Annotated in this window: 56 protein-coding genes and 1 pseudogene (2 of these 57 running past the window's edge); 29 read left to right on the top strand and 28 right to left on the bottom strand. The window is 72.3% G+C overall.

Annotation, left to right across the window (positions count from 1 at the left end; genetic code table 11):
- A protein-coding gene (locus ACIBQX_RS42710; protein WP_397015058.1) for a winged helix-turn-helix transcriptional regulator crosses the window boundary here: on the bottom strand, positions 1 to 272 show its 5' portion. It extends 124 nt beyond the left edge of the window; the window shows 272 of its 396 coding nt (coding positions 1–272); it begins with the start codon at positions 270 to 272; the stop codon falls past the left edge of the window.
- 131 nt (positions 273 to 403) lie between these two features.
- Between ACIBQX_RS42710 and ACIBQX_RS42705 the strand changes: the two genes are divergently transcribed.
- Positions 404 to 1267, top strand: coding sequence for an SDR family oxidoreductase (locus ACIBQX_RS42705; RefSeq protein WP_397015056.1), 864 nt, complete (start codon positions 404 to 406; stop codon positions 1265 to 1267).
- A 231-nt stretch (positions 1268 to 1498) separates the two neighbouring features.
- Here ACIBQX_RS42705 and ACIBQX_RS42700 read toward each other — a convergent pair whose 3' ends face one another.
- On the bottom strand, positions 1499 to 1792 hold the full coding sequence (locus tag ACIBQX_RS42700) for a MarR family winged helix-turn-helix transcriptional regulator (protein ID WP_397015054.1): 294 nt from the start codon (positions 1790 to 1792) through the stop codon (positions 1499 to 1501).
- Between the two features lie 25 nt (positions 1793 to 1817).
- On the opposite strand from ACIBQX_RS42700, the gene ACIBQX_RS42695 reads away from it, so the two are divergent.
- Complete coding sequence (locus ACIBQX_RS42695; RefSeq protein ID WP_397015052.1) at positions 1818 to 2759, top strand: alpha/beta hydrolase; 942 nt, start codon at positions 1818 to 1820, stop codon at positions 2757 to 2759.
- 15 nt (positions 2760 to 2774) lie between these two features.
- Here ACIBQX_RS42695 and ACIBQX_RS42690 read toward each other — a convergent pair whose 3' ends face one another.
- The 5 genes from ACIBQX_RS42690 to ACIBQX_RS42670 are packed head-to-tail and all read right to left on the bottom strand — an operon-like array spanning position 2775 to position 15292.
- Positions 2775 to 3689 carry an alpha/beta fold hydrolase gene (locus ACIBQX_RS42690; protein ID WP_397015050.1) on the bottom strand — a complete coding sequence of 305 codons (915 nt, stop codon included), beginning with the start codon at positions 3687 to 3689 and terminating at the stop codon, positions 2775 to 2777.
- Entirely contained in the window at positions 3686 to 4672 is a 987-nt protein-coding gene (locus ACIBQX_RS42685) for an NAD-dependent epimerase/dehydratase family protein (protein ID WP_397015048.1), read from the bottom strand. The genes ACIBQX_RS42690 and ACIBQX_RS42685 overlap by 4 nt, the downstream gene beginning before the upstream one ends.
- Positions 4669 to 6399 carry a fatty acid CoA ligase family protein gene (locus tag ACIBQX_RS42680; RefSeq protein WP_397015046.1) on the bottom strand — a complete coding sequence of 577 codons (1731 nt, stop codon included), beginning with the start codon at positions 6397 to 6399 and terminating at the stop codon, positions 4669 to 4671. Before ACIBQX_RS42680 ends, ACIBQX_RS42685 begins: the two co-directional genes overlap by 4 nt.
- A gap of 5 nt (positions 6400 to 6404) precedes the next feature.
- A complete protein-coding gene (locus ACIBQX_RS42675) occupies positions 6405 to 7424 on the bottom strand; it encodes a 3-oxoacyl-ACP synthase III family protein (protein ID WP_397015044.1) in 1020 nt (339 codons plus the stop codon).
- Between the two features lie 11 nt (positions 7425 to 7435).
- Entirely contained in the window at positions 7436 to 15292 is a 7857-nt protein-coding gene (locus ACIBQX_RS42670; protein WP_397015042.1) for an SDR family NAD(P)-dependent oxidoreductase, read from the bottom strand.
- Between the two features lie 263 nt (positions 15293 to 15555).
- Here ACIBQX_RS42670 and ACIBQX_RS42665 point away from each other — a divergent pair, with 263 nt between their 5' ends.
- Positions 15556 to 16515: a helix-turn-helix transcriptional regulator gene (locus ACIBQX_RS42665; protein ID WP_397015040.1), complete on the top strand. Its 960-nt coding sequence runs from the start codon at positions 15556 to 15558 to the stop codon at positions 16513 to 16515.
- Between the two features lie 29 nt (positions 16516 to 16544).
- Here the strand turns inward: ACIBQX_RS42665 and ACIBQX_RS42660 are convergent, their stop codons facing one another.
- Positions 16545 to 17330, bottom strand: coding sequence for an oxidoreductase (locus ACIBQX_RS42660; RefSeq protein ID WP_397015038.1), 786 nt, complete (start codon positions 17328 to 17330; stop codon positions 16545 to 16547).
- A 120-nt stretch (positions 17331 to 17450) separates the two neighbouring features.
- Between ACIBQX_RS42660 and ACIBQX_RS42655 the strand changes: the two genes are divergently transcribed.
- The gene (locus ACIBQX_RS42655) at positions 17451 to 18014 is read left to right on the top strand and encodes a TetR/AcrR family transcriptional regulator (RefSeq protein WP_397015148.1); all 564 of its coding nucleotides are present in this window, start codon (positions 17451 to 17453) and stop codon (positions 18012 to 18014) included.
- Between the two features lie 30 nt (positions 18015 to 18044).
- On the opposite strand, the gene ACIBQX_RS42650 is transcribed toward ACIBQX_RS42655, so the two are convergent.
- The gene (locus tag ACIBQX_RS42650) at positions 18045 to 18842 is read right to left on the bottom strand and encodes a DUF1684 domain-containing protein (protein ID WP_397015036.1); all 798 of its coding nucleotides are present in this window, start codon (positions 18840 to 18842) and stop codon (positions 18045 to 18047) included.
- 16 nt (positions 18843 to 18858) lie between these two features.
- Positions 18859 to 20331 (bottom strand): MFS transporter, encoded by a 1473-nt coding sequence (locus ACIBQX_RS42645; protein WP_397015034.1) that lies wholly within the window; start codon positions 20329 to 20331, stop codon positions 18859 to 18861.
- Positions 20332 to 20539: 208 nt separating this feature from the next.
- Here ACIBQX_RS42645 and ACIBQX_RS42640 point away from each other — a divergent pair, with 208 nt between their 5' ends.
- Complete coding sequence (locus ACIBQX_RS42640) at positions 20540 to 21130, top strand: XRE family transcriptional regulator (protein ID WP_397015032.1); 591 nt, start codon at positions 20540 to 20542, stop codon at positions 21128 to 21130.
- 17 nt (positions 21131 to 21147) lie between these two features.
- Here ACIBQX_RS42640 and ACIBQX_RS42635 read toward each other — a convergent pair whose 3' ends face one another.
- On the bottom strand, positions 21148 to 22044 hold the full coding sequence (locus tag ACIBQX_RS42635; RefSeq protein ID WP_397015030.1) for a LysR family transcriptional regulator: 897 nt from the start codon (positions 22042 to 22044) through the stop codon (positions 21148 to 21150).
- Positions 22045 to 22114: 70 nt separating this feature from the next.
- Between ACIBQX_RS42635 and ACIBQX_RS42630 the strand changes: the two genes are divergently transcribed.
- Positions 22115 to 22480: a YybH family protein gene (locus ACIBQX_RS42630; RefSeq protein ID WP_397015028.1), complete on the top strand. Its 366-nt coding sequence runs from the start codon at positions 22115 to 22117 to the stop codon at positions 22478 to 22480.
- Here the strand turns inward: ACIBQX_RS42630 and ACIBQX_RS42625 are convergent.
- Positions 22464 to 22835: an ArsR/SmtB family transcription factor gene (locus ACIBQX_RS42625; protein ID WP_397015026.1), complete on the bottom strand. Its 372-nt coding sequence runs from the start codon at positions 22833 to 22835 to the stop codon at positions 22464 to 22466. The two genes, ACIBQX_RS42630 and ACIBQX_RS42625, sit on opposite strands and share 17 nt — an antisense overlap.
- Positions 22836 to 22891: 56 nt before the next feature.
- Here ACIBQX_RS42625 and ACIBQX_RS42620 point away from each other — a divergent pair, with 56 nt between their 5' ends.
- Positions 22892 to 23662: an SDR family NAD(P)-dependent oxidoreductase gene (locus tag ACIBQX_RS42620; RefSeq protein WP_397015024.1), complete on the top strand. Its 771-nt coding sequence runs from the start codon at positions 22892 to 22894 to the stop codon at positions 23660 to 23662.
- On the opposite strand, the gene ACIBQX_RS42615 is transcribed toward ACIBQX_RS42620, so the two are convergent.
- The 6 genes from ACIBQX_RS42615 to ACIBQX_RS42590 form a co-directional block, all read right to left on the bottom strand.
- Positions 23663 to 24574, bottom strand: a complete 912-nt coding sequence (locus tag ACIBQX_RS42615; RefSeq protein ID WP_397015022.1) for an RNA polymerase sigma factor — start codon at positions 24572 to 24574, stop codon at positions 23663 to 23665.
- Complete coding sequence (locus tag ACIBQX_RS42610) at positions 24550 to 24870, bottom strand: sigma factor (RefSeq protein ID WP_397015020.1); 321 nt, start codon at positions 24868 to 24870, stop codon at positions 24550 to 24552. Before ACIBQX_RS42610 ends, ACIBQX_RS42615 begins: the two co-directional genes overlap by 25 nt.
- Positions 24867 to 25205 carry a YciI family protein gene (locus ACIBQX_RS42605; protein WP_397015018.1) on the bottom strand — a complete coding sequence of 113 codons (339 nt, stop codon included), beginning with the start codon at positions 25203 to 25205 and terminating at the stop codon, positions 24867 to 24869. The genes ACIBQX_RS42610 and ACIBQX_RS42605 overlap by 4 nt, the downstream gene beginning before the upstream one ends.
- Positions 25206 to 25276: 71 nt before the next feature.
- Complete coding sequence (locus ACIBQX_RS42600) at positions 25277 to 25702, bottom strand: nucleoside deaminase (protein WP_397015016.1); 426 nt, start codon at positions 25700 to 25702, stop codon at positions 25277 to 25279.
- Positions 25699 to 26550 (bottom strand): LLM class flavin-dependent oxidoreductase, encoded by an 852-nt coding sequence (locus tag ACIBQX_RS42595; RefSeq protein WP_397015014.1) that lies wholly within the window; start codon positions 26548 to 26550, stop codon positions 25699 to 25701. The genes ACIBQX_RS42600 and ACIBQX_RS42595 overlap by 4 nt, the downstream gene beginning before the upstream one ends.
- Before the next feature lie 86 nt (positions 26551 to 26636).
- Positions 26637 to 27443, bottom strand: coding sequence for an alpha/beta hydrolase (locus ACIBQX_RS42590; protein WP_397015012.1), 807 nt, complete (start codon positions 27441 to 27443; stop codon positions 26637 to 26639).
- Positions 27444 to 27591: 148 nt separating this feature from the next.
- On the opposite strand from ACIBQX_RS42590, the gene ACIBQX_RS42585 reads away from it, so the two are divergent.
- On the top strand, positions 27592 to 28803 hold the full coding sequence (locus tag ACIBQX_RS42585) for a PP2C family protein-serine/threonine phosphatase (protein ID WP_397015010.1): 1212 nt from the start codon (positions 27592 to 27594) through the stop codon (positions 28801 to 28803).
- A gap of 287 nt (positions 28804 to 29090) precedes the next feature.
- On the opposite strand, the gene clpX is transcribed toward ACIBQX_RS42585, so the two are convergent.
- Positions 29091 to 30332 carry an ATP-dependent Clp protease ATP-binding subunit ClpX gene (clpX, locus tag ACIBQX_RS42580; protein WP_397015008.1) on the bottom strand — a complete coding sequence of 414 codons (1242 nt, stop codon included), beginning with the start codon at positions 30330 to 30332 and terminating at the stop codon, positions 29091 to 29093.
- Positions 30333 to 30475: 143 nt separating this feature from the next.
- Between clpX and ACIBQX_RS42575 the strand changes: the two genes are divergently transcribed.
- From ACIBQX_RS42575 to ACIBQX_RS42555, 5 genes are all read left to right on the top strand, one after another.
- Positions 30476 to 30889 (top strand): hypothetical protein, encoded by a 414-nt coding sequence (locus ACIBQX_RS42575; RefSeq protein WP_397015006.1) that lies wholly within the window; start codon positions 30476 to 30478, stop codon positions 30887 to 30889.
- A 2-nt stretch (positions 30890 to 30891) separates the two neighbouring features.
- Positions 30892 to 31116 carry a helix-turn-helix transcriptional regulator gene (locus ACIBQX_RS42570; RefSeq protein WP_397015004.1) on the top strand — a complete coding sequence of 75 codons (225 nt, stop codon included), beginning with the start codon at positions 30892 to 30894 and terminating at the stop codon, positions 31114 to 31116.
- A 29-nt stretch (positions 31117 to 31145) separates the two neighbouring features.
- On the top strand, positions 31146 to 32141 hold the full coding sequence (locus ACIBQX_RS42565) for an NAD(P)-dependent alcohol dehydrogenase (protein WP_397015002.1): 996 nt from the start codon (positions 31146 to 31148) through the stop codon (positions 32139 to 32141).
- Between the two features lie 301 nt (positions 32142 to 32442).
- A complete protein-coding gene (locus ACIBQX_RS42560; RefSeq protein ID WP_397015000.1) occupies positions 32443 to 32835 on the top strand; it encodes a VOC family protein in 393 nt (130 codons plus the stop codon).
- The gene (locus ACIBQX_RS42555; RefSeq protein WP_397014998.1) at positions 32832 to 33272 is read left to right on the top strand and encodes a cupin domain-containing protein; all 441 of its coding nucleotides are present in this window, start codon (positions 32832 to 32834) and stop codon (positions 33270 to 33272) included. Before ACIBQX_RS42560 ends, ACIBQX_RS42555 begins: the two co-directional genes overlap by 4 nt.
- A gap of 6 nt (positions 33273 to 33278) precedes the next feature.
- On the opposite strand, the gene ACIBQX_RS42550 is transcribed toward ACIBQX_RS42555, so the two are convergent.
- Complete coding sequence (locus tag ACIBQX_RS42550) at positions 33279 to 33707, bottom strand: MarR family winged helix-turn-helix transcriptional regulator (RefSeq protein ID WP_397014996.1); 429 nt, start codon at positions 33705 to 33707, stop codon at positions 33279 to 33281.
- 39 nt (positions 33708 to 33746) lie between these two features.
- Between ACIBQX_RS42550 and ACIBQX_RS42545 the strand changes: the two genes are divergently transcribed.
- Positions 33747 to 34586 carry an alpha/beta fold hydrolase gene (locus ACIBQX_RS42545; RefSeq protein WP_397014994.1) on the top strand — a complete coding sequence of 280 codons (840 nt, stop codon included), beginning with the start codon at positions 33747 to 33749 and terminating at the stop codon, positions 34584 to 34586.
- Between the two features lie 122 nt (positions 34587 to 34708).
- Here ACIBQX_RS42545 and ACIBQX_RS42540 read toward each other — a convergent pair whose 3' ends face one another.
- Together ACIBQX_RS42540 and ACIBQX_RS42535 are read right to left on the bottom strand one after the other, a co-directional pair.
- On the bottom strand, positions 34709 to 34987 hold the full coding sequence (locus ACIBQX_RS42540; RefSeq protein ID WP_397014992.1) for a hypothetical protein: 279 nt from the start codon (positions 34985 to 34987) through the stop codon (positions 34709 to 34711).
- A gap of 98 nt (positions 34988 to 35085) precedes the next feature.
- Complete coding sequence (locus ACIBQX_RS42535) at positions 35086 to 35925, bottom strand: nitroreductase/quinone reductase family protein (RefSeq protein WP_397014990.1); 840 nt, start codon at positions 35923 to 35925, stop codon at positions 35086 to 35088.
- Positions 35926 to 36274: 349 nt separating this feature from the next.
- Here ACIBQX_RS42535 and ACIBQX_RS42530 point away from each other — a divergent pair, with 349 nt between their 5' ends.
- From ACIBQX_RS42530 to ACIBQX_RS42505, 6 genes are all read left to right on the top strand, one after another.
- Positions 36275 to 36901, top strand: coding sequence for a helix-turn-helix domain-containing protein (locus ACIBQX_RS42530; RefSeq protein WP_397014988.1), 627 nt, complete (start codon positions 36275 to 36277; stop codon positions 36899 to 36901).
- Complete coding sequence (locus tag ACIBQX_RS42525; protein ID WP_397014985.1) at positions 36894 to 38372, top strand: pyridoxal phosphate-dependent decarboxylase family protein; 1479 nt, start codon at positions 36894 to 36896, stop codon at positions 38370 to 38372. The genes ACIBQX_RS42530 and ACIBQX_RS42525 overlap by 8 nt, the downstream gene beginning before the upstream one ends.
- A 178-nt stretch (positions 38373 to 38550) precedes the next feature.
- The gene (locus ACIBQX_RS42520; protein ID WP_397014983.1) at positions 38551 to 39399 is read left to right on the top strand and encodes a putative protein N(5)-glutamine methyltransferase; all 849 of its coding nucleotides are present in this window, start codon (positions 38551 to 38553) and stop codon (positions 39397 to 39399) included.
- 120 nt (positions 39400 to 39519) lie between these two features.
- Positions 39520 to 39879: an ArsR/SmtB family transcription factor gene (locus tag ACIBQX_RS42515; RefSeq protein WP_397014981.1), complete on the top strand. Its 360-nt coding sequence runs from the start codon at positions 39520 to 39522 to the stop codon at positions 39877 to 39879.
- Positions 39879 to 40490: an SRPBCC family protein gene (locus ACIBQX_RS42510; RefSeq protein WP_397014979.1), complete on the top strand. Its 612-nt coding sequence runs from the start codon at positions 39879 to 39881 to the stop codon at positions 40488 to 40490. Before ACIBQX_RS42515 ends, ACIBQX_RS42510 begins: the two co-directional genes overlap by 1 nt.
- Positions 40491 to 40495: 5 nt before the next feature.
- Complete coding sequence (locus tag ACIBQX_RS42505) at positions 40496 to 40891, top strand: VOC family protein (protein ID WP_397014977.1); 396 nt, start codon at positions 40496 to 40498, stop codon at positions 40889 to 40891.
- Positions 40892 to 40916: 25 nt separating this feature from the next.
- Here the strand turns inward: ACIBQX_RS42505 and ACIBQX_RS42500 are convergent, their stop codons facing one another.
- Together ACIBQX_RS42500 and ACIBQX_RS42495 are read right to left on the bottom strand one after the other, a co-directional pair.
- Positions 40917 to 42023, bottom strand: coding sequence for an SWIM zinc finger family protein (locus ACIBQX_RS42500; RefSeq protein ID WP_397014975.1), 1107 nt, complete (start codon positions 42021 to 42023; stop codon positions 40917 to 40919).
- On the bottom strand, positions 42020 to 44743 hold the full coding sequence (locus ACIBQX_RS42495) for a DEAD/DEAH box helicase (RefSeq protein WP_397014973.1): 2724 nt from the start codon (positions 44741 to 44743) through the stop codon (positions 42020 to 42022). Before ACIBQX_RS42495 ends, ACIBQX_RS42500 begins: the two co-directional genes overlap by 4 nt.
- 101 nt (positions 44744 to 44844) lie before the next feature.
- On the opposite strand from ACIBQX_RS42495, the gene ACIBQX_RS42490 reads away from it, so the two are divergent.
- The 5 genes from ACIBQX_RS42490 (at position 44845) to ACIBQX_RS42470 (ending at position 48196) form a co-directional block, all read left to right on the top strand.
- A complete protein-coding gene (locus tag ACIBQX_RS42490) occupies positions 44845 to 45462 on the top strand; it encodes a DedA family protein (RefSeq protein WP_397014971.1) in 618 nt (205 codons plus the stop codon).
- The gene (locus ACIBQX_RS42485; protein WP_397014969.1) at positions 45446 to 46543 is read left to right on the top strand and encodes a sensor histidine kinase; all 1098 of its coding nucleotides are present in this window, start codon (positions 45446 to 45448) and stop codon (positions 46541 to 46543) included. Before ACIBQX_RS42490 ends, ACIBQX_RS42485 begins: the two co-directional genes overlap by 17 nt.
- Entirely contained in the window at positions 46534 to 47178 is a 645-nt protein-coding gene (locus tag ACIBQX_RS42480; protein WP_397014967.1) for a response regulator, read from the top strand. The genes ACIBQX_RS42485 and ACIBQX_RS42480 overlap by 10 nt, the downstream gene beginning before the upstream one ends.
- 39 nt (positions 47179 to 47217) lie before the next feature.
- Positions 47218 to 47787: a TetR/AcrR family transcriptional regulator gene (locus ACIBQX_RS42475; RefSeq protein WP_397014965.1), complete on the top strand. Its 570-nt coding sequence runs from the start codon at positions 47218 to 47220 to the stop codon at positions 47785 to 47787.
- A gap of 94 nt (positions 47788 to 47881) precedes the next feature.
- Complete coding sequence (locus ACIBQX_RS42470; protein ID WP_397014963.1) at positions 47882 to 48196, top strand: hypothetical protein; 315 nt, start codon at positions 47882 to 47884, stop codon at positions 48194 to 48196.
- Between the two features lie 147 nt (positions 48197 to 48343).
- On the opposite strand, the gene ACIBQX_RS42465 is transcribed toward ACIBQX_RS42470, so the two are convergent.
- On the bottom strand, positions 48344 to 48628 hold the full coding sequence (locus ACIBQX_RS42465; RefSeq protein WP_397014961.1) for a hypothetical protein: 285 nt from the start codon (positions 48626 to 48628) through the stop codon (positions 48344 to 48346).
- A gap of 142 nt (positions 48629 to 48770) precedes the next feature.
- Positions 48771 to 49691, bottom strand: a pseudogene (locus ACIBQX_RS42460) (FAD-dependent monooxygenase); the annotation flags it as partial.
- A 335-nt stretch (positions 49692 to 50026) separates the two neighbouring features.
- Between ACIBQX_RS42460 and ACIBQX_RS42455 the strand changes: the two are divergent.
- Positions 50027 to 50569, top strand: a complete 543-nt coding sequence (locus tag ACIBQX_RS42455; protein WP_397014959.1) for a dihydrofolate reductase family protein — start codon at positions 50027 to 50029, stop codon at positions 50567 to 50569.
- A 3-nt stretch (positions 50570 to 50572) separates the two neighbouring features.
- Positions 50573 to 50965 (top strand): hypothetical protein, encoded by a 393-nt coding sequence (locus tag ACIBQX_RS42450; RefSeq protein WP_397014957.1) that lies wholly within the window; start codon positions 50573 to 50575, stop codon positions 50963 to 50965.
- A 9-nt stretch (positions 50966 to 50974) separates the two neighbouring features.
- Here ACIBQX_RS42450 and ACIBQX_RS42445 read toward each other — a convergent pair whose 3' ends face one another.
- Positions 50975 to 51568 carry a TetR family transcriptional regulator gene (locus ACIBQX_RS42445; RefSeq protein ID WP_397014955.1) on the bottom strand — a complete coding sequence of 198 codons (594 nt, stop codon included), beginning with the start codon at positions 51566 to 51568 and terminating at the stop codon, positions 50975 to 50977.
- 91 nt (positions 51569 to 51659) lie between these two features.
- On the opposite strand from ACIBQX_RS42445, the gene ACIBQX_RS42440 reads away from it, so the two are divergent.
- A complete protein-coding gene (locus ACIBQX_RS42440) occupies positions 51660 to 52568 on the top strand; it encodes an SDR family NAD(P)-dependent oxidoreductase (RefSeq protein ID WP_397014953.1) in 909 nt (302 codons plus the stop codon).
- On the opposite strand, the gene ACIBQX_RS42435 is transcribed toward ACIBQX_RS42440, so the two are convergent.
- Positions 52541 to 53263, bottom strand: a complete 723-nt coding sequence (locus ACIBQX_RS42435) for a MerR family transcriptional regulator (protein WP_397014951.1) — start codon at positions 53261 to 53263, stop codon at positions 52541 to 52543. The two genes, ACIBQX_RS42440 and ACIBQX_RS42435, sit on opposite strands and share 28 nt — an antisense overlap.
- Positions 53264 to 53506: 243 nt before the next feature.
- Between ACIBQX_RS42435 and ACIBQX_RS42430 the strand changes: the two genes are divergently transcribed.
- On the top strand, positions 53507 to 53850 hold the 5' end (the start) of the coding sequence (locus ACIBQX_RS42430; RefSeq protein WP_397015146.1) for an ATP-binding cassette domain-containing protein. The gene runs 1894 nt beyond the window's last position; 344 of the gene's 2238 nt are visible here — the first part of the coding sequence; its start codon is at positions 53507 to 53509; its stop codon lies off the right edge, out of view.

Below are 53850 nucleotides of genomic sequence, written 5' to 3'. Positions count from 1 at the left end.
TCGCCGAGCGGCGTGAGACCGTATTCGACCCGGGGCGGCACCGTGGCGAACACGGTGCGGTGGATCAGCCCGTCGCGCTCCAGGCCGCGCAGCGTCTGCGTGAGCATCTTCTCGCTGACCCCGGTGAGCCGCCGGCGCAGCGCCATGAACCGCTGAGGCTGGGTCTCCCCGAGCGCGCCGAGCACGAGCACGGTCCACTTGTCCCCGATGCGGTCGAGCAACTCACGCGACGGGCACTTGTGCGCGTATGGATCCCATGGCTGCTTTTCCACCTGGACACTTCCCATCCGGTTCGTACCTAACTTGAAGGTGGCCACTTCCCTTTGGAGAGTACAGGCGGTCTACTGTCCTGTGCCAGGGGCGCGAGGCGCGCCCTTCGTCCGAAATGCTGAGGAGCACACGCATGTCACTGGTCGTCACCGGGGCCACCGGCCGGCTCGGCCGTCTCGTCGTCGAGGCGCTGCTGGAGCGGGGAGTCACCCCGTCGGAGATCGTCGCCACCGGCCGGGACATCCAGAAGATCAAGGACTTGGCCGACCGGGGCGTGACCGTGCGCCGGGCCGATTTCGACGAGCCCGACGGGCTCGCCGCGGCCTTCGCGGGCGGGGACAAGCTGCTGCTCGTCTCCACCAGCACCGTCGGCCGGCGCCTCGCCGGCCATCGCGCGGCGATCGACGCCGCCCGCGCGGCGGGGTTCTCCCTGGTGGCGTACACCAGCATCACCCACGCCGACACCGCCGGCATGCGGCTCGCCGCCGAGCACCGCGAGACCGAGCGGTACCTGCGCGACAGCGGCACCCCGTTCACCTTCCTGCGCAACAGCTGGTACCTGGAGAACTACACCTCCGGCCTCTCCGGCTACCTGGAGCGCGGCAGCGTGGCGGGCAGCGCCGGTGACGGCCGGGTGAGCGCCGCGGCCCTGGCCGACTACGCCCAGGCGGCCGCCGCCGTGCTGACCACCGAGGGGCACGCGGGCGCGGTGTACGAGCTCGGCGGCGACGAGGCGTTCACCCTCGCCGAGCTGGCCGCCCGGCTCTCCACCGCCTCGGGCCGCGAGATCGTCTACAACGACATGCCGGTCCAGCGGTTCGCGGAGCTGCTCACATCCGTGGGTCTGCCGAAGGACTACGCCGAGGTCCTGGCCGACGCCGACCTGGGGCTCGGCCGCGGCGAGCTCTTCACCGACTCGGGCGACCTGGGACGCCTCATCGGCCGCCCCACCACCACCCTGTCCGACGCGATCACGTCAGCCCTGGGGCAGAGCTGACGCGAGGTCCTGCTTCAACCCAGGGACGGCGGCACGGCGTGGTGAGCGCCCGCCGCCGCCGCGCTCAGCCGCCCGCCCCGCTACGAAAAGGTGTGTCCTCGGCCGGTAGTGGCTCGTGGGTACGCATGCGCAGGAGTTGGAGGGCGGCTTGAGAGGGGCTTCCCAGCGCGGCGCTGTACATCAGGGCGTTCGCTGGAGGACCTCACGCCGGCCGCCCGCCGACCATGAGGTTCAGGTCGCCGGTACGCCCTCCGTGGCCTGGTTGGCGCGGTCGACGACGGACTGGAGGAGTGTCTGGGCGGCCACCGCGCGCTCGGGGGTGAAGTCGAAGATGTCGCAGATCGCCTGGTAGATGCGGGGAGCGTGCGCACGGAGGGCGTCGCCCTCGTCGGTGAGACTGACGATGACCGTGCGCTCGTCGCTGGGGTTGCGGGTGCGGAGCAGCAGGCCGCGGCCTTCCAGGCGCTTGAGCAGCGGCGTCATGGTGCCGTAGTCCAGCTGGAGCAGCTGGATGAGGTCGCGCACCGGGAGGTCGCCGTGCTCCCAGAGCGTGGCTAGGACCAGATACTGCCCCGAGTGGCTCCAGGACGCCACGTCCAAGCCCCCGTTCCTCTACCAGCTGGGGCCCGACGGCGCCCGCAAGGCGCTCGACGACATTCAGGCCGCCCCGGTGGACAAGCCCGAGGTGGACGAGAAGTGGATCACGGTGCCGGCCGAGGTCGGCGACGTGCGCGTGCGCATCGTCAAGCCCACCGGCGCGGACGGCATGCTGCCGGTGATCCTGTACGTCCACGGGGGCGGCTGGATCCTCGGCAACGCCGGCACGCACGACCGCCTCGTCCGCGAGCTCGCCGTCGGCGTGCGGGCCGCGGTGGTCTTCGTGGAGTACGACCGCTCGCCCGAGGCGCGGTACCCGGTGGCCATCGAGCAGGCCTACGCCACCGCCCAGTGGATCACCCGGCACGGCGCCGAGGAGGGCCTGGACGCGTCCCGCCTGGCAGTCGCCGGTGACTCGGTCGGCGGCAACATGACCGCCGCGCTGACCATCCTCGCCAAGCGGCGCGGCGACGTGACCTTCGTGCAGCAGTCGCTGTACTACCCGGTCACCGACGCCGCCCAGGACACCGGCAGCTACCGCGAGTTCGCCGACGGCCCGTTCCTGACGGCCAAGGGCATGGCCTGGTTCTGGGACGCCTACGCCCCCGAGCCCGCGCAGCGCGCCGAGATCACCGCCTCACCGCTGCGCGCCGCCCCGGAGGAGCTGGCCGGTCTGCCACCGGCCTTCGTCATCGTCGACGAGAACGACGTGCTGCGCGACGAGGGCGAGGCCTATGCCCGCAAGCTGACGGCGGCCGGGGTCCCGACCACCAGCGTCCGCTACAACGGCATCATCCACGACTTCATGATGCTCAACCCGGTGCGCGACACCCACGCCGCGCGGGCCGCCACGGCCCAGGCCATCGCGGTGTTGAAGGCGGCCCTGGGCAGCTGAACCACCGAGGGGGCCTCAGCCGGTGTCCCAGAGGAAGTCGCGGATGGCGGGCACGAGCTGCTCGTGGACGTCCTCCAGCACGTAGTGGCCCGCATGGGGATAGACGTGGGTACGGGCCCGCGGCAGGCGGCGGCGCCACTCGGCGAGCATGGCAGGGTCGAAGACCGGATCGCGCAGCCCCCACCCGATGAGGGCGGGCCGATCGGCGAACCGGTCCAGCTCCCGGCCCGTGTCCCACAGGATCGGCCAGGCCGGGTCCCGGGGGGTGAGCGGGATGTCGTGGACGAAGAGCTGGATGGCGAGCCGGTGCTCGGGCCGGGTGTACGGAGCCAGGAACGCCGCGCGCACGGCGGCCGGCATGCGGCGGCGCACGCCGAGCGGACGCCAGGTGGCCCCGCGCGCGAAGGCGTTGTGCCGCAGGAACAGCCGGGCCCCGAGCGGGGTGCGGCGCAGCAGCCAGAGAGGCAGCCGCAGCTCGGGACGCACGCGCCGGCCGTGCGGGTTGGGGAAGGCGGCGGTGTTGAGCACGACCAGGCGGGCGACGCGGTCGGGGTGCCGGCGGGCCCACGCCATGCCGATCGGTCCGCCCCAGTCGTGCATGACCAGCGTCCAGCCGTGCTCGGGGACGCCCTGGGCCGCGATGAGGTGGCCGGTCAGGGCGTCGAGGTCGTCGACGCGCGAGGCGAGGGTGTGGCGGTAGCGGCCGGCGGCGGGCTTGTCCGACAGGCCCATGCCGATGTGGTCCGGGGCGAGGCACCGGTAGCGGTCCCGCAGCGCCAGGATCGGCCGCCGCCACAGATAGCTCCACGAGGGGTTGCCGTGCAGGAACAGCACCGGCGGGCCAGGCCCCTCGTCCAGGTAGTGCTGGCGCAGGCCGTGGGGGTGGGCGTACCAGTGAGAGGTGAACGGGTATCCGGGGAACCGGGTCACCGGGCGGCCTCCGAGAGGTGGGCGGTGAGGCGGGCCAGGCCCTCGGCCATGCTGACGCGCGGCCGGTAGCCGAGGTCGCGGCGGGCGGCGGAGATGTCGAACCAGTGCGCGGTGGACGCCTGCTCCACCAGGAACCTGGTCAGCGGCGGCTCGCCGCGCAGCCCTGCCGCCCCGGCCAGGCCGTAGGCCAGCTCCAGCAGCCCGGCCGCCAGCCGCACCGGGACGACCGGCAGCCTGCGGCGCACCGGCGGCAGCCCGGCCGCGGACAGCAGCGCGTTGACCCAGACGCCGAAGCCGCACGGCTCGCCCTGGGTGATGAAGTACGCCCGGCCGCACAGCGGCGAGCCCGCGTACAACCGGTCCAGGGCCAGCAGGTGGGCGTCGGCGGCGTTGTCGACGTAGACGGTGTCGATGGTCTTGTCGGCGCCGCCCAGCAGCCACAGCCGGTGACGGTTGGCCGCGAACCTCGGCAGGAAGTGCGGGTCGCCGGGACCCCAGATGAGATGCGGACGAAGCGCGACGGCCGGGACGGTGGCGGCCAGGACCTGCCTCTCGGCCAGGGCCTTGGTGCGCGGGTAGGCCGCCGGGAAGTGGCGGGCGTAGGGGATGGACTCGTCCACGCCCTCCAGATCCCGCCCGGCGTGCACCACGCTGGGCGAGGAGGTGTGCACCAGCCGCGCGCCGCTCCGCTCGCAGGCGTCCAGCACGTTGCGGGTGCCGTACACGTTGATCTCCTGGAACTCGCGGTCAAGGCCGTACGCGCCGGCCTTGGCGGCGCAGTGCACGACGGCCTCGCATCCGCTGACCGCGTCCCGCACCGCCGTCCGGTCCCGGATGTCGGCCAGATGCTGGACGGCGCCCAGCGCGCCCAGCTCGGGGTGGTAGCGGCGGTGCAGCGTGTGCACGGTGTCGCCACGGGCGGCCAGGCGCCGGCACACGGCCAGGCCGAGGAAACCGCCGCCGCCCGTCACCAGGACCCTCATCGCCACTCCCCGCACAGCCGCCGGGCGGCCCAGACGGCGAGCACGCCCCGGCGGATCTTGCTGTTGTGCCGGGCGTCCACGGGGAAGCCGCGATGGAACAGCACGTCCCGCAGCTCGGCGGTGCGGGGATGCCGCCCGGCCGCCTCCAGGACGGCGGCTCGCACGCGGGCGCGCCGGGCGCCCGGCTCCCGCTCCACCACCAGGACGGGCCGCTGCGCGCCGGCCGGGCCGACGCCCACCAGCGCGGTACGGCGCACTCCCGGCAGCCCGGCGAGCAGGGACTCGACGTGGTCGGTGCACAGGTCGCCGTCCCGGGTACGGACCCGCTCGGACTTACGGCCGGCGAACCAAAGCCGTCCCTGCTCGTCCAGGTGGCCGAGATCGCCCATGCGGTGCCAGACCCGGCCCCCGTCGCCGATCCGGGCCAGCTCGGTGGCCCGGGGATCGTCGAGATAGGGGTCGCTGACCGCAGGGGAGGCGACGACGATCTCCCCGACCACGCCGGGCGGCACGGGCAGGTCGTCGCTCCACTGACCGATCGGGTCGTCGGTGACGCCGATGACGCGGACCTCGGCTCCTGGCACCGGCAGGCCCAGGCAGGTCCCCGCCCCCGGGTTCGCCGTGTGCCCGGCGACCAGGCCACGGCCCTCGATGGCGGCCACCGGCAGGCACTCGGTCGCGCCGTACACCGACAGCACCCGCGCGCCGGCGGGCAGGCAGGCGCGCACCCGTCCCAGCGTCGGCAGCGGCAGCGGCGCGCCCGCCACCGCCACGCTCTCCACCGTGCCGAGCACCACGCCCCGCTCGACGCAGTGCCTGGCCAGCCGGTCCAGCAGGGCCGGGGCGGCGAACACGCTGGTCACGCCGTACCGCTGGATGTCCGCGACCAGGGTCGACGGGTTGGCCCGCAGGGGACGCCTCGGGTCCAGGTCGGGGAGCACGGCGGTCGCGCCGAGCGCCGCCGCTCCCAAGGCGAACGGGATGAACGTTGACAACACCGGCATGCCTGGCCGGACGACCTCAAGCCCGCTGAGCAGATCGAGCTGCGCGGTCAGGTGCCGGTGCCGCAGCGGCACCCCCTTGGGCGGCCCGGTGGACCCGGACGTGTACGCGATCAACGCCAGATCGTCCGGCCCCGGCCCCCGCCGCCGCACCCCACCGAACAGCGCCCCGCCTCCCGACCTGTCTTCCGGCTCGCCTTCGGAACCGCCTGACGGCGGGGAGTCCGCTGGCGTGGTGCCCGGCGGGTGGCCGGCTGCGGCTCGCAGGGTGGCGAGGGTCCGGCCCGGCCACAGGCGGCCGGGGCCGACCGTGATCGTGATGCGGCTGCTGTGCCGGGCCCAGCCCAGCACCAGCCGGGCCGCCTGGGCGAGCGGCACGCCGATGAAGGCCTCGGGGGCGGCCCGGTCCAGGCAGCGCCGGACGGCGGCGTACGGCAGGCCCGGATCGACCATCACCGGCACCGCCCCCAGCCCCAGCAGCGACAACGCCAGCACCCCGAGCTCCACCCCCGGGAACACCAGCACCACGGTACGCATGCCGGGCCGGATCCCGGCGTGGGCCAGGGCGGCCGTGGTCTCCTCCACCGCCCTGGCCATCTCCCCGTAGCTGACGACCTCGGGGCTCCGGCCGCCGACCTGGCAGGCGATGACGCCGGGCCGGTCGAGGACCCAGCGCCGGGCGCGGGTGACGAGTTCGCTGACGGGCGGGATGGTGTCAGGCGTCACCGGCGTCACCACCGCACAACGACGATGCCGGCGCTGAACCCGCTGGCCAGGCCCACCAGCGCGACCAGGTCGCCACGCCGCACCCGCCCGGCCGCGACCGCCTGGGCGAGCTGGACGGGCAGCGTGGCCGCGACCAGGTTGCCGTGCCGGGCGATGGTGACGACCACCTTGCCCTGCGGTATCCCGACGTGGTCGCAGAACTTCCACAGTGCGGGCAGCGACGCCTGGTGCACGCAGATGGCGGCGAAATCGTCCCAGGTCAGGCCGAGGTCGCTGAGCGGCTTGTGGAAGACGCCGTGGTCGGTCCGCTCGATGCCGCGCGCCAGCTTGAACCCGTCGACGGTGAGCGGCCGGATGACCGGCCAGTCGGCCGCCGGATCGCTGGTCACGTTCAGGAGCGGCACGATCGCGGCGTCCCAGCCGGAGGAGTGGGCGGCGAACCGGTGGGCGAGCACCCCCGGCGTCGTCGCGGGCTCCAGCAGCAGGGCGGCCCCGGCGTCGGAGACCGTGTACGCCGCGCCGATGGTGAAGAACTCCTCCGCGCTGGAGAGCGTCCACGGCATGAAGGCGGTGGGCAGCTCGCCGCTGCAGATCAGGACCCTCCGGTACCGGCCCGCCGAGATGAACGCGTCGGCCACCTCGATCGCGTTCAGCACGCTGTTGCAGGCGTTGCGCACGTCGAACACCGGGCAGCTCGCGCCGAGCTTCGCCGCCACGATGTGGGCGGTGGCGGGCTCGATGAGATCGACCGTCACCGCCGCGAAGATGATCAGGTCGAGGTCGTCCGCGCGCAGGTCGTGCTCCGCCAGCAGCCGCCGGGCGGCCTGGACGGCCAGGTCCGAGGGGCTCTCGTGGGGTGCGGCGAGGTGCCGGCGGCGCACCCCGCTGCCGTTGTGGATGACGCCCCGGGGCAGTTCCAGAGCGGGGTTGCGCTCGGCGAGCAGGTCCTCCAGCTCCGTCGTGGACATCGTGGTCTCGGGCAGATGGGCGGCCACACCGGCCAGCCGGGTATGGATGGTGCTCATGGCGGATCTCCTTAGGAGGCCGGGCGTGAGGTCTGCAGCCCCAGGTGGAGGAGGACCGTCGCGGCGATGTCGGCGACCGTCCCGGCGCCGCGGATCAGCTCCATGGGCGGGATGTCCACGTTGAACTGGTGCCGCAGGGACAGCAGGAGTTCGGTGGCCATGAGCGAGTCCAGTCCGTACTCGTCGAGCCGCCGGTCGGGGGCGATCTCGTCGGCGGGGATCAGCAGGACGGCGGACAGCAGCGCGGTGACCTGCTCGACGATGTACGCGTGCGCCTCCTCTCCGGTCATCGCCGCCAGCAGCGGCAGCAGGTCGACGGTGCCGATGCCCTGGTCCGCGCCGGGCGGGAGCACCGCCGACAGCCACGGCCGGCGCAGGCCGGGAAGCATCTGCCGGAGCCGGGCCCAGTCGCAGCGGCCCACCATCGCCACGTCCGCCCGCTCGCCGAGCATGTCGTCCACGGCGGCCAGCGCCCGGCCGGGAGCCATCGACTCGATGCCGAGCCTGGCCAGCGCCTGGGCCTGCGTGCCGCCCGCCAGGACGCCGGTCCCGGCGAGCGCGCCGAGGCTGACCGCGAGCGCGGGCCGGCCCCGGGCCCGCCGCCTGCGAGCCAGCGCCTCCAGGAACAGGTTCGCGGACACGTACGACGACTGGCTGATGTTGCCGATCGTGGTCAACGACGAGTACAGGACGAACGTGTCCAGGGCCAGGTCCCCGGTGAGCTCGTCGAGGACCAGCGCGCCGGCCACCTTGGGACGCAGGACCGCGCGGACGCGGTCGTCGGAGAGGTCGACCAGCGCGGCGTCGTCGAGGTGCATGGCGGCGTGCACGACGCCGCGCACCGGGTGGCCGCCCTCGTCCAGCTCACGCAGGATCGCGCGCATGGCGTCGCGGTCGGTGACGTCGGCGGCGTACGCCCGGACCTCCTCCGCGCCGAGGTCCTTGAGCTCCTCCAGCAGCGCGGGAGCTCCTGGCGTGCCGGCTCCCCGGCGGCCGACCAGCGCCAGCCGGCGGACCCCGGCGCGGGCCAGGTGGCGGGCCGTGGCCGCGCCGAACCCGGTCAGGCCGCCGGTGACCAGGTACGTCCCGCCGGGACCCGGGTGTGGCCGGGCCGGGCGGGTCCGTACCAGGACGGGCTCGTCGCGCGGGTCGAGCGAGACGATGACCTTGCCGATGTGCCGGGAGTGCCGCATCAGCGCGAAGGCGTCGGCGACGCGCTCGGCCGGGTAGACGGTGTGCGGCAGCAGGGGGAGCTGAGCGCCGGCGTCGGAGAGGGATCGTGTCTGCTCGGCTATCTGGGCCGGGTTCTTCCACATCAGGGTGCCGATGTCCACGCCGAAGAAGGAGATGTTGTCGCCGAAGGGGCGTAGCGGCAGGTGCCTGCTCTCGTAGATGTCGCGTTTGCCCAGCTCGATGAAGCGGCCGCCGTGCCGCAGGCATTCCAGGCTGCGGGTGATGGCCTCGCCGGCCAGCGAGTTCAGGACGATGTCCACGCCGTGGCCGCCGGTCAGTTCCCTGATCTGGTCGGCGAAGCGCAGGCTGCGTGAGTCCAGCACATGTTCGGCCCCGAGGGCGCGCAGCAGGTCGCGTTTGGCGGGAGTGCCGGCCGTGGCGATCACCCGGGCGCCGGCGAGCCGGGCGTACTCCAGCGCGGCCAGGCCGACGCCGCCCGCCCCGCCGTGCACCAGGACGGTCTCGCCCGCCTTGATCCGGGCGCAGTGGTGCAGAGAGTGGTGCACGGTGGCGAACGCCATGGGCCGGGTGGCGGCCTGGGCGAAGGTGACGCCGTCGGGGATGGGCATGGTCACCCACTCCTCGATCAGCGCGTGGCTGCCGAACCCGACAGGCCCGGCCGTCGCCACCCGGTCGCCGGGCCTGAACCTGGTGACGCCGGGCCCGACGGCGGTGACGGTCCCGGCGCACTCCAGCCCCAGCTCGTGACCGCCGAAGACGGCCTCGACCGCCTCGGACGGCAGCAGGTTGACCGCGCGCATCACGTCGCGGTAGTTCAGCCCGATCGCCCGCACCTCGACCAGCGCCTGTCCCGGCCCCGGCGCGGGCGGCCCGGTCCGCTCCCAGGCCAGGCCGTACGACAGGCCGGGGTCGCGCACGGTGAGCCGGTAGGCGGTGTCCGGGGACGCCGGGACAGCGTGTTCGTCCGTCTTGACCAGACGTGGAGTGAAGCGTCCCCGCCGGGTGAGGAGGATCTCGTCCTCTTCGCCGGGTATCAGCAGCTCGGCGGCCAGTCGTGCCGCGTCGTGGCCGTCGTCGCCGGTGCGGTGCAGGCACACGCGCCGGACGTCGAGGCGGGGCTGCTCGTTGCCCAGCGAGCGCGTCGTTCCCCAGGTGGCGGCGTCCTGCGGATGGACGGGCCCGTCGGCGAGCCCCGGCTCCGGCAGCGCGCCGCACGGACGGCTCACCAGCCACAGCGCGACCCGCAGATTCTGGGGAAGCTCCTCGCAGGCCAGCGTGATGGCGCGCAGCGCCGCGGCCCGCCGGGTGATCTGCTCGACCACCACCTCGGCCTCGGGTGCCTCTTCGTCGGCTTCGGCCGCGTCGCCCAGCACGATCGCGAACGCGACGGCTCCGGCGGAGGGAGGCACCATGGCGGCCCACCCGGCGGGGTCGTCGCCGAGCGGCGACAGGCTCACGTGCGCGCCGCGTCGTTCCAGCAGCGACCCCAGCGCGGCGGCGAGCGAGTCGCGGCCGTCCTCGTCCGCGACGATCCACACGTCACCGGTCACGACGTCCGGCAGCGCCGGTCGGGTGATCGCGGTGCCGGCCGGCAGATCGTGACCGGGGCCGTCAGCACCGGCGGAGCCGGTGAGCGGGCTGTCAGGGGCCGTGGCCAGCATCACCGAGAAGTCGCCCGTGCCGGGCTCGGGGCCCGCCTGGACGACGTCGGTGTAGCCGGCCTCGGACAGGAGCTCCGGCCATCCCGCCCAGGACACCAGCGGCGAGTCCGGTCGTACGTCGTGGTCGTCGAAGTCCCAGAAGTCAGGCATCAGCCCCAGGAACGGCAGCAGGGACTCCACGCGGTGCGGCTCGGCGACGAGCAGCTTGCCACCGGGCGCGAGCAGCGTGGACAACCCGCGCAGGGCGGCGGTCAGGTCGCGGGCCAGATGCAGGCAGCCGCCCGCCACCACCAGGTCGTACCCGCCCGCGAGATACCCCTGAGCCGTGGGGTCGCCGTTCAGGTCGAGCAGGTCGAAGTCGACGAAGTCCACCCCGGACAGGCGCTGCCGCAGCCGGGCCAGCGCCGGTTCGGCGGTGTCGGTGACCGTGTAGCGGGTGCGGTCGGCGGGCAGGACCGGCAACAGGGCGGCGGTGGTGCCGCCCGTCCCCGCGCCCACCTCCAGGATCCGCAGCGGCCGGTCAGCGGGCCACTCCCGGACGACCCGCTCCACGAGCGCCCGCGCGATCCGGTTGCCGAACAGGCTCGCGGGGCCGATGTCGTAGAACTGGTCCAGCAGCTCCGTGGCCCCGCCGGCCGCGAACACGTCGGCCGCCGACCGCTCGCCGCGCAGCAGCTCGCGCAGGTGCAGCCCGCCCCGCACCGCCAGCGCGCTCTGCGCCGCGAACGAGGTCCCCGCCCGGACCAGCCCGCCGTACGCCGCGTCCAGCCCCTCCCCGTCCGGCCCGGCTTGCGGAGTCAGCCGTACGTGCCGCTCGTCCGGGCGTTCCAGGAGGCCGTGCCGTTCCAGCAGGGGCAGCGCCGCCCGGAGCATCCGCCGGTGGTGCGGCTCCTGGCACACGGCAGACAGGTCGTGGACGGTGAGACCGGACGTGACACCGCCGGTCAGCTCCACCAGCGCGGCGGTCAGCGTACGGGCGAAGGACTCTTCGAGCCGGGCCGCGTACGCGGGATGGCCGAGCTCCCGCCAGAGCGCCCGCACGTCGGCGAGCCGATCGGCCGCGTCGGCGAGGAGCCGCTGGGGGCCGGGCGCGGGCCAGGCGGCGGCCGGTTCGCCCGGCCGTGGCGCGGCCCGCAGCTCGACGTGGTAGCGGCTGACCGGGGTGGCGTGGAGGCCGGGCATCCGGCGCAGCCTGACGCCCTCCATCTCGGCCGTCACCCGGCCGTCCGCGCCGGCCACCGCGATGTCCCAGCAGACCTCTTCGGCGTCGCCGGACCGCTCACGGACGTGTACGAACCCATCCGGATCCGGCCTGCCCCACAGCCGCACGGCCCCGATCGCCGCCGGCATGTAGCCGGTGCCCGAACGCAGCGCGTCCACCAGCCACACCACGCCCGCCTGCAGCGCGCTGTCCAGGACCACCGGATGCGCCTGGTAGCGCTCGTCCCGCTGGTCCGGGCACGCGTACGCGCCCAGCACCTCGCGCTCGCCCGTCCACAGACCCGTCAGCACCTGGAACCTCGGGCCCCACACCATGCGGCCCTCGGCGGCCCGCGCGTAGTAGCCGGGCACGTCCACCGGAGCGCTGATGCGGGTACGCAGTTCCGCCACGTCCAGCGGCGGCGGGGCCTGGCGCAGCAGGGGCCGCACCCGGGCCCGGAAGTGCTCGCGCGCGCCCTGCCCTCTCGGCGACATACTGGCCACCGTGATCGTGCCCGTCTCCGACAGCGAGGTCTGGACGAACACCGTCTCCGCGCTCGGCCCCGGCACCACCAGCGCACGGCTGATGGCCACCTGGTCCACCTCGACCGCCGGACCCGCCTCCGGTGACGCCAGCCGGCCGGCGGCCAGGGCCATCTCCACGTACCCGGTCGCGGGCATCACGGCGGCCCCGCCCGCCCGGTGGTCGGTGATCCAGGGCGCCCGGGCCTGGTCGAGCTCCCCGTGCCAGGAGGGTTCGAGCGTCGGCAGCCGCTGGCCCAGCAGCGGGTGCTGGATCGCCGGGTCGCCGATCGCGGGCGCCCACGAGAGCGGGCCGCCCGCCCAGTGGCGCTGCCGCTGCCACGGGTAGGCCGGCAGCGTCCACACCACGCCCCGGCGGGGGAAGTAGTGGTCCCAGTCGATCTCGGCGCCGGCCGCGACGAGCCGGGCGAGCGCGGTGCGCATCTGGGCCGCACCCGGCCTCGCGCGCCGCAGCGTGGGCACGATGGCCGTGCGGGCGCGGGCCGCGCCCGAGGCACGGCGCAGGTACGTCTGCAGCACCGGATGCGGACCCACCTCCACCAGCACGTCGAACCCGTCGGCGAGCACCTGCTCCATCGCCGCCCCGAACCGCACCGGCCGGCGCAGGTTCTGCCACCAGTACGCCGTGTCCAGCTCCTCGCCCTTCAGCACGTCGCCCGTCACGGTCGACACCATGGGGATCCGGGCCCGCGACGGCCGCAGGTTCGCCAGCGCCGCGCACAGCGGCTCGCGCAGCGGGTCCATGGCGGCGCTGTGGAAGGGGTAGTCCACGTCCAGCTCGCGGAAGAACACCGGGCGCGCGGCCAGGTCCTCGCCCAGCTGCTTCAACGCCTCCTGCGGCCCGGCGACGGTGACGTCCCGGTCGGAGTTCACCGCGGCCACCTCCACCTGCGGGTAGTCGGCCAGGAGCTGCCGGGCGGCCGTCTCCGGCAGCCCGACCGCGGCCATCCGGCCCTGCCCGCGCGTCGCCGCCTGCGCCGCACCGCGCTCGGCGACCACCCGCGCCGCCTGGCCGAGCGACAGCGCCCCGCAGGCGTACGCGGCGGCCACCTCGCCGACGCTGTGCCCCAGCACCGCGTCCGGCCGCACACCCGCCGCGAGCAGCATCTCCACCAGGCCGACCTGGACGGCGAACAGCAGGGGCTGGGCGATCTCTGTCGCCGACAGCCGCCACCGGGCCACCGGCAGCGTCAGCTCCTCCAGTACGGACCAGCCCAGGCGCGGTGTCAGCTCGGCGTCCACCGCCTCCACGGCGGCCCGGAACGTCCCGTCGGCCAGCAGATCGGCGCCCATCCCGGCCCACTGCGACCCGTTACCGCAGAACACCAGCGCCACCCGCCCCCTCTCCACCACCTCCCCGACCACCGCCACGGGCACCTCAAGCCCTGCCTCCGGCACGTCACCCACCTGGGTTGCGGGGGTTTCCGGGCCGGGGTCGGCGGCGGGCGGGCCGTCCGGGGCGGCGGTGCGGAGGCGGGACAGGCTGAGGGCGGCCGCCGCTGCCGAGTCGGCCAGGACGACGGCGCGATGCCGGTGGAGGGCGCGCCGACGGGTCGCGGTGTAGGCGGCGTCGTAGAAGTCCCGTTCGGCGATCGACGCCAGGTGCTCGGCGGTCCGTTCGATGGCGTCGGCGAGCGCCGCCGGGCTGCGGGCCGACACCACGAACGGGAGCGGCCCAGCGGATCCGGCCTCGTGGACCGACTCGGCCCGACGCTCGGCGACCCGCTCGCCTCCCTGCGCAGAGGCGACAGCCCCAGAGCCGTTGCCCCCGGGCGCGGCTACCCCAGAGCGCGCAGCCCCCGGGACCGCCGGCCCCGAGGCGGCGGCAGCCCCCGGTGACCCCGGGGCGGCCGTGCCGAAGGTCGCCGAGTCAAGGGCTGTGGGCTTGGGAACGACGGGGGTGCGGGTGGCGAGCTGGGGTGGGGGAGTCACGGCGGCCGGGCGGGGGTCGGGTGGGGCGGACAGGGCTATGTGGACGTTCGCGCCTCCGAACCCGAAGGAGTTCACCCCCACCACCGCTCGCCCCTCCGTCTCGGGCAGCGGTCGCGGCCGGGTGACGACGTTCAGCCCGAGACCGTCGAAGTCGATGGCGGGGTTGAGCGTGGCGGCGTGCAGCGACGCCGGGATGGTCCGGTGCCGGAGCACCAGCAGCGCCTTGAACAGCCCGGGCATGCCGGAGGCCGGTTCCAGATGCCCCAGGTTCGTCTTGACCGAGCCGATCGGCAGGGCGCCGTTCGAGCGGCCGGTGCCGAGGGCGCGGCCCAGCGCCCGGCATTCGGCCGGGTCGCCCGCCTGGGTGCCGGTGCCGTGCGCTTCCACGTACACCACCTCGTCGGCCCCGATGCCGGCCTCCCGGTACACCTGCCGCAGCAGCGCCTCCTGCGCGTCGGTGTTGGGCAGGGCCAGCCCGACGGTGTGACCGTCGTTGTTGGCGGCGGCGCCGACGATCACCCCATGCACCCGATCCCCGTCGGCGAGCGCGTCGGCGAGCTGTTTGAGCACGACCACGCCGCCGCCCTCGGCGCGGACGAACCCGTCGGCATCGGCGGAGAAGGCGCGGCACCGCCCGGTGGGCGACAGCATCGACGCCTGGCTGAACCCGACGAAACCCGTGGGGCTGAGCAGCACGTTCACCCCGCCGGCCAGGGCCACCCGGCTGGAGCCCTCGGCGAGCGACCGGCAGGCCCGTTCGACCGCCTGCAGCGAGGACGAGCAGGCGGTGTCGACGATCATGCTCGGCCCGCGCAGGTCGAAGACGTGCGACAGCCGGTTGGCGGCGATCGACAGCGCCATCCCGGACATGCTGTACGGGCCCATGGAGCCGCGTTCCAGCGCCTGGAGCACACCGTACGACGGGTCGGAGATCCCGACGAACACTCCCGTGTCGCTGCCGGCCAGGCGTGCCGGGTCGATGCCCGCATCGTCGAACGCCTCGGCGGCCATCTCCAGCAGCAGCCGCTGCTGCGGGTCCATCGAGGCGGCCTCCTTGGGGGAGATCCCGAAGTAGGCGGCGTCGAAGGTGGCGATGTCCCGGAGGAACCCGCCTGCCCGGGTGTAGCTCCGGTCCGGTCTCGGGATGCTCTCGTCGATGTACCGCTCGGCCTCGAACCGGTCCGGCGGCACCGTACCGACCAGGTCGTCGCCACGCAGCAGGGCCTGCCACAGCCCGTCGAGGTCCGTGATGCCGCCCGGAAGCCTGCACCCCACTCCGACCACCGCCACAGCCTGCCGAGGCCATACCCGCCCGTTACCGCCACCGCCTGTGCTCATCCCGTCACCTTCCTGATCGCCCGCGACCCCATGCCACCACAGCCGTGTGTGACTGGACAGCAACTGTTCGTGTTCCTCCACGGTCACGGTGTTGCCTCCCGTTAAGGCATGGTGTGGTGGGGCTCGGAGACGTACGCGCGAGGCTGGGATGTTACATAGAGCAATTGAACCTTTGCGCGGAGTGTCCAGCTGGTGCATCGCCGAGAAGATCCCGATGGCCCCTGCCCGGCGTTGAGGATGATCCGGTCCGGCATGCTGGGACGATGCTGGAAACCTCGGTCCGCCTGCTGCGCCTGCTCTCACTGCTCCAGGCTCGCCCCGACTGGGCCGGCGCCGAGCTGGCCGACCGGCTCGGCGTCACCACCAGGACCGTGCGCAACGACATCGAGCGGCTGCGCGGCATGGGCTACGAGATCCACTCGGCCACGGGGACGGCGGGCGGTTACCGGCTCGGGGCGGGGGCGGCGCTGCCTCCGCTGCTGCTCGACGACGAGGAGGCCGTCGCGGTGGCCGTCAGCCTGCACGCCGCCGCCGGCGGCACCGTGACCGGCATCGAGGAGACCTCGCTGCGCGCGCTCACCAAGCTCCAGCAGATGCTGCCGTCACGCCTGCGGCACCGCATCGAGGCGGTACGGGCCGCCACGGTGTCGGTCGCCGGGCGCGGCCCCATGGTGGACGCCGGGACCCTGACGGTGATCGCCGCGGCCGTCCGCGACCACGAGGGGCTGCGCTTCGACTACCAGGACCATGACGGCGCGGTGACCATCCGCTCGGCCGAGCCGCACCGTCTCGTGTACACCGGCCGGCGCTGGTATCTGCTCGCCTGGGACACCGACCGCGACGACTGGCGGACCTTCCGCGCCGACCGCATCACGCCCCGCACGCCGAACGGTCCCCGCTTCACCCCGCGCGAGCCCCCGGGTGGCGACGCCGCGGCCCACGTCGTGCGCGGCGCCGGCTCGACCGCCTACCGGCATCCGGCTCTCGTACGGCTGCACGCGCCGTACGAGACGCTCTTCGAGCGGCTTCCGCCGGCGGCCGGTCTGCTGCGCGCCGAGGGCGAGGGAGCCTGTGTCCTGGAGACCGGCGGCGAGTCGTTCCACAATCTGGCCGCGTTCCTGAGCACCCTCGAGGTCCCCTTCGAGGTGCTCGATCCGCCCGAGCTCCGGGCCTTCCTGCGCGACCTGGCGCGGCGCTACACGGCCGCCGCCCAGGAAGGCTGACGGCGTGTCACCACGCCTTCGACGGGTGGTCAGGCTGTTTTGATCGCGCCGCCGTCGATCAGGTAGTCGGCTCCGGCGATGCTGACGCCGACCGGTGAGGCCAGGTAGACGACCAGTGCGGCCACCTCGCCGGGCTCGACGAACCGGCCCGTCGTCATGCCGGATTGTCCCGGGATCGCCTGGAGCAGCTCCTCGTGCGGCACTCCCAGCACCTTGGCCAGCTCCGCGCCGTACCCCTGTGCTCCCTCCCACAGCGGCGTCCGCACCGCGCCGGGCGAGACCGTGTTGACCCGTACGCCCCGCGGCCCGAACTCCTCGTTCAGCGCCTTCCCGAACGCCGTCAGCGCCGCCTTCGCGGTCGTGTAGGGGATCGGCCCCGCACTCGGCTGCCGGGCACTGGTGGAGGAGATGTTCACGATCGTGCCGCCCCGCTCGACCAGGCTGGGCAGCGTCGCCCGGGTGACGCGTACCGCGCTGAGGAAGTTCAGCTCGTACGTGCCGAGCCACTGCTCGTCGCCGAAGGTGAGGAACCCGCCGGCCTGCCCCTTCCCCTCGCCGCCGCCGACGTTGTTGACCAGGACGTCGACGCCGCCCAGCTCGGCCATCGCCCGCTCGGTCAGCGCGGTGACGCCCGCGGCGGTGGACAGGTCGGCGGTCACGACGTGTGCGCCCGTCTCCTTCAGCTCGGTGGTGAGCGTGCGGGCTCCGGCGACCACGCGCACTCCCTCGTCCGTCAGCGCCCGCACGATCGACAGACCGATCCCCCGGCTGGCGCCGGTCACCACTGCGGTCTTGCCGGTCAGTCCAAGATCCATGACAGAACCCTTTCCACTAAGTCGCAACACTTCCGATGCACTGACGCTACAACTTGCGTCATAGATGTTGCAACTTCCTTTCGACTAGGGACACTGATGTAACCTGGCGCGGTGAACAAGATGCGCTCGGACACGGAGCGAACCGTCCGGACGATCCTGGAGGCGGCCGAACGCGTCCTCAGCCGGAACCCGGCGGCGAGCATGGAGCAGATCGCCGAGGCCGCCGGGGTCGCCCGTACGACCGTCCACCGCCGCTTCGCCTCACGTGACGCGCTCGTCGACGCCATGGCCGCCTGGGCCACCCGGCGGTTCGCCGAGGCCGTCGATGCGGCCTACACGACCACGGCTCCGCCCCTGGTCACGCTGCACCAAGTGACCGCGAACGTGCTCCGCGTCAAGATCGACTGGGGATACGCGATGAGCCGGACCGCTTCCGCCGATGCCGAGGTCGCGCGCGTGCACGCCGAGGTCCGTGAGCGGTGCGACGAGATGTTCCGCAGGGCGCGCGACGCGGGCCTGCTCCGCGCGGACACCGATCTCGACTGGGCGCGCCGCGTCTACTACGCGCTCATCCACGAGGCGGCGGTGGAGCCGGACGAGGGTCAGGACGACGGCCAGGACGCGGACGCCCTGGCCGCTCGTCTCGTCGACACGCTGCTGCACGGTTTCGGCGGGCGCGGTTGACCGCGTCACAGCACCGGGCGTGCCGTTCGCTCAGTGGGGTGTCTTCTCCCCGGCCTCGATCGCGAACGGCAGCCGGTTGGCGGGCGGGGCCACGGGGCAGATGGGAAAGTGGTCGCTGAACGCGCAGGGCAGGTTGACCGTGCGGTTGAAGTCCAGCGTCACGTCGCCCTCGCCGTCCGGACCGGCGATCTCCAGGGAGCGGCCCGCCCCGTAGGTGGTGACGCCGCTGGTGGCGTCGGTGAAGACCGTGAGCAGCATCCCGTGCGAGCCGATCACCTGGAGGGTGTGCTCGCTGCCCGCGTACGAGAAGCGCACCAGGCCGGGCGAGTCGTGCTGGTGGGCCTCCCAGCCCACGGAGTCGAGCGTCACGGACGTGGGCGAGTCGTGGCGTTCGAGGCGGCCGGGGATCACCCAGCGCGGGCTGGGCTCGTGAACGGGCACGCCGTCGAAGTCACGTCGCGCCGGTGAGCTCGGGTCGTAGGTCACGATCAGGTACGTGCCCCGGTAGGTGATGCCCACCTCCACGTCCCCCACGGTGACCCGGAGGTCGTCGGCGGCGTCGGCGAGGGCGAACCGGCGTTCGGTGGTGAAGGTCTCACCGTCGAAGGCCATCGCGGAGCCCTGCGGGTCGATGTGAAGGGCGTCCCCGTGCTGCCACCACAGGCCAGGCAGCCCGGCGGGGTTCCGGGGCGTGTCGTCGAGCCATTCGTGCGAGGTGGCGGCCAGCCAGCCCAGGGGCCGGGTGAGCCATTGCTCCCAGCCGGCCCGCCACTCCTGCCAGGCGCGGGTGAGCTCCTGCGAGCCGGTGGGAACGGGTGCGTCGCTCATGGTGATCATCCACTTTCTACTTGATGTCGGTCGTAGGACGGGCCCACGTCGCGAAGAGGGTCAGGGCGAGCAGGGGGAAGGCGACCCCGGCGGTGAGGGCTGTCGCGATCGCCCCCGCCTCACCGGCTCCGCCCCCGGCGGCGCTGCCGTACACGGTGGTCAGCACGGCCAGGCCGAGCGCGCCGCCGAGCTGCTGCATCCCCTGGTTGAGGCTGGAGGCGGCGCCGACCTGGGCCGGCGGCGCCTGGTGCATGATGACGGCGGTGAGCGGCGCGACGGTCAGTCCCGCGCCGAGGCCGAGCAGGACGAACGGCCCGAGCAGGCCACCGGCGAAGGTGTCGGCGGCATCGATCCGCGACATCCACCACAGCCCGGCGAGCAGGCCGAGCATCCCGAGGGAACCGGTGATCCGCTCTCCGTGCCGCGTCACCAGGCGGCTGGTCAGGAGGTTCGTGACGAGCAGCGCGGCGGTGAAGGGCAGGACGGACAGCCCCGTCTGGAGCGGGGTGAAGCCCAGGGCGTTCTGGGTGAACAACGCGGCGAAGTAGAGAAAGCCCGCCTGACCGGCCGGGATCAGCATCATGGCCAGCAGCGGGGCCGCGCTGCGCATCCTCGTGAAGAACCCGAGCGGCACGACCGGTGCGGCATGACGCCGCTCGATGAGGACCAGGGCGAGCAGCCCGGCGATCGAGACCGCGAACGAGCCGAGGACGACCGGGTCGGCCCAGCCGTGGGAGGCGACGTTGACGAGACCGTAGACCAGGGCGGTCATGCCGGCCGTGGACGCGACGGCCCCGCCGACGTCCAGGCGGGCCGGAGCGCGGGGCGCCTCCGGCACCAGCAGGCGTACCCCCACGAGGACGACCAGGCCGACGGGGATGTTGACGAACATCACCCATTCCCAGCCGAGGGACGTGGTCAGCACCCCGCCGAGCACCAGTCCGAGCGCCGCGCCGAGGCCGATGGCCAGCACGAACACGCTCATCGCCCGCGCGCGCTGCGGACCCGGCCTGGTGATCGACATCAACAGCACGAGCGTGCCCGGCGCGGCCAGCGCCGCTCCCAGACCTTGCAGGACGCGGGCGGCGATGAGCATCGCCGGCGTCGTGGCCGCACCGCCCAGCGCGGAGGCGGCGGTGAAGATCGACACGCCGATCAGCAACGTGCGTCGCGGGCCGACGATCGAGCCCACCTTGCCGCTGAGCAGGACCAGACCGCCGAAGACCAGGGCGTAGGAGGTGACCACCCAGGACAGGCCGGTCGCCGAGAAGCCCAGCGCGTGCCGGATCTGGGGCAGCGCGACATTCACCACGCTGTTGTCGATCACCAGGATGAGCTGGGTGAGGCACAGCACGATGACCGCCGGGTAGCGCAGTCGCGGTGCGGCGGTTGGGTGGTCGCCGCCGGTCGCCGGCCGTTGATGCGGCGGCGGGATGACGCGGTCGTGGCCCGGATCGTGCCCGGAGCTCTGGAGGGGTCGGGTGCTCATCGTGAGCGTCCTTTCTGACAGTGGCCGGCGTCGTGCGGCTGGGAGTCTGCGTCACCTCCGGGTGCGGACGCACAAGAAATTGCCGACTCGGCAAGAGACGCTCCGCGGGGAATTCGCGCGCGCACCTGGATGGTTGACGCCATGGCCGGATGCGGACCCGCGCCCGGCGCCTGCGTTCCCCGTTGCCGAGTCAGCAAGGGTGGCCACTGTGGACGACGATCTCGACGCCGCGCTGACGGCAATGGGCCCCAGGCTTCGGCGGTTGCGCCGCCATCGCGGCCTGACCCTGGCCGACCTGGCCGCGGAGACCGGCATATCGGAGAGCACCCTGTCGCGCCTGGAGAGCGGCCTGCGGCGGCCGAACCTCGAACTGCTCCTCCCGCTGGCCAGGGCCCACGGCATGCCGCTGGAGGAGCTCATCGGGGCACCGCAGACCGGCGACCCGCGCGTCCACCTGCGGCCGATCCGGCGCAACGGCATGACGTACATCCGGCTGACCCAGAAGGCGGGCGGCACCCAGTCGTACAAGCTGATCATCCCCGGCGCGACGGGCACCGCCGAGCCCGATCTGCAGAGCCATGAAGGCTACGAGTGGCTGTACGTGCTCAGCGGCCGGCTACGGTTCGTGCTCGGTGACCGGGACCTCACGCTGGCGCCCGGCGAGGTGGCCGAGTTCGACACGCGGATCCCGCACTGGATGGGCAACGCCGGGGCCACACCTGTCGAGCTGCTCATCCTGTTCGGGCCCCAGGGGGAACGCGCCCACGTCCGCGCCCGGCCACGCCCGGACGACCGCTGACCTTTCTCGAACCGGGCCTACTTCGGCTGGGTCCCGAGCTCGCCGAACGCCTTTCGGCTGTGGGCGAGCAACTCGCGCAGGGCGGGGTTGTGCGTGCCCTGCCACACCAGGGCGAGCAGCGCGGGCGTGTCGACGTCGTCGATGGTCAGGGCGGTGAGCCGATCGCGGTAGCGGGCGGCCATCGACTCGCTGAGGACGGCGACGGCGAGCCCACGGGCGGCCAGGTCGGCGATGGCCTCGGCGGCGCTGGCCTGCAGGGCGATCACCGGCTGGACGTGCCGCGCCGCGCATGCCTGGTCGAACACCGTGCGCAGGCCGGTGCCCGGTGGCATGCACACGATCGGGTGGTCGGCCAGCTCGCGCAGGCTGACGTGCCGCCGGTTCGCCAGGGGATGCCCGGAGGGGACCGCCGCGACGAGTCGCTCGCTGATGATGGTCAGCGCGTCCAGGTCGTCGGGGGTGGCGGTCGCGGTGCCGACGAGCGCCAGGTCGATGGTCGCCGCCCGGACCCCGTCGACGAGCCGGTCGGAGTTGTCCTCCTGCAGCGAGAGCTCCACGCCGGGATGCGCCCGGTGGAAGGCGGCCAGGGCGTCGAACAGCGGGGTGACCGTACAGCCGATGACCATGCCGACGGTGAGCCGTCCCCGGATCAGGCCGGTCACCTCGCCCACGGAGCGGCCGACGGCGCCGGCGGCGGCGAGCGCGGCGCGAGCGGGCCCGAGCGCGGCCTTGCCCGCGACGGTGAGGGTGGCGGTGCGCGCCGAGCGGTCGAACAGCTCCGCGCCGAGCTCGCGTTCGAGCCGGCGGATCTGGGCGCTGACGCCGGACTGGCTGATGTGCACCCGCTCGGCCGCCCGGGTGAAGTTACGCTCCTCGGCGACCGCGACGAAGTATTCGAGCTGCCTCAGATCCATAACTGGCAATCATAGTTTCCATCAGAAGCAGCTGTTGGACTTCTGGCTAGGTGCTTGCCACCCTGAAAGCATGACCGAATATGAGAAGGCCATGCGGCCCGAGGACATCACCCGCTTGTTCGTGGAGCGGTCCAACGCCGGTGACGCCGCCGGTGTCGCCGCACTGTACGAAGAGGACGCGGTGCTGGCCTATCCGCCGGGCGGCCGGACGGTGGGCCGGGAGGCGATCCGTGCCCTGTGGGAGAAGGTGCTGGCCAACCGGCCCCGCTTCGAGCAGGAACAACCGCTGCCGACCCTGATCAGCGGCGACATCGCGCTCACCTCGACCCCGCCGAAGGACAATGCGGGCGCCCGCGCGCAGGTGGTGCGGCGCCAGCCCGACGGCAGCTGGCTCCGCCTGCTCGACCAGCCCGAGTTCGTCAGCCCGCGCGACTGACGGCGCTCCCCGGGATCGAGTCGGCGACGCCGACCTCGCCGCCGACGCGGTCGGCGTCCGCGACGTGCAGCAGGGCCGTCAGCAGGCCGGGAAACCGGGTGTCGAGGTCGGCGCGCCGCAACCGGACATAGCAGCGGGTGCCTTCCTGGCGGGTCCGGGTGATGCCCGCGTCCCGCAGCACCTTCAGATGGTGGCTGAGCGTCGACTTGCCGACGGGCGCGCGCAGCTCGCCCCACGCCCGCTCCCGGTCATCGGCCAGCACCCGGACCAGCCCGAGCCGGATGGGATCGCTGATCGCGCCTAAGACTCGGATGAGCGTCATCTCGGAGGGGTGGGGGTGGTGAGGATCCTTCACGATTCCAATGCTACCTTCGTTCGTTGTTCGTCGAACTTCGAATGATGGAGCCTTCTGTGACTGCACCCGACCATACGACCGGCGACTTCACCGGTCAGGTCGTGATCGTGACCGGCGCGGGCTCCGGCATCGGACGCGCCGCCACGATCGCCTTCGCCCGCGCCGGAGCCCATGTGCTGGGAGTCGGCCGACGCCCCGACGCCCTCGCCGCCACCGAGGCCGAGCACCCCCGCATCGTCGCGTTCCCCTTGGACATCTGTGCCGAGGGCGCGGCAGACCAGGCCGTACGGGCCGCGATCGACCGATGGGGACGCCTGGACGTCGTGGTGAACAACGCCGGCATCACGGGCATGATGCCGCTCGCGGAGGTCACCGCCGCCCGGATCACCGACATGCTGACCACCAACGTCACCGCCCCCAGCCTCCTGGCGTCGGCCGCACTGGAGCACCTGCGGGCGTCGCGCGGAGTGATCGTCAACGTGTCCAGCACCTTCGGCCACCGGCCCATCGCGGGAGCCTCCCACTACGCGGCCACCAAGGCCGCGATCGAGCAGCTCACCCGCAGCTGGGCGCTGGAGCTCGCGCCGGAGGGCATCCGGGTCAACGCGGTGGCCCCGGGCCCGACCGAGAGCGAGGCCCTGGCCTCGGCCGGCCTGCCGCAGGCCGTCATCGACGAGATCAAGGACGACGAGGCCGCCCGCATCCCGCTCGGCCGGCGCGGCGACCCCGCCGAGGTGGCCGCCTGGATCCTGCGGCTGTCCGACGCCCACACCGCCTGGCTCACCGGGCAGATCCTCACGGTCGACGGCGGGTACGAGCTCGTCTGATCAGGCGAACCGGCCGAGCGCCTGCCGGGCGCGTCGCAGGAAGGCCCGCTCGGCCTCGTTCGCGGTGTGGTCGAGGGCCACGTCGTAGGCGGACGCCGCCTCCGTGACGCGGCCCAGCCGGCGCAGCAGGTCGGCGCGGATGGCGTGGAACAGGTGATAGCCGTCGAGGTCGAGGGCGTCGACGAGGGTGAGCGCCTGCTGCGGGCCGTCGACCTCGGCCACCGCCACGGCCCGGTTGAGCGCCACGATCGGGCTCGGGGCGATCGCCATGAGCTGGTCGTACAGCAGCACGATCTGCCTCCAGTCGGTGGGCGGCTCGCTGTGCACGGCGTTGATCGCCGCCTGGACCTGGTACGGCCCGGGCCGGCCACGCCGCAGGCAGCGCCGTACCAGCTCCTGGCCCTCGGCGATCAGCGCCCGGTCCCAGAGGCCGTGGTCCTGGTCGGCGAGCAGGACGAGCTCACCGTCCGGCGAGACCCGGGCGGGGCGGCGCGACTCCAGCAGGAGCATGAGCGCGAGCAGCCCGGCGACCTCGGGCTCGTCCGGCATGAGCGCGGCCAGCAGCCGTCCGAGGCGGACGGCCTCGGCGCACAGGTCCTCGCGGACCAGCCGGTCTCCCGAACCGGCCAGGTAGCCCTCGTTGAAGATCAGGTAGATGACGGCCAGCACGGCCTGCAGGCGGTCGGGCAGATCGGCCTCGTACGGGATCCGGTACGGGATGCGGGCGTCGCGGATCTTGCCCTTGGCGCGGACGAGGCGCTGGGCCATGGTCGGCTCCGGCACCAGGAAGGCGCGGGCGATCTCGGCGGTGGTGAGCCCGCCCAGCAGCCGGAGTGTGAGGGCGACCTGGGCGGCCCTGGCGAGCGCCGGATGGCAGCAGGTGAAGATCAGGCGGAGCCGGTCGTCGCGCACGGGGCCTTCCTCCACGGGTTCGTCGCGGGCGTGCAGCAGGGCGGCCTGGGCGTGCCGGTCCTGGCGGAGGCCTCACGCCGGAGGCGGTCGACGGCCCGGTTGCGGGCGGTGGTGATGATCCAGCCCGCCGGGCTCGGCGGCAGCCCTTCGGCGGGCCAGCGGTCCACCGCGACGGTGAAGGCGTCCTGGACCGCCTCTTCGGCGATGTCGATGTCGCCGAAGACGCGGACCAGGACGGCGACCGCCCGCCCGTACTCCTGGGTGAAGACGCCTTCGATCGCCGAGAGGGGCGTCACTGGAACGGCCGCACCTCGATCGGCAGCGTGGTGGCGCGGGCGAGTTTGCGGCCCCAGACGAGGGCGGCGTCGAGGTCGGGCGCCTGGATGACGGTGAACCCGCCCAGGTGCTCCTTGCCTTCGGTGAACGGGCCGTCGGTCATGAGCACCTCGCCCGCCTGCGGGCGCAGCACGGTGGCGGTGCCGGGCGGGTGCAGCGCGGCGGCGAAGACCCACGCGCCCGCGGCCCGGAGTTCGTCGTTGAGCGCTTCGAGATCGCGCATGACCGGCTCCAGGACCTCAGGCGGGGGCGGGTCGCCGTCGGGCTGGTAGATGCTGAGCAGATACTGCTTCATCGCGGATGTCCTCCCTTGCCGTCTCACCTTCCATACGAACGACATCCCCGCGAATCGACAGCCGTCCTGGCTCAGGTGTAGTAGCCGTCGACCGGGGCGCGGGCCTCGTCGTAGAGCGCCGGGCCCTCGTGCGGGACGTGCGAGAAACCGCCGCCCGGCTTGAGCCCGTCGAGCTGCTCGCTGGAGAGCGCGAACACGACGCGGCCGAGGCCGGAGCGCTCGATGGCGCCCGTGCACATGCCGCACGGCTGGCAGCTGGTGTACATGGTGGTGACGGCCGCGGTGTCGGCGTCGAGCTCGCGCGCCGCCCAGCGGGCCAGCTTCAGCTCCGGATGCGCGGTGATGTCGGAGTCGGCGAGGCTGGTGTTGCGCTCCTCGGCGATCACCGTGCCGTCCTGGCTCACCAGCAGCGACCCGAAGGGCGGGTTGCCGGCCTGCCGGGCGGAGGCGGCCAGCTCGATGGCTCTGCGGAGGTGGCGTTCGTCGTCGTGGTTCATGGAGTCTCCGTTCGGGGTCGGTGGGCGGCGACCGCCGCGAGTGCTTCCCAGGCCACCTCGGGGTGGCTGGTCTCGTGCGGGTCGCCGTTGAAGGGATCGAGGACCACGGTTCCGGCGCCGAGCTCGTGCAGCTGTTCGAGGTCGTCGATGATCTGCTCGATGGTGCCCTCGCCGGCCCGCCGGTCCGGGCCGGTGACCGGCTCGCCGGTGAGCCGCAGGAGGATGCGCGGGACCAGTGGCGGCACCGGGCGCTCCAGCTCGTCGGCCACGATCCGGAGCCGTTCCAGCGCGCCGCGCAGCCAGGGGAGCGTGCAGCGCAGCGGATGCCAGGCGTCGCCCAGGCGCACCGCCCGGCGCACCCCGGCGTCGCTGTTGCCGCCGACCCAGATCGGGATGCGCCCGGGACCGTAGTCGCGCTCGTCGTCCCAGGCGGCGCGCATGGCCCGGATGTGGTCGTCGGTCAGCTTGCCGCGCTGCTGGAACGGGACGCCGAGCGCCTCGAACTCCCGCCGCGCCCAGCCGACGCCCACGCCCAGCACGAGCCGCCCGCCGCTGAGCTGATGCAGGTTGGCGGCCATCCGGGCGACGAGCAGCGGATGCCGGTAGGGGACGATGAGCACGGTGGTGCCGAGCCTGACGCGCCGGGTGATGCCGGCGAGCCAGGCCAGCGTGGTGAACGGCTCGTAGAACGGCGCCGGATACTGCTCGGCCACATCCGGCGTCACCGCCACATGGTCGGAGACCATGAGCAGGTCGTAGCCGAGCCCCTCGACCGTCTGCGCCCAGCGGCGCAGCGTGTCGGGATCGGTGCCTGGCCCGAAGTTCGGAACGTTCACCCCGATGTGCATCAGCAAAGGCTACGGGTTCACGGCGACACGCGCGCGCCCGGCCCGGACGGTTCCGGGACGGTCACGCTTACGGTTCGGGCCGCCGCTCAGCGGGTGCCGCCGGCCCGGTCGGCCAGCTTCACCACCGCACCGACCAGCTCGGAGCCGGTCAGGAAGACCTGGTCGTTGTGGCCCGCGCCGGTCACCTCGATCAGGGTGGCCGAGTCCCCGGCCGCCTCGGCGACCGCTCTGCTCAGTCGTGGCGGCACGATCGTGTCCCGCGTCCCGTACAGGATCACGGTGGGGGCCCGGACGCCGGCGATCAGGTCGGTCACCGGGAAACGGTCGCGGAGCAGCAACCGGACCGGAAGGTAGGGGTAGTTCGCCTGGCCGGCCGCCGCCAGGTCGGTGAAGGGGGAGCGGAGCACCAGGCCGGCCGGCGGATGGTCGACGGCCAGCCGGGTCGCCACCGCCGCGCCGAGGCTCTCGCCGAAGTAGACGACCTTGGTGTGCCCGAGGGTGTCGCCGAGGAACCGGCGCGCGGCGAGGGCGTCGAGGGTGAGCCCGTCCTCGGTCGGGCTGCCGGGGTTGCCGCCGTAGCCGCGATAGTCCATCAGCAGGACCGGCAGGCCGTGCGCGGCCAGGGCGCGGGCCAGCGGCGCGCGGTGCAGCCGGTTGCCCGCGTTGCCACCGGTGATCAGCACGGCCACGTCGCGCTCGCCGGGGACGAACCAGGCGGCGAGCCGGAGGCCGTCACGGGTGGTGAAGGAGACGTCCCGCGCTCCGGGGATCACCGTGGCTGCGGACGGCGCCGGCTGCCGGTCGGGGAGGTAGATCAGGTGACGCTGGCACGCCCACAGCAGTGCGAGCAGCACCACCACCACCACTCCCACGATGACCACCACGGTGCGCATCGCCGCCGATCACTCCTCCCATGGGTCGTGGTGTCAGTCCACCACAGACCGCTCCGCATACGCTGAGGGCGGCGAACGAGCGTGACAGCTGGGAGGCCCCGGGTATGACAGCCCGGGGAAGAAGACCGCGACGGGGGAGGCGGGCCGCATGCTGAGCGACGGCGAGCGCATGCTGGGCGGGCTTCTCCAGTCCAGCCACACCGCGAGCATGGAGGACGTCGTCCGGCTGGTCGCCGAGCACGCCGTGCTCGGCGGTTTCACCAACACCCAGATCTACGTGGCCGATCTGCAGTCGATGTTCCTCGCGCCCCTGCCCGGTCAGACCGATCCGGCGGGTGAGCCGCTCTCGCGGCTGCGCGTCGACGGCACCCTCGCCGGGCAGGCCTTCCGCGACGTCACGCTCGTCCGAGCCCCGGTAGACGACTCGGGCGTGGTGCGGCTGTGGGTGCCGCTGCTCGACGGCACCGAGCGGGTCGGCGTGCTCGGCGCCCTCGCCCACGACCCCGACGAGACCGCCGAGTGGCGGATGAAACGCCTCGGCACACTGATCTCCCTGATGGTGGTCAGCAAGCGTCACTCCAGCGACACCTATGCCCGGCTGGTGCGGACCGACCCGATGACGCTGTCCGCCGAGGTGCTGTGGAACCTGCTGCCGAACGGCAGCTTCGCCAACGACAGGGTGGTGCTCAGCGCCGCGCTCGAACCCGCCTACCAGGTGGGCGGCGACGCCTTCGACTACGGCATCACCGGGGACCTCCTGCACCTGTCGATCTTCGACGCGATGGGCCACGACCTCACCTCCGGGCTGACCGCGAGCATCGCCATGGGGGCCTGCCGCAACAACCGGCTCCAGGGCGCTGACCTGCTCGCCACCAGCGAGGCGGTCGACGAGGCGATCGCCGAGCAGTTCGGCCAGACCCGCTTCGCCACCGGCGTCCTGGCCGATCTGGACATGAACACCGGTGAGCTCACCTGGGTCAACCGCGGGCATCACCCGGCCCTGATCATCCGCGACGGCCGCCTGGCCGCCACCCTGGAGAGCAAGATCCCGTCGCCCCCGATGGGATTCCGGCTGGGGCTGTCGTCCGGGATCGAGCGCTATCAGCTCCAGCGCGGCGACCGGCTGCTGTATTACACCGACGGCATCATCGAGGCCCAGAGCCCCGAGGGGGAGATGTTCGGGCTGGACCGGTTCATCGAGTTCATCGTGCGGCACGAGGCGGACGGGATGTCGGCGCCCGAGACCCTGCGGCGGCTGATCCAGTCGATCCTGCGGCACCAGCACGGGCGGCTCCAGGACGACGCCACCGTGCTGACCGTGGAGTGGCAGTCCGGCAGGCACGTCGGCCTCACCTTGTGATCAGCCTCACCGGTGGGGCGTGCCGGGTGAGCGCCTCGGGCGGCACCTCCTCGAAGCGCAGCGGCCTGCCGATCGCCGCGCCAATGGCGGCCATCTGCTCGTGGGTGATCGACCGTGGACCGGTCGGCGACGGCGGCGGCCTCGCACTCCTTGTTCCGGTCGCCGCGCAGCCGGGAGGGCCGCTCGTCCAGGGGGTCCCGGTAAGTCACCCCCTAAGAGGATCGGGCCCCGCGGAATGTGACATGTGCTCGAGAGCCGAGCGGTGCGCGTACGGCCGCGCGCAGTGATCAGGCCGACTTCTCGCGCGGGCCCGGCTCAGGGTGGGCACGCGGCACCAGGGTCGGGTTGACGTGGTCGAGCACGGTGTCGCGGGTGATCACGACTCGGGCCACGTCGTCCCGGCTCGGCAGCTCGTACATCACGTTGAGCAGCACCTCTTCGAGGACGGCGCGCGTGGCGCGGGCGCCGGTGCGGCGCAGCAGCGCCTGATCGGCGATCGCGCCGACGGCTTCCTCGGTGAAGGCGAGCTCGACGCCGTCGAGCTCGAACAGCCGCTGATACTGCTTGATCAGCGCGTTGCGGGGCTCGGTGAGGATCCTCGTCAGTGCGGTACGGTCCGGCGGACGCAACGTGGTCAGCACCGGGAGGCGGCCGACGAGCTCCGGGATCAGCCCGAACTTCAGCAGGTCGGCCGGCATGACCTCGGTGAGCGGGTCACGCCCGTCCGGCGGCGTGGCGCCGAACCCGGCGCTCCTGCGGCTGGTCCGCCGCTCGACGATGTGCTCCAGGCCGGCGAACGCGCCACCGGCGATGAACAGCACGTTGGCGGTGTCGATCTGGACGGTCTCCTGCTGCGGGTGTTTGCGCCCGCCCTGCGGCGGCACGTTCGCGACCGTACCCTCGATGATCTTCAGCAGCGCCTGCTGGACGCCTTCGCCGGAGACGTCGCGGGTGATGGACGGGTTCTCGCTCCTGCGGGCGATCTTGTCGATCTCGTCCAGATAGACGATGCCGGTCTCGGCCCGCCCGACGTCGTGGTCGGCGGCCCTGAGCAGGCTGAGCAGGATGTTCTCGACGTCCTCGCCGACGTAGCCGGCCTCGGTGAGCGCGGTGGCGTCGGCGATCGCGAAGGGCACGTCGAGCATCCGGGCGAGCGTCTGGGCGAGGTAGGTCTTGCCGGAGCCGGTCGGGCCGATCATCAGGATGTTCGACTTGGCCAGCTCGACGGCGTCGCCGGGGCGCGCCCGGATGCGCTTGTAGTGGTTGTAGACGGCCACCGCGAGCGCCTTCTTGGCCTCCTGCTGGCCGACGACGTAGCGATCCAGGAAGTCGTGGATCTCCCGCGGCCTGGGCGGCGGGGACGGCTCGCTCCGGGCGATCTCGATCCGCTCCTCCTCGATGAGCTCGTTGCAGAGCTCCACGCATTCGTCGCAGATGCAGATCTGACCGGGCCCTGCGATGAGTTTCCTGACCTGGTCCTGCCTCTTGCCGCAGAACGTGCACTTGAGCAGATTGCCGGAGGGTGCCACGTGTCTTCCTCGCCGGAGTTTCTAGATGTTCCTATCATTCGGATGTTCATCGTATCCCAATAGGGGAAGTTAAATATCTTTGACATCAGGTTTGGAGTGCTTTACATTTGTCGTGTTGGCAGATCGTTCACCTGGGAGATGGCATGTCGCACGAGGAGAAGCGGGCGTGGGTCTACGCCGTGATCGCGGGCGTCGTGCCCGTGGTCTACGCCGTGATCGTGGTCGGGCGGCTGGCCGACGCCTCGGTCGCGGAGATCTCCTACGTGCGGCCGCTGCTCATAGCCGTCGGCGTCGCGATCCTGGCCAACATCCTCGCCGACACACTGATGGGAGCGTCCCGAGGCGCCGGCCGCCGCGACGAGCGCGACGTCGGCATCTTCCGGTACGGCACACAGGCCGGCTACTACGTGCTCGCGGCCGGCGCGGCCGGAGTGCTCCTCCTGACACTGGCGGGATTCGAGCACTTCTGGATCGCCAACGCCCTGTATCTGGCGTTCGTTCTTGACGCGCTCGTCTCCTCGATCGTGAAGATCGTCGCCTATCGCCGGGGTTTCTAGGCATGCCCAAGCCCACCAAGATCACCAACTCGATCCGCTACCTGCGCTTCACCCGTGAAGAGATGACGCAGGCCGAGCTGGCGGCCCGCGTCGGGGTGACCCGGCAGACCATCATCGCCATCGAGCAGGGGCGCTACTCGCCCTCGCTGGAGGTGGCGTTCCAGATCGCCAGAGTGTTCGGCGTGCCCCTCGACGAGGTCTTCCAGTACCCCGATGATCAGGCGTGACCGAGCCGCATGACCACCATCACGTGAGGATGATCTTCATGAAGGCCGTCGTCTATGACACCTATGGCTTACCCGACGTCCTCAGGGTCGAGGACGTCGAAACCCCCCGGCCCGGGGACAAGGAGGTGCTGGTCAGGATCGGCGCCGCGCCGGTGTCGGCGGTGGACGCCACCTTCCGGGCGGGCAAGCCGTTGTTCTCCAGGCTGTACACCGGCCTCACGAAGCCGAAGGCGCGGACGCTGGGCACCGACTTCGCCGGTGAGGTCGCGGCGGTCGGCAAGGACGTGAGCCGGTTCGCCGTGGGCGATCGGGTCCTCGGCGTCACCGGTCCCAATTTCGGGGCGCACGCCGAGTATGTGCTCGCCTCGGAGGACGGGCCACTGGTCGTCGCGCCGGCCAACCTGTCCTACGCCGAGGTCGCCTCCTTCAGCAGTGGAGTGCTGACCGCGCTGCCCTTCCTCAGGGACCACGCCCGCCTCCGGCAAGGGCAGGAGATCCTCGTCAACGGAGCCTCCGGGCAGGTGGGGCTGGCGGCGGTGCAGCTGGCCAAGCACTTCGGCGCGCGGGTCACCGGCGTGTGCAGCACCGCCAAACTGGACCTGGTGACCTCCCTGGGCGCCGACGAGGTGGTCGACTACACGAAGGAGGACTTCACCCGCGCGAGCCACGGTTACGACGTCGTCTTCGACGCGGCCGGCAAGAGCTCGTTCGGGCGGTGCAAGCGCGTGCTGAAGAGCGGCGGGGTGTACATGACGACCGTCCCCTCCCCGGCGATCTTCCACCAGTCGCTGTGGACACGCAGGTTCGGCGACAAGCGGGCCGTCGTCGCGTTCACCGGCCTGCGCAAGGACAGCGACAAGACCACGGACCTGCGCTTTCTCGTGGAGATCGCGGAAGCGGGACACATCAGGCCGGCCATCGACGGACGTCACCCACTGGCGCGGGCCGCCGAGGCGCATCGGCGCATCGAATCCGGCCTCAACCACGGCGCCGTCCTCATCACGATGGACCACGACGACAGGTGACCGCGTGGCCATGACGGGGTCGCCGGCGGCGAACCACGGCCGTTCCAGCGGTGACACCGGCGCGTCGTTCCCGACGAAGGCGACATCGACCACATGCTTGGGTAGTCGGCTCAGAAGCAGACCGTCAGCACCGAGACCTCGGCCACGTCGGGCCGCCCGCTGGAAGGTCATCCCGGCGAAGCCCCGCACGATCAGCCTGTGCCCGGTGCTCACGATCCGGCCTCCGATCCGCGTGGAGCGCGCCCTGGAACCCTTGACGGCCGCCTCGGTGTGAAGTGACATGACAAGAAGGAGCGAGATCATGCCTGTTCTGGGTGGCTTCCACCATGTCAGGCTGCCCGTCTCGGATGTGGTCACGAGCCTGGAGTGGTACAGGCGCGTGCTGTTCCTGGAGGTGGCGATCGAGTTCATCGAGGACGGCGTCCTGCGCGCCGTCACCCTGTCCGACCCGGACCGGACGCTCAGACTCGCCTTGCGCGAGGACCCCCAGCGCGCCCCCGGCCTGGCCGGATTCAATGCGCTGGCCTTCGGCGTGCCGACCATGCAGGACCTGCACGCCTGGTCCGACCATCTGGACGCGCTCGGCGTCGAGCACTCCGCCATCGCCGAAGGCAGCGTGGGATGGCTGATCGGCGGCATCACCGACCCCGACGACATCGAGATCCGGCTCTACACCCATGAGAGGCGACCATGAGCGCGCTGTACCTGCCCGCGGGTGCGGGCACGACCCATTCCTTCCTCGGCACCGCCATGACGGTGAAGGCGGGCGGATCAGAGACCGGTGAGGCGCTGAGCCTCAGCGAGCAGGAGTGCCCGCCGGGCTTCGCCACGCCCTGGCACCTGCACCAGCACGACGACGAGGCGTTCTACATCCTGTCTGGAACGGTCCGGCTGTACTGCGGCGACCGGACGTGGGAGGCGGGAGCCGGCGCGTTCGCCCTGCTGCCCCGCGGGCTGCCGCACGCCTTCGCCAACCGGGCGGAGGAGCCGCTGCGGCTGCTCCAGCTGAGCTGGCCGGCCGGGTTCGAGAACTTCGTCGCCGAGGTCGCCGCCCAGGACCCCGACCCGGCCCTGCTGACCGAACTCGCCGCCCGCCACGGCCTTGAGATCATCGGGCCGCCGCCCGCCTGACGCGCGTCAGGTCGGCGCGCCGGACAGCCGCCGGGCGAGGGATTCCAGCGTGGCGACGAGCTCGGCGACCTCCGCCGCCTCAACACCCAGCGCCTCGGCCAGCGCGGCGTCGACGGTCGTGCTCTCGGCGGCGCGCCGCCCCTTCTCCGGCGCGCCGGGAGCGGGACGTACCAGAGTCCGCCGCCGATCGGCGGGGTCGGTCTCGGTGACCAGCGCGCCGTCCTCGCGGAGCTTCGCCACCGAGGAGGACACCAGACTCTGCGGGAAGCCGGTGCGCTCGGTGACCTCCCGGATCGAGCTGCCTGGGTTCTCGAAGACGTCGACGAGGATCGTCCGCGCGCTGTTCGTCAGCGTGTGGAACCCCGATCGGGGGATGGCGTCCTGGCCGATCCTGATCAGCTTGTGCCCCAGGAGAAACAGCTCCAGCCCGTTCATGCGTCCCATGATGCACCACAGACGTGATACATCTTGAATATGATGCATCTGAAAACAGATGGAGTTGGCACGCTGGACGTGCCCGGCGCCCGGCTGCGGTACCTGCGGCGCGGCACCGGCCCGCTGCTCCTGCTGATCGCGGGCGGCGACGGGGACGCCGCGGCCTCCGACGGCCTGGCCGCCCACCTCGCCGGCTCGTACACCGTGCTCACCTACGATCGTCGCGGCCTGTCCGGAAGCACCGTCCACGACCCGGCACGGTCACCGACCCTCACCACCCACGCCGACGACGTGCACCGGCTCCTCACCGCACACACGTCAGAGCCCGCGTACGTCTTCGGCAGCAGCATCGGCGCCATGATCTCCCTGGAGCTGGTGTCCCGCCACCCCGAACAGGTCGGCCTCCTCGTGGCGCACGAGCCGCCCGCGCCCCAACTGCTGCCCGAGCCCGAGCGCACGCGCGCCCGCCAGGACCAGCGGAAGGCCGAGGAGATCTTCCAGGCGGAGGGCGCCATCCCGGCGTTTCTCGCCTTCGCCGCGTTCGGCGGCATCGACCCCACCGATCGCGAGCCGGACGTGGAGGTCGCGCCGCCCGGCCCGGAACGACTGCCGAACATGGAGTACTTCCTGACCCACGACGCCCCGGCGGTGCGCCGCCACCGGCTGGACCTGGCCGCCCTGAAGGCAGCGTCCACCCGCATCGTGCCCGCCGTGGGCCAGGCCTCCGCGCACATCTGGGCGCACCACTGCGCCCACCTGCTCGCCGAGGAGCTCGGCGCCTCGTACGTGGAGTTCCCCGGCGGCCACAGCGGCGACGTCTTCCGCCCCCGAGCCTTCGCCGCCCGCCTGCGCGATGTCCTCGACGGCCGGTTGCCGTGACCCGGAAGGCGTACGATCCGAAGCGGCCCCAGGCGGCGAAGGCGGCCGGCGCGAACAGCACCACGTTGACGGCGATCCCCGAGGGCTCTTCACGGCGGCCGCACCACGAGACAGAGCCCTGATCAGCTAATCTCGAGAACAAGCGGGACCCGGCTGGGCTTAGCAGCCAGGTCCCTTACCTCCACGGTAAGGGAGATCATCAGTGGACACCAAGACCATCGAAGATCGAGTGCGGAGTCTGGAGTCGTTTCGCGTATCGAACGGGTGAGGATCTGACCGACATCAAGACCACGCTGACCGGGCATACGGGGCAGCTGGCCGAGATCCATGACCGGCTGGGCCACGTCGAGGACCGGCTGGACCACATCGAGAAGGGCATTTCCCTCCTCCTCGGTCACCACGGCATCGAGCGTGCCGGAGCGGGGTCCGTGTAAGGTCCGTGGACACCGCTCCGGCGGCTGACGCAGGCGGCGGTTCGCCCGCCGCCTGGTCGGTGGCGCTAGGGCATGATCCCGTTGAGGATCGGGATGAGGTGCTCCTCCTCGTAGGAGAGGTGGGCGTCGAGCTCGGCGATCAGCCGCTCCACCTCACCGAGCAGCGTCGCGGGATCCGTACCCTCGCCTGAGACGAGCTTCTGAAGCTCCTCCAGCAGCGCCTTGATCTCCTCGTGCTCGCGGCGCAGCCGCGCCAGGGCGGGCGCGAGCTCGGGGTGCTGCCCGTCGAGGTGCGGGAACATGTGCCCGTCCTCCATCAGGTGGTGGTGCTCCAGCCCCTGGCAGAGGGCGAGGCAGTTGATGCGCAGCTGCGAGCCGAGGCCCGGCCCGGACTCCGCCACCTCCTTGCGGACCAGGGCGAGCTCGCGGCGGAACGCGTCATGGATCGCCTTGAGCCCGTCCCCTCCCCGGGTGACGCTCGATACGGGGGGACCGACGGGGGTCAGCGCGACGACGGGGATGGTCCGTCCGGCTTTGGCCTGGTATTCGGCCCAGCCGGGATCGGATTCGACGGCGCGGGCGAAGATCTCGTCGCGCTCGGTGCCCTGAAGGATCCGCGCGTCGGCTTCGCGGGTGAACACCCCGTCTTCGAGGGTGACCCGTGGGTTGGCCCGCACGTTGTGGTACCAGGCGGGGTTGGCGGGCGACCCTCCGGCCGAGGCGATGACGAACAGGCGACCCGAGCCGCCGTCCGGCAGGTAGCCGAGCGGGGTGGTGTGGCGGGCGCCCGTCCTGGCTCCCGTGGTGGTCAGAAGGAGCAGCCTGGCCCCGTCGAAGGGCGGCCCGACCTGGCCCTGGTTGGCGCGGAACCGGTCGATGATCTGCTGGTTGAAGTCGTTGGGCATGCTCTGCTTTCTCCAGGCGTGAGTACGAGGCCGCAGGAATATGCGGTGAAATTTCGGTACATCGCACGCCGACGCCCAGGCCGTGGGCAGGCAAGCCTCGAAGAACGCGGGAAACAGGAACGAGGCGGCGGTCAACACCACCGAGCGCGGGGACGGCGCGCGGGCGCGATCAGATCAGGCGCTGCCTGTGAGCTGTGAAGTCACGGTATCGTCCCCTTGCTGCGCGGCCTCCATGCCGACACCGTCCTCCGGGTGACGTCACGCGACCTGCCGATGATTACACGACGTCCTGCCGTGGCTGTCAATCCCGCTGCCGCTATCGCGGACAAACCATCGCTATAGTGGACATATGGATGGCGAAGGCGTTCTCTCCACCGGCCTGTCGATGGCCGAGCTGGGCGCGCGCATCCGCGCCGAGCGCCGCTCGCGGGGGCTGTCGATCGAGCGGACGGCCGCGCTGAGCGGCATCAGCCGCAGTATGGTCTCCGAAGTCGAACGGGGCGCCAAGACGCCGAGCGTGCTGGTGCTCGACCGGCTGGCGACGGCACTCGGCACCTCGATCGCCCGGCTGCTCGACGAGCCCGCCCTTGAGGTCCCCCAGGTGCTGCGGCACGCCGCCCAGCGGGTGGTGCGCGACCCGTCCGGCTGGGAGCGCCGGGTGCTGTCGCCGGTGCTGCCGAACGTGGAGTTCGAGTTCATGCGGACCACCCTCGGGCCCGGCGTCGACGCGGGGGAGTTCGCCGCGCACGCCCCCGGATCGCGCGAGTACGTGGCCGTCGAGTCCGGCCGGCTCCGGCTCACCATCGACGACCGGCCGCACGTCCTGCACCCCGGCGACTCCGCCTACTATCCGGGCGACCGCCGTCACGCCTTCGCCGACGACACAGGCACCGGCTGCGTGTTCTACCTGGCCATGGAGCTGGGCGGGCGCGCGGTCACGCATCACGACCCGGGAAGGGAGACACCGGATGGATGAGCTGCGCCAGGCCGCAGGCAAGGCCGCCGACCTCATGGCCGACCACCTCGCCGGCATCCGCGAGGAGCCGGTCTGGCAGCCGGTGCCGGCCGAGGACCGCCTCTGGCTGACCGGCCAGGCCCTGCCCGAGACCGGTCGAGGGATGGCCGAGCTGCTGCAGGACGTGCGGGACCGGGTGCTGCGGCACCCGATGGGCAACGGGCATCCCCGCTTCTTCGGCTGGGTCAATTCCCCGCCGAACCCGGCGGGCGTCCTGGTCGAGCCGCTGGCCGCCGCCCTGAACCCGAGTTGCGCGGGCGGCGAGCACGCCGGCCCCCTGCTGGAGCGTACGGTCGTGCGCTGGCTGGCGGACCTGGTGGGCTTCCCCCACCGGCCCGGCGGCGGGCTGCTGACCAGCGGCGCCTCCATGGCCACCATCATCTGCCTGGCCACCGCCCGCCAGCAGGCGGCGCTGCGCGACGGGTGGGACGCCCGCGAGGACGGGCTGGCCGGGCGCGCCCCGATGACCCTGTACGTCTCGACGGAGGGCCACAGCTGCCTGCGCAAGGCCGCCGAGCTGCTCGGGCTGGGCGCCCGCCAGGTGCGCACCGTCCCGGTGGACGCCTCCTACCGCATGGACGTCTCCGCGCTCCGTACGATGATCGCCGAGGACGTGGCGGCCGGGATGCGGCCGTTCTGCGTCGCGGCCAGCGCCGGCACCGTCAACACCGGCGCCGTCGACCCGCTGGACGAGATCGCCGACGTGGCGGGCGAGCACGGGCTGTGGTTCCACGTCGACGGCGCCTACGGCGCGCTCGGCGTGCTGGCCGACGGCGCCGCTCCCGCCTTCGCGGGCATGGACCGGGCCGACTCGCTGGCGCTGGACCCGCACAAGTGGCTCGGCGTGCCGGTGGGCTGCGGCTGCGCCCTGCTCCGCGACCCGGCGCAGGCGCGCGCCGCATTCAGCCTGGTGCCGTCCTACCTGATCGACGACAACGCCGACGAGCTCGGCTGGTTCGCCGAGTACGGGCCCGAGCAGACCCGTCCATTCCGCGCGCTGAAGACCTGGGCGACCATGTCCCACCTCGGTCGCGAGGGCATCGTCGAGCTCGTGGACCGCACCTCCCGGCTGGCCCGAATCCTGGGCGCCATGGTCGAGGACGCCGCGGACTTCGAGCTCCTGGCCCCCGTCACGACCTCCGTCACCGCCTTCCGCCACCGGCCCACGGCGGCGGAGAGGACAGAGGGCCACTCGCCTGCGGCGGCGGAGAGGACGGACGGTCACCGGCCCGGGGCCGTGGCGGGGCTGGACGCGCTCAATCGAGCCCTCCCCGCGGCGGTGCAGCGGCGGGGCAACGTCTTCCTCACCGGCACCCGGCTAGGCGGCGACGACGCCCTGCGCGCCTGCATCCTCAGCCCGGACACCACCGAGGACGACCTGGCGCTGCTGCTCCACGAGATCCGCACGGCCGCCAAGGAGCTCGGCCGCTGACGTTTGCGTGCCGCCGACCGGCTCGGATAGTGTGCGCGTCGCCAGCAGTCGAACGACACGACCGAGGAGGTGAGACCCATTACCGCTGGACCAGGCCGGGTGCTCTCACCTCACGGCCGCGCGGTTCACCTGGCATAGGTGACCGGGAGAGCGCCCACAGCATCCCCGAAAGGCGCTCATGTCCCTCCCTTACCCCGCCATCGTCACCACGCTCCGCGCCGCCGGCTGCGTCTTCGCCGAGGACGAGGCCCGTCTGCTCACCGCCGCCGCGCGGACTCCGGCGGAGCTCCTCGACATGGTGCACCGGCGAGCCGCCGGTCTGCCGCTCGAACACGTCCTCGGCTGGGCGGAGTTCTGCGGTCTGCGCGTGGCCGTCGACCCCGGCGTCTTCGTGCCCCGCCCCCGCACCGAGTTCCTCCTGCGCCAGGCCACCGCCCTCGCGAGCGCCTTCGCCGGCACCCTCGCCACCACGCTGTGCGAAGCGGGGCCCAGCGCGCCGTACGGTTCGCGGGTCGCGGCGGGGCCGGTCGTGGCCGTCGACCTGTGCTGCGGCACCGGGGCGCTGGGGGCCGCGCTGGTCGCGGCGCTGGAGCGGGTCGAGCTGCACGCCTCCGACATCGACCCGGCCGCGGTGGCGTGCGCCCGCCGCAACCTCGCCGCCGGCAGTCAGGTGTACGAGGGCGACCTGTACGAGCCGCTGCCCGCTGACCTGCTGGGCCGGATCGATCTGTTGCTCGCCAACGTGCCGTACGTGCCCACAGGCGAGATCGACCTGCTGCCCTCGGAGGCCCGCCTGCATGAGGCGCGGGTGGCGCTCGACGGCGGCGCGGACGGCCTCGACGTCCTGCGCCGCGTGACGGCCGAGGCGGGGAGCTGGCTCGCCCCCGGCGGCCACCTGCTGTTCGAGACCAGCGAGCGCCAGGTGCCACAGGCCATCGACGCCGTGACCCGCCACGGTCTGGCCGGCCGCGTGGCCGTATCCGAGGAATGGGAGGCCACCGTCATCATCGCCACCCGCCCCGGATGATTTCCGGCACGCCATCGCCCCCGCCCCGCCGGATTCCCGGCACGTCATCGCTCCCGCCCCACCCGATCCCGCAAAATTTCAGCTTTGACTTATATAAGTCAAAGCTGAAACAATCGGGGAGTGCACGCATTCGACGTCCTCGGTGACCCTGTCCGGCGCCGGATCCTGGAGCTGCTCGCCGACGGCGAGTTGAGCTCCGGCGAGGTCACCGCCGTCATCCAGCGCGAGTACGGCATCTCCCAGCCGGCGGTCTCGCAGCACCTGAAGGTGCTGCGAGACAACGGCTTCGCCAGCGTCCGCGCCCAGGGCGCCCGGCGGCTCTACGCCGTCGACGCGGGGCCGCTGCGCGAGGTCGACGAGTGGCTGGAGCGCTTCCGCGGTTTCTGGAACCAGCGCCTGGACGCCCTGGCGACGGAGCTGGCCCGCGGCAGACGCGAACGCCGAACCCCGGACCCACGACCGAAAGACGAGCCCAGCTGATGGACATCATCGACGAGATCACCCGATCCCATCGCGAGATCAAGGAGAGCGGCGAGACGAAGACGCTCCTGCTGACCCGGCATTTCGACGCCGACACCAAGGACGTCTGGGACGCCTGCACGACCGCCGAGCGGATCAGCCGCTGGCTGCAGCCCATCACCGGAGACCTCCGCCTCGGCGGCTCCTTCCAGATCGAGGGCAACGCCAGCGGTGAGGTTCTGCGGTGCGAGCCGCCCAGCCTGCTCACGGTGAGCTGGATGTACGGCGGCCCGCCCGCCTCGGAGGTGGAGGTGCGCCTGTCCGCCGCGGACGGCGGCACCCGCTTCGAGCTACGGCACACCGCGGTGCCGCCGCCCGACATGTGGACGCAGTTCGGCCCCGGCGCGGTCGGCATAGGCTGGGACCTGTCGCTGCTCGGCCTGAGCCTGCACCTGAGCGGCGGCGTGCTGCCCGACCACGACCACATGCACGAGACCGAGGAGGGCCGGGAGTTCATCACCCGCAGCAGTCAGGCGTGGGGCGAGACGTTCCTGGCCGCCGGCGCCACCGCCGAGCAGGCGGCGGCGGCCACCGCGGCCTCCACCGCGTTCTACGCCCCCTCCGGAGAGTGACCGGCATGCCGCAGAAGATCACGACGTTCCTGATGTTCGAAGGTGTCGCCGAGGAGGCGATGAACTTCTACCTGTCCCTCTTCGACGACGCCGAGGTGCTCGCCATCGCCCGCTACGGCCCCGGCGAGGCGGGCGCCGAGGGCAGCGTGCTGTCCGCCACGTTCAGACTGGCGGACCAGGAGTACATGGCCATCGACAGCGCCGTGCACCACGCGTTCACGTTCACCCCGTCGATCTCGCTCTATGTCCAGTGCGAGACGGCGGACGAGATCGAGCGGCTCTTCGCGGCGCTGTCGGAGAAGGGCGAGACGCTGATGCCCCTCGACTCCTACGGGTTCAGCACCAGGTTCGGCTGGGTGTCGGACCGGTTCGGCGTGTCCTGGCAGCTCAACCTCGCCTGACCCGGCCCGCGCACCCCGCGCCGCGTCAGTGGATCAGGGCCGACGGGTCACGCTCCGGCGGGCCGGCCGGCCACCACGCGTCGCCGCGCCGGGTGAACGGGTACCAGCGGCCGTCGCGGCCGTAACGCACCTGGCGGTCGCCGAACGTCCACCGGTTGCGCCACGCCTCCACCTCGGGGGGCCGCTCGTCCTCCCAGCCGGACTCCAGCAGCGCCTGCGCCCTGGCCAGGTCCTTCCTGGGCGGGGTCCAGGCGGATTCGAGCGCGTCCAGGCCGTCGGCGCCGCCGTGCCGCCAGGCCTCCACGGCGGCGTCGAGCCCGAGGTCCAGACCGAACGCGGCGGACATCCGTACCCTGTCCTGGTATTCCGTCAGGGTGAGCAGGCGGCCGGAGGTCAGGAGTTCGCGCGCCCGGGAGGCGGCGGAGGCGGCGAGCACCTGCAGGGCGGCGACGTCGACGCCTGGGGCGGGCTCCAGCACCAGCGGAGCGAAGGCGACGTCCAGCGGGGGCGGGGCGGGCAGCGGCGGGACGCCGACGGCGAACGCCTCGGCGGCCGGGGTGCCCTGCGGCGCGGTGGCGGGCAGGTCGCGGCGCTGGAGCGCCTCGATCAGGTCGTGCTCGTCGCGGCCGCGCAGCAGCAGGAGCACGAACGGGTCGGCGTCGAGCAGCCAGGAGGCCTGATAGCACAGGGCGGCCGCGTGCTGGCAGGGGTGGCCCCAGTCCGGGCAGGTGCAGCGGGGCTCCAGGTCGCCGACCGTGGGCAGCAGGGGGACGCCGGCGTCCTCGGCCGCCTCGACGAGGTCGTGCGGCATGTCTCGGTCGAGCAGGGCGGCGATGTGCCCGGCCTTGGCGGCCACCTGGTCCAGGAAGCGTTCCCATTCGGCGTCGGTGAGCTGCTCGACGTGGACGACGGTGTCGTATTCGTCCTCGGTGACGGCGGCCAGCCGGCCGGGGCTGACGGTGATGGGGCCGACCTGGCCGGTCTTGGCGTAGGCACGGCCCCGCTGCAGCAGGCCCTGGTCGAGCGAGGTGTCCTCCAGGGCCTTGATCCAGGCGCGGCCCCACCAGGCGGTGGCGAAGCGGGCGCCGGCGCGCTGGCGGGGGAAGGCGGGGAATCCGCGGGCGGCGTTCATCTCAACTCCACGAGGGCGGCGAGTTCGGCGTCGGTCAGCTCGGTGAAGGCCGCCTCACCGGCGGCGAGCACGGCGTCGGCCAGGGAGCGTTTGGCGTCGAGCATCTGGGCGATGCGGTCTTCGATCGTGCCTTCGGTGATCAGCCGGTGGACCTGCACGGGCCTGGTCTGGCCGATGCGGTGGGCGCGGTCGGTGGCCTGATCCTCGACGGCGGGGTTCCACCAGCGGTCGTAGTGGATGACGTGGTCGGCGCGGGTGAGGTTGAGCCCGGTGCCGGCCGCCTTCAGCGACAGCAGGAAGACCGGGACGTCGCCGTCCTGGAAGCGCCGGACCATCTCCTCGCGCCTGGCCACGGGGGTGCCGCCGTGCAGCAGCTGGGTGCCGACGCCGCGGGCGGTCAGATGCTTGTCCAGGAGCCTGGCCATGGCGACGTACTGGGTGAAGACGAGCACGGCGCCGTCCTCGGCGACGATCGTGTCGACCAGTTCGTCCAGCAGCTCCAGCTTGCCGGAGCGGCCGGGCAGCCGGGGAGTGGCCTCGTGCAGGTACTGGGCGGGGTGGTTGCAGATCTGTTTGAGCCCGGTCAGCAGCTTGACGATCAGGCCGCGCCTGGCCATGCCCTGGGCGGACTCGATCTGGCCGAGGATCTCCCGCACGACCGCTTCGTACAGGCCCGCCTGCTCGGTGGTGAGGGCCACCGGCCGGTCGGTCTCGGTCTTGGGCGGCAGCTCGGGCGCGATGCCGGGGTCGGACTTGCGACGGCGCAGCAGGAACGGCCCGACGAGCCGGGCCAGCCGCTCGGCCGTCGCCTGGTCGCCGGACTCGACGTGCTTGGCCCAGCGGGAGCGGAACCTGGCCAGCGGGCCGAGCAGACCGGGGGTGGTCCAGTCGAGGATGGCCCACAGCTCTGACAGGTTGTTCTCGACCGGGGTGCCGGTCAGCGCGACGCGGGCGGCCGCCGGGATCTCGCGCAGTGCCTTGGCGGTGCCCGAGATCGGGTTCTTGACGTGCTGGGCCTCGTCGGCGACGAGCAGGCCCCAGGGGTGCTCGGCGAGGCGTTCGGCGTCCAGCCGCATGGTGCCGTAGGTGGTGAGGACGAACCCCTCGTCGGCCAGGGCGCGGCCGGCGCCGTGGAAGCGGCGGACCGGGACGCCTGGGGCGAACCTGCCGATCTCGCGCTCCCAGTTGCCCAGCAGCGACGCCGGGCAGACCACCAGCGTCGGCCCCTGCCCCTGGCGCTGCCGGGACAGGTGCAGGTGCAGAGCGATCAGGGTGATGGTCTTGCCCAGGCCCATGTCGTCGGCCAGGCAGGCGCCGAGCCCGAGCGAGGTCATCCTGGCGAGCCAGCGCAGCCCCTGCAGCTGGTAGTCGCGCAGGGTGGCCGCCAGGCCCGGCGGCGGGCCGATGTCCTCCGGCTCGGTCAGCCGGTCGCGCAGTTCGCGCAGCCAGTCGCCCGGCTCGACCGCCACCTGCTCACCGTCGACCTCCACGGTCCCGGTCAGCGCGGCGCCGAGGGCGTCGAGGCCGGTCAGCGGCTTGAGCTCGCGCTGGCGGGCCTTGCGGGCGACGTCGGGGGCGATGAGCACCCACTGGTCGCGCAGCCGGACGACGGGGCGGTGCGCCTCGGCGAGCTGGTCCATCTCGGCGGCCGTGAGCCGCTCGCCGCCGAGTGCCAGCTGCCAGTCGAAGCTGGTCAGCTGGGCGCCGCCGAGGAACGACGGCATGTCGGACGGCGCCGGGTCGCGCTCCCCGAGGACCGCGCGGGCGCTCAGGCCCTGGACCAGCGATCGGGGCCAGTGCACCTCGACCCCGGCCGCGGCCAGCCGCTCGGCGGCCCCGGCGAGCAGCTCCTCGACATCACCGTCGGACAGGACGAGCTCGTCCGGAACGGCGCTGTCCAGCAGTCGTTCGAGTCTCGGCCAGGCTCGGGCGGCGCCGCGGATGGCGATGGTCGCGTCGATCCTGGCCCGCCCGCCGAAGCCGGGGTCGCGCCCTTCCCACAGGTCGGCGGCGTCCACCACCAGCGACGGGTCGGCCAGGCTGTGCAGCTGCGCGACCGCGCGGAACTCCGCGCGCGCCGGATCGGCGGCCTCCAGCCGCAGCGACAGCCGCACGCCGGAGTCGAGCCCCGCCGACACCTCCGCCGCCCAGGAGCGCAGCCGGGGCACCTTGACGGGCTTGGCGGCGGCGAACGCGGTGGTGCCGGTGGCCCGCACCGCGCCGGGCGAGCGCGGCATCGCGTCGGCCACCGCGTCCAGGAACGCCCGCACGTGACTCTCCGCCTCGGGCAGGCGCAGGTCCTCGTCGACCGGTACGGCGCGAGCCGCGGCGGGCATGGCGTCGGCCAGTTCGCGGATGCGCCTGGCGTCGGCCGCGTCGAAGGGCCCGGCCCGCCAGGAGTCGTGGTCGCCCGTGGTGACGCCGGGCAGGACGCGGCCTCTGGTGACGAGCTGGAGCGCCACGAGCGACGCGGCGCCCCAGAACCGGGCGGCGGGGTGGGCCGTCTCGTCCTGGCGCGCTCTGGCCAGGGCGGCGACGGCCTCGGCGACCGGGACGCGGACGGCCGGAGCCTCGCGGACGCGCAGCTCCCCGTCGTGCTGCTCCACGACGGTGGCCGTGCTGTCACCCTGGGGGTCGAGGAAGGCGATCTGTCCGGATCTGGGAGGATCGCTGGGCTCGAAGACGACCGGGTGTCGTACCGAATCTGGTGTGAGGCTCACGACCGTACAGTGTACGGTACATGGGGGTGTGGTTTACCGTAGCCGGGATCGGGCGTCTTCCGCATTCCCCGGCACTGCCAATGATCCGTAGCCTTATGCGCATGGTTGATTGGGTCGTGTCATTAATGGCCGCTCTCGGTGCGCCCGGGGCGGGAATCGCTATCGCGCTGGAGAACCTGTTCCCGCCGCTGCCGAGTGAGGTGATCCTGCCGCTGGCGGGGTTCACGGCGAGCATGGGCAGGATGAATCTCGTCGAAGTCCTGGTGTGGACCACGGCGGGGTCCGTGGTCGGCGCGCTGGCGCTCTACTGGATAGGGGCGCTCCTCGGTCGTGAGCGGACGCTGGCGATCGCCGCCAAGCTCCCGCTCGTCAAGGTCTCCGACATCGAGAAGACCGAGGCGTGGTTCCTCAAGCACGGAAAGGCGACGGTGTTCTTCGGGCGGATGATCCCGATTTTCCGCAGCCTGATCTCGGTGCCGGCCGGCGTCGAGCGGATGAACCTGGTCACGTTTCTGTTGCTGACGACCGCGGGCAGCGCGATCTGGAACGCCATCTTTGTGATGGCCGGATACCTCCTGGGCAATGAGTGGGAACTGGTCGAGACGTACGCGGGCATCGGGTCGAAGGTCGTGCTCGGCCTGGTCGCGCTGGCGGTGGTGGTCTTCATCGTGGTACGCCTGCGCGAGCGCAGCAAGGGACGGCATGCGGTCCGTCGCTGAGGGAGCACGACGACTCGGCGCGGTGGCCCTGGGAACGGTCACCGCGGCGGTTGAGCTGGTGTTCTTGCTGGTGACGCTGCCGTTCCTGGGCCGTGCCCGGGTGGAGGCGGCAGCCGGGCGGCTGGCGGGGTTCGAGGCGTGGCGACTGCGGCTCGACCCCGCGGAGCTGGACGCGATGGGCGACGGCAGGCGGGTGCTGCGCTATCTGGCGCTGCGCGTGCCCGTCGGCGTGCTGGGCGGGCTGGTGGTGCTGCTGCTGGTGTTCGGGCTCCGGGAGGCCGCCCGGCTGGGGGCGTCGTGGGTCGCGGGTGAGGCCTACGACGGGATGAATCCGTCCGTTCCGCTGGTGGCGTACATATCCGTCGGGGGGCTCGTACTGCTATTTCTTGCTTTGTCGGGTGTGGTGGGCGTGCACGCGCTGGAACGGCGGCTGGCCCGCCGGGTGCTCGCCGGCGACCCGACCGTGGCGCTGCGGCGCCGGATCGCCGAGCTGGCGGAGAGCCGGGCGGGGATCGTGGCGGCGGTCGACTCCGAGCGGCGCCGGATCGAGCGTGACCTGCACGACGGGCTGCAGCAGCGGCTCGTCGCGCTGTCCATGCTGATCGGCCGCTCCAGGCGCGGCCGGCCCGAACTGCTGGACCAGGCGCACAGCGAGGCACAGCAGGCGCTGGCCGAGCTGCGGGAGGTGGCCTGGCGGGTGTACCCGAGCGGGCTGGACTCGCTGGGGCTGGGCGAGGCGCTGGCGGGGGTGGCCGAGAGGTCGGGCGTGCCGGTCAGGGTGGCGTGCGAGCTGCCGGAGCGGCCGCCGATGGCGGTGGAGACGGCGGCGTACTTCGTGGTGAGCGAGGCGGTCACCAACGCCGCCAAGCACGCCGGCGCCGACGCCATCACAGTGGACGTGCGCATGGAGGGGACGAGGCTCGTCGTGCGGGTGTCGGATGACGGGGTGGGCGGCGCGCGCCTGACCGGCGGCGGGCTGTCCGGGCTGCGGCGCCGGGTGGCCGCGCTGGACGGCGCCTTCGAGGTGGTCAGCCCGCCGGGCGGGCCGACGACCGTGACGGCGGAGGTGCCATGCGAGTGATCCTGGCCGAGGACTCCACGCTGCTGCGTGAAGGCCTGGTGCGGCTGCTGCTGGAGGAGGGGCACCAGGTGCCCGCCGCGGTGGGCGACGGTGACGCGCTGGTCGAGGCGGTGGCCGCGCATCTGCCGGACATCGTGGTGGTGGACGTGCGGATGCCGCCCACGCACACGGACGAGGGGTTGCGCGCCGCACTGGAGATCAGGCGGCGCTGGCCCGAGGTCAAGGTGCTGGTGCTGTCGCAGTATGTGGAGAAGCGGTACGCCACCGAGCTGATGAGCGCGGACGTGTCCGGGGTCGGCTACCTGCTGAAGGACCGGGTGGCGCAGGTGGCGGACTTCCTCGACGCGCTGGACCGGGTGGGCGCCGGGGGAGCGGCGTTCGACCCCGAGGTGGTGCGCCAGCTGCTGGCGCGCACGACGCAGGTGGATCCGCTGGCGCGGCTGACTCCCCGCGAGCGGGAGGTGCTGGAGAGCATGGCGCAGGGCCTCACCAACGCCTCCATCGCCCGGGCCCTGCATGTTTCGCAGAGCGCGGTGGAGAAGCATGTGAACTCCCTTTTCGACAAGCTGAACCTGTACCACGCCACCGGCTACAGCCGCCGCGTGCTGGCGATCCTGCACTTCCTGGAGTCCTGAGCGCTTGACGAACTGACAATCTTTCCAAATAATGTCAGCATGTCACAGGGTGTGGAGAAGCAGCAGCGCGTCCTCGATGCCGCTCTCCAGGTGTTCGGCCGCTACGGTCTCCGCCGTACGTCCATGGACTTGATCGCCCAGGCCGCCGGCGTCTCCCGTCCGGCGCTCTACCAGCACTACGCGGGCAAGCAGGAGATCTTCCGCGCGGTGGCGGAGCGGGCCATCGACCAGCTCATCGGACGGGCCGAGGAGGTCGGCCAGGCAACCGGCGACGTCACCGACCGGGTGTTCCGGGCCCTCGACCTCAAGCTGGAGTTCGTCGCCGGCAGCGTCGAGGCGGAATTCCGGAGCGAGCTGCTCGCCGAGGTGACCGCGGTCGCCCCCGACCTGACCCGCTCGTTGAAGGACCGGCACGCCGCCGTCGTGGCAGCCATCCTGCTCACCGCCAAGGACGACCTGCCGCTGCTCGGCACCGTCCTGTCCGCGCATGACGCGGCCGCGCTCCTGCTCGCCGCGCTCACCGGCATCGCCCAGCAGGAGGAGGAGCCGGACGTGCTGCGCACCCAGCTGCGCCAGCTCGTCGAGCTCACCATCAGAAGCCTCAAGTGACCCCCTCCCACGTGATCCCAGCCTCACGTGATCCCACCCTCACATATCCAGCCGAGATCGCGATCCGCCGGGCTCGCGTGACCCAGGAGTGTTCATGACGCAGACGATCCTGCTCAGCTTCGCGGCCGGCGTCTTCGCCGCCAACGCCACGCCCCACTTCGTGAAAGGCATCACGAAAGAGGAGTTCCCGACGCTCTTCGGCTCCGGCCCGCTGATCAATCTGGTGGCGGGCTGGGCGATGTACGTCCTGGCCGCGGTCCTGGCGATCATGGCCGACATCGGCGCTCACCCGTTCGCCGCGCTCGCGGCGGGCGCGGTGGGCGTGCTGGCCATGGGCGTGTTCCACGCGTACATCGGCGCCGACACTCTCGCCACGCGCCTCAAGACGGCCCACGGCCGTACGACGTGACGCGAGCGCCGGCGTGACGCGAGCGCCGGCGTGACCGCGATCGTCATGACCGGCGGCACGTCCGTGCTCGCTTGGCGCGCCACCGCACGCATGGCCGACCTCTGTCCCGGTACGGTGACCCACCTGACGGCAGAAGAGCCGCCGAATCTATGGTGCGCTCCGGCCGGTGATCGCGGTGAGGGCGTTGTGGAGAGCGGCCTCGCTCGACGGGCCGCCGGGCCAGCGGGCGCCGATGTGGCCGTCAGGCCGGATGAGCAGCGCTCCGTGCGATGTGAGGCCGCAGAGGTCGGCATGCTCGCCAGGAAGGGCCTCGACGTGCAGAGGCCATGGTGCCTGGTGCGTCCATGCGGCGGGGTCCGGGGTGAGCAGGGTGAACCATTCGCCGAACGTGTCCAGCGTCGAGCGGTCGCGGGCGAGCCAGAGGTGCGGCATGCGACGGCCTGGTTCGGCGCTGGGAACGTAGTCCGCGCCTGGCGGCTCCGGATCGGGACCGTCGCCGGACAGGACGGCGTCGGAGCGGTATGTGACGCCGAGCACCAGGCCGAGCTGGGCGAAGTACCGCTTTCCAGCACAGGTTGTGCACGTCGGCGATACCGGCGTTCATGCCCAGGCCTCCGACGATGGGCATCGCGTGCGCGGCATCGCCGCTCAGCAGAATCCGCCCGTGACGAAAGCGCTCGGCGACGAACGCGTTCATCACCCAGTGCTGGATCCTGACGATATCGGCGCGCACATCGGGACCGAGGGCGCGCGAGAGAAGGCCGGGCCAGTCGGCGTCCGCGCCTTCGCCGGGGGTGGGGACGAACCAGGCGTAGCCTCCTTCGGGATACAGCGGCGCGACCAGGCCGTGCGCGGTGAAGTAGACGCCGGCGGGCTGGTCGGCGCACCAGCGGCGAAGATCGCCGTCGAACACGACGGTGGTGAAGCCTCCGACCCTCCCGGGGCCGGCGGTGCCGATTCCCAGCAGCCGCCGGGCGGTGGAGTTGGCGCCGTCGGCGGCCAGGACGTAACGGGCACGGACGCGGGTCTCCGCACCGCGCCGACGCCCGGCGAGCAGGGCCACGACGCTGCCGGCCTCTTCGGCCAGGTCGACGAGCTCGGCACCGAAGCGCGCCGGGGACTTCGCCGCGGCGAGCAGAGTGGGCTCCAGGCGATCCTGCGAGGTGACCACGCCGGTCACCGGGCTCTCGGGCACCGGCGCGTTGATCCCGGTCGTCGCCGCCGCGGCGAAGTCGTGGTCCTGCATGGTGTCGCGGAAGCGGATGCGGCCGTACTCGGGGGCGAACGCGTTGGCCGTGATCTCGGCGGCGAGCCCGAGCCGGCGGTAGATCTCCATCGAACGCACGTTGACCAGCCGGGACCGTGGAAAGGGCGACAGCTCGCCTTGTCTTTCGACCAGCAGGACCCGTATCCCCCAGCGTTCCAGCAGCGCACGGGCGGTGAGCCCGACCGGCCCGCCACCGACGACCAGTACGGCCACCTCTCCGTCCGCCATGGGCACGCTCCGCGGCCGACTCACACCTCATCGTAGCGATCCTCTCTCGGCCGGGCCGGCGAGCGTCAGCGAAGACCATCACACCACCAGCACTTCTCGCGCTGATCCATCGGATGCCGCGGGTGAAGCTGGGCACGCCCGCAGGCAACGCCACGTCATGCTCGTTCGCCCGTCAGCTCGCCAACTGGGCCAGGCCGGCGAACCTGCGCAACTCCGCGAGGCGACCGGCCAGCGCCTCCCTGCCGGTGACGGTCAGTGAGAGCCAGGCGCTCCGGCTTGACAAATTTATTTGTCGGTGGGACGGTGGTGCCACACCCCGAGAAGCGGAGAAGTCCATGAGGAAGATCATCGCCGGCCTGTTCATCTCACTCGACGGCGTCGTGGAGGCGCCGGAGAAGTGGCACTTCCCCTACCTGAACGACGAGATGATGCAGTCCGTCGGCTGGCTGATGGAGCGCGGCGACGCCCTGCTGCTGGGCCGGCGCACCTATGACGAGTTCGCCGCGCACTGGCCGCACCAGGACCCCGGCGACCCCATGGCCAGGACACTGAACGAGATCCCGAAATATGTCGTCTCCTCCACCTTGGAGACCGCCGCCTGGCAGAACAGCACGATCCTGAGCGGCGACGTCGCGGCCTCGCTGACCGAGCTCAAGCAGCGGCCCGGCAAGGACATCGCGATGAGCGGCAGCCCCACGCTGGTCTCCTGGCTGCTGGCCGAGGGCCTGCTGGACGAGCTGCACCTGCTGGTGCACCCGATCGTCCTCGGCACCGGCCAGAGGTTGTTCACCGAGGGGATCGGGCAGATGCCGCTCACCCTCACCGCGTCCGAGTCCTTCAGCACCGGCGTGCTGGACCTGACCTACGAAAGGGCCTGACCAATGGCTGCCAAGACCATCGCCGACAAGCTGCTCATCAAGCCGGGCGGCACGGTGTGGATCTCCGACGACCAGCACCTGCCCCGCGTGGGGCCGCTGCCCGAGGAGGTCGAGCTGGTGGGCGACCCGCGCGAGGCCGCCGTCGCGGTGCTCTTCGCCGCCGACGCCGCCACCGCCCGCCGCCTGCTCGACGAGCACCGTGGCGCCCTGACCGGGACGACCTGGATCGCCTATCCCAAGGGCAACAAGGCGGACATCAACCGCGACACGCTCTGGCCGATCGTGACGGAGTACGGCCTGCGGCCGAACGGGCAGGTGGCGGTGGACGAGGTGTGGTCGGCGCTGCGCTTCCGGCCGTACAAGGAGGGGGAGGCCCCGTTCACCGGCGGCCGCTGAAGCGGCCCGTCAGTCCGGCGCGGGGCCCAGGCAGGCCGGGCGGAGCAGCGCGAACGCGCGGTCGACCAGGGCGAGCCGGTCGGTTTCCGGGCCCGATCCGGCCCAGGCGCGTGACACGCTGTCGAGAGCCGCTGCCGCCGCCGTGGTGAGCAGGTCGGCGGTGAACCGGTCCAGCTCCAGGCCGGGCCTGGCCAGCAGCGCGTCGGCGATCTGGGCGCGCGCCTCCTCCCGCTTGGCGTGGAACCCGGCACGCAACGCGGGCGTCGCCTCGACCAGCCTGAGCCTCTCCAGCGCCTGCCGCTCGGCGTCGATCCGCTGCTCCCACCCGCGCAGCACGGCGTGCAGGAGCTGCCAGGCGTCCTCCTGGCCGGGCCGCCGGGCGATCTGCTCGGCGATCTCGCCGCCCATGAAGTCGATGCCGCCGAGGACGACGTCCTCCTTCGCCGGGAAGTAGCGGAAGAAGCTGCGCTTGGACAGCCCCGCCGCCCGCGCGATGTCGTCCACCGTGACCGCGTCGAAGCCCCGCTCGGCGAAGAGCCGCAGGGCCACCTCGGTCACCTCGGCGGCGACCGCTCGTCTCGTACGTTCCCGCAATCCTGACACGCACCGGAGTCTACATTCCAACACACGTTGACGTTATTGGCATCTGATGTCATCTTTGGTGCGCAGATCTCATCGAATGCGGGGAGCGCGCATGCAAGGCAAGACGGCCCTGGTCACCGGCAGCACGGCCGGGATCGGCAAGGAGACGGCCAGGGAGCTGGCGCGGCTCGGCGCCCGCGTGGTGCTGGTGGGCCGGGATCCCGGCCGCGCCCGGGCGGCGGCGGCCGAGCTGGCTCGCGACACCGGCAACGAGCAGGTGGAGGCGGTGACCGCCGACGTGACGCGGCAGGACGGCCTGCTGCGGCTGGCGGCCCGGGTGCGGGAGCGCTGCGGCACGCTGGACGTTCTGGTCAACAACGTGGGGGTGAACGGCCCGCGCAGGACGCTGACCCCCGACGGCGTGGAGACGATGTTCGCCGCGCACGTCCTGACGCCGTTCACGCTCACCCATCTGCTGCTGCCGCTGCTGCGCGAGGGCGGCGGCGGGCGGGTGGTGAACGTCACCGGCGGCATCCCCGGCGGCCCCATCGCGCTGGACGACCTCCAGGCGGAAAGGCGCTTCCTGGGCTGGACGTTCACCCAGTACAACCACACGAAGACGATCCTGATGGCGATGAGCGCCCGCTTCGCGGAGGTGCTGCGGGGATCCGGCGTGACCGTCAACGTCGCCTACCCGGGGCACGGTCACACGCCGATGAACCGGGCGATGCCGATCAGGGCGTTCCCGTACGTCTACCGGCCGATCGCGCCGGTGGTGAAGCTGATGGCTCCGCTGCTCTTCGCCGACCTGGCGAAGTCCGCCAGGTCGAGCGTCTGGCTGGCCTCCTCGCCGGAGGTGGCGGGCGTGACCGGCGCGTACGTGGACCGCCGGTGCCGGCGCCGGCCGTGGCCGGCGAGCGTGCTGGACGAGCACGCCCGCGACCGGGTGTGGGCGCTGTGCGAGAGGCTGAGCGCCGGCGCGCTGCCGCCCGATCAGTCCGTGACCTCTCCCTCCAGGTAGTGGTGCAGGTGGCCGGATCCTTCGAGCATGGCCCTGGCCCGCCGGGTCAGCTCCGCCTGGCGTTGCGCGATGGCGGCGCGCAGCGCGTCGCTGCTGCCCGTGCGGCGCAGGCCGTCGAGGACGAGCTGGATCTGGGCGATCGGGTAGCGGCCCTGCCGCAGCATGTTGATCATGCGGGCGTCCCGGACGTCGGCCGGGCCGAAGCTGCGGTAGCGGGTGCCCGGCTCGCGCTTGGGAGCCAGCAGGCCGACCGACTCCCACAGGCGCAGCGTCGAGGTGCGCACCCCGAGGTAGGCGGCCACCTCACCGATGCGCATGCCGGAGCGCGGCAGCGGCGCCGCCTCCGGGTTCTGCTCCGCGACCGCTTCGAGCGCCGCGCCCGCCGCCTGCAGGGACAGCCGCTCCTCGTGCAGCGCGACGTGGCCGGTGTCCAGCAGTGTGAGGGCGAGCGGGAGGTCGGCGTCGTGCACGGCCTGCATGACCGTCCTGGCGGTGTCCCTGCCGTAGCCTCGCGCGAGAGCCTGGTAGGTGAGCAGGGCCGACCGGTGCTCGGCGCCGAACCGCCGATAGCCGGACTCCGTCCGCGGCACCGGAGGCAGGATGCCCTCGGCGGCGTAGTTGCGGATCTGCTGGGTCGAGACGTCCGCCAGCCGCGCCAGATCGATGGGGCGAATCCCTGCCTTCTCACGGCTCATGCGGCCCATCATCCCGCCCCACGGCTTACACGGCAATTTTAACGTTGACCGCACAGATCCCCGATAAACGCCGAAGAATTCGGCAAAAGTCTAGACCGGTACATCAATGAGACACTTGAACGCATGAATGTCGGCAGTCGAGGATGGAAGGGTTCCTTGGTTCCCAGTCAGCAGGACAGCAGCGTTCACCCCCACGACCAGTTCCGCCGCAGATCGGATCACACCGCGGCGGACAGCCACGACCTGATCCAGGTCCGTGACGCCAGGGAGAACAACCTCACCGGCGTCTCCCTGGACATCCCCAAGCGACGGCTCACCGTCTTCACCGGAGTCTCCGGCTCCGGCAAGTCCTCGTTGGTCTTCGACACGATCGCGGCGGAGTCCCGGCGGTTGATCAACGAGACCTACACGGCGTTCCTCCAGGGGTTCATGCCGAGCCTCAGCCGCCCGGACGTCGACGCGCTGCGCAACCTGAGCGCGGCGATCATCGTCGACCAGGAGCGGATGGGCGCCAACGCCCGCTCGACCGTGGGCACCGCCACCGACACCTACACGATGCTGCGCATCGTGTTCAGCCGGGTCGCCAC

Origin of the sequence: Nonomuraea sp. NPDC049714, from assembly GCF_044465295.1 — a bacterium.
Classification (GTDB): Bacteria; Actinomycetota; Actinomycetes; order Streptosporangiales; family Streptosporangiaceae; genus Nonomuraea.
Note: the sequence above shows the minus strand (reverse complement) of the source record. Positions and strands in the feature narration are given on the sequence as shown.

What these genes read in the sequence shown, in the direction of transcription:
- ACIBQX_RS42630 (WP_397015028.1), top strand. Translation starts at nt 22,115, where the DNA reads ATGACCGAATATGAGAAGGCCATGCGGCCCGAGGACATCACCCGCTTG.
- ACIBQX_RS42510 (WP_397014979.1), top strand. Translation starts at nt 39,879, where the DNA reads ATGGACATCATCGACGAGATCACCCGATCCCATCGCGAGATCAAGGAG.
- ACIBQX_RS42600 (WP_397015016.1), bottom strand. Translation starts at nt 25,702, where the DNA reads ATGAACCACGACGACGAACGCCACCTCCGCAGAGCCATCGAGCTGGCC.
- ACIBQX_RS42665 (WP_397015040.1), top strand. Translation starts at nt 15,556, where the DNA reads ATGCTGGAAACCTCGGTCCGCCTGCTGCGCCTGCTCTCACTGCTCCAG.
- ACIBQX_RS42475 (WP_397014965.1), top strand. Translation starts at nt 47,218, where the DNA reads ATGTCACAGGGTGTGGAGAAGCAGCAGCGCGTCCTCGATGCCGCTCTC.
- ACIBQX_RS42535 (WP_397014990.1), bottom strand. Translation starts at nt 35,925, where the DNA reads ATGCCCAACGACTTCAACCAGCAGATCATCGACCGGTTCCGCGCCAAC.
- ACIBQX_RS42560 (WP_397015000.1), top strand. Translation starts at nt 32,443, where the DNA reads ATGCCTGTTCTGGGTGGCTTCCACCATGTCAGGCTGCCCGTCTCGGAT.
- ACIBQX_RS42650 (WP_397015036.1), bottom strand. Translation starts at nt 18,842, where the DNA reads ATGAGCGACGCACCCGTTCCCACCGGCTCGCAGGAGCTCACCCGCGCC.
- ACIBQX_RS42520 (WP_397014983.1), top strand. Translation starts at nt 38,551, where the DNA reads ATGTCCCTCCCTTACCCCGCCATCGTCACCACGCTCCGCGCCGCCGGC.
- ACIBQX_RS42635 (WP_397015030.1), bottom strand. Translation starts at nt 22,044, where the DNA reads ATGGATCTGAGGCAGCTCGAATACTTCGTCGCGGTCGCCGAGGAGCGT.
- ACIBQX_RS42590 (WP_397015012.1), bottom strand. Translation starts at nt 27,443, where the DNA reads ATGCGCACCGTGGTGGTCATCGTGGGAGTGGTGGTGGTGGTGCTGCTC.
- ACIBQX_RS42530 (WP_397014988.1), top strand. Translation starts at nt 36,275, where the DNA reads ATGGATGGCGAAGGCGTTCTCTCCACCGGCCTGTCGATGGCCGAGCTG.
- ACIBQX_RS42465 (WP_397014961.1), bottom strand. Translation starts at nt 48,628, where the DNA reads ATGCCGCACCTCTGGCTCGCCCGCGACCGCTCGACGCTGGACACGTTC.
- ACIBQX_RS42485 (WP_397014969.1), top strand. Translation starts at nt 45,446, where the DNA reads ATGCGGTCCGTCGCTGAGGGAGCACGACGACTCGGCGCGGTGGCCCTG.
- ACIBQX_RS42660 (WP_397015038.1), bottom strand. Translation starts at nt 17,330, where the DNA reads ATGGATCTTGGACTGACCGGCAAGACCGCAGTGGTGACCGGCGCCAGC.
- ACIBQX_RS42570 (WP_397015004.1), top strand. Translation starts at nt 30,892, where the DNA reads ATGCCCAAGCCCACCAAGATCACCAACTCGATCCGCTACCTGCGCTTC.
- ACIBQX_RS42480 (WP_397014967.1), top strand. Translation starts at nt 46,534, where the DNA reads ATGCGAGTGATCCTGGCCGAGGACTCCACGCTGCTGCGTGAAGGCCTG.
- ACIBQX_RS42705 (WP_397015056.1), top strand. Translation starts at nt 404, where the DNA reads ATGTCACTGGTCGTCACCGGGGCCACCGGCCGGCTCGGCCGTCTCGTC.
- ACIBQX_RS42450 (WP_397014957.1), top strand. Translation starts at nt 50,573, where the DNA reads ATGGCTGCCAAGACCATCGCCGACAAGCTGCTCATCAAGCCGGGCGGC.
- ACIBQX_RS42605 (WP_397015018.1), bottom strand. Translation starts at nt 25,205, where the DNA reads ATGAAGCAGTATCTGCTCAGCATCTACCAGCCCGACGGCGACCCGCCC.
- ACIBQX_RS42545 (WP_397014994.1), top strand. Translation starts at nt 33,747, where the DNA reads ATGATGCATCTGAAAACAGATGGAGTTGGCACGCTGGACGTGCCCGGC.
- ACIBQX_RS42575 (WP_397015006.1), top strand. Translation starts at nt 30,476, where the DNA reads ATGTCGCACGAGGAGAAGCGGGCGTGGGTCTACGCCGTGATCGCGGGC.
- ACIBQX_RS42675 (WP_397015044.1), bottom strand. Translation starts at nt 7,424, where the DNA reads ATGAGCACCATCCATACCCGGCTGGCCGGTGTGGCCGCCCATCTGCCC.
- ACIBQX_RS42685 (WP_397015048.1), bottom strand. Translation starts at nt 4,672, where the DNA reads ATGAGGGTCCTGGTGACGGGCGGCGGCGGTTTCCTCGGCCTGGCCGTG.
- ACIBQX_RS42670 (WP_397015042.1), bottom strand. Translation starts at nt 15,292, where the DNA reads ATGAGCACAGGCGGTGGCGGTAACGGGCGGGTATGGCCTCGGCAGGCT.
- ACIBQX_RS42595 (WP_397015014.1), bottom strand. Translation starts at nt 26,550, where the DNA reads ATGCACATCGGGGTGAACGTTCCGAACTTCGGGCCAGGCACCGATCCC.
- ACIBQX_RS42455 (WP_397014959.1), top strand. Translation starts at nt 50,027, where the DNA reads ATGAGGAAGATCATCGCCGGCCTGTTCATCTCACTCGACGGCGTCGTG.
- ACIBQX_RS42525 (WP_397014985.1), top strand. Translation starts at nt 36,894, where the DNA reads ATGGATGAGCTGCGCCAGGCCGCAGGCAAGGCCGCCGACCTCATGGCC.
- ACIBQX_RS42585 (WP_397015010.1), top strand. Translation starts at nt 27,592, where the DNA reads ATGCTGAGCGACGGCGAGCGCATGCTGGGCGGGCTTCTCCAGTCCAGC.
- ACIBQX_RS42490 (WP_397014971.1), top strand. Translation starts at nt 44,845, where the DNA reads ATGGTTGATTGGGTCGTGTCATTAATGGCCGCTCTCGGTGCGCCCGGG.
- ACIBQX_RS42655 (WP_397015148.1), top strand. Translation starts at nt 17,451, where the DNA reads ATGCGCTCGGACACGGAGCGAACCGTCCGGACGATCCTGGAGGCGGCC.
- ACIBQX_RS42470 (WP_397014963.1), top strand. Translation starts at nt 47,882, where the DNA reads ATGACGCAGACGATCCTGCTCAGCTTCGCGGCCGGCGTCTTCGCCGCC.
- ACIBQX_RS42500 (WP_397014975.1), bottom strand. Translation starts at nt 42,023, where the DNA reads ATGAACGCCGCCCGCGGATTCCCCGCCTTCCCCCGCCAGCGCGCCGGC.
- ACIBQX_RS42435 (WP_397014951.1), bottom strand. Translation starts at nt 53,263, where the DNA reads ATGAGCCGTGAGAAGGCAGGGATTCGCCCCATCGATCTGGCGCGGCTG.
- ACIBQX_RS42505 (WP_397014977.1), top strand. Translation starts at nt 40,496, where the DNA reads ATGCCGCAGAAGATCACGACGTTCCTGATGTTCGAAGGTGTCGCCGAG.
- ACIBQX_RS42550 (WP_397014996.1), bottom strand. Translation starts at nt 33,707, where the DNA reads ATGAACGGGCTGGAGCTGTTTCTCCTGGGGCACAAGCTGATCAGGATC.
- ACIBQX_RS42645 (WP_397015034.1), bottom strand. Translation starts at nt 20,331, where the DNA reads ATGAGCACCCGACCCCTCCAGAGCTCCGGGCACGATCCGGGCCACGAC.
- ACIBQX_RS42440 (WP_397014953.1), top strand. Translation starts at nt 51,660, where the DNA reads ATGCAAGGCAAGACGGCCCTGGTCACCGGCAGCACGGCCGGGATCGGC.
- ACIBQX_RS42555 (WP_397014998.1), top strand. Translation starts at nt 32,832, where the DNA reads ATGAGCGCGCTGTACCTGCCCGCGGGTGCGGGCACGACCCATTCCTTC.
- ACIBQX_RS42565 (WP_397015002.1), top strand. Translation starts at nt 31,146, where the DNA reads ATGATCTTCATGAAGGCCGTCGTCTATGACACCTATGGCTTACCCGAC.